The organism is Streptomyces ziwulingensis, from assembly GCF_039542605.1.
GTDB lineage: Bacteria > Actinomycetota > Actinomycetes > Streptomycetales > Streptomycetaceae > Streptomyces > Streptomyces ziwulingensis.
Genome location: NZ_BAABIG010000010.1, coordinates 57672 through 113346 on the forward strand (window position 1 = coordinate 57672; position 55675 = coordinate 113346).

A 55675-nucleotide genomic window follows, 5' to 3' on the forward strand; every position below is an offset into this window, starting at 1 on the left:
GGACCGGTTGCGCCACTCGGCCAGCTTGAACACGGACGTCTTGTAGAGGTCCTTGATCGGCCCGTAGGCGCCGACGGAATCGCCGTAGAGCGTGGAGTAGCCGACGGCCAGCTCCGACTTGTTGCCGGGGGCCAGCACGATGTGGCCCTCCTGGTTGGAGATCGCCATCAGCAGGGTGCCGCGCAGCCGGGACTGGAGGTTCTCCTCGGCGAGGCCGGTCAGGCCCAGCGACCCCATGTACGCGTCGAACATCGGCTCGATGGGGACGGTGCGGAAGTTCAGTCCGGTGCGCCGGGCCATCTCCGCCGCGTCGTCCTTGGAGTGGTCGGAGGAGTACTTCGACGGCATGGAGACGCCGTACACGTTCTCCGCGCCGACCGCGTCGCAGGCGAGGGCGGCGACCAGCGCGGAGTCGATGCCGCCGGACATGCCGATCAGCACCGACCGGAAGCCGTTCTTGGCGGCGTAGGCGCGCAGGCCGACGACGAGCGCCGAGTAGACCTCCTCGTCGTCGTCGAGCCGGTCGGCGTACCCGCCGGTCAGTTCCGGCTGGTAGGGCGGCAGCGGCTCCTCGGAGACGACGACCCGCTCGATGCGCAGCCCGTCGTCCACGACGCCGGCCGGGGCGTCGGCGGCGGCGGCCGGCAGGTCGAGGTCGAGGACGACGCAGCCCTCGGCGAACTGCGGGGCGCGGGCGACGACCTCGCCGTCGCGGTCGACGACGATCGAGTCGCCGTCGAAGACCAGCTCGTCCTGGCCGCCGATCATGGCCAGGTAGGCGGTGGTGCAGCCGGCCTCCTGGGCGCGCTTGCGCACCAGTTCCAGGCGGGTGTCGTCCTTGTCGCGCTCGTAGGGCGAGGCGTTGATGGAGAGCAGCAGGCCCGCCCCCGCCGACCGCGCGGCGGGCACCCGGCCCCCGTCCTGCCACAGGTCCTCGCAGATGGCGAGGGCCACGTCGACGCCGCGCACCCGCAGCACCGGCATGGTGTCGCCGGGGACGAAGTAGCGGAACTCGTCGAAGACGCCGTAGTTCGGCAGGTGGTGCTTGGCGAAGACCAGCACCACCTCGCCGCCGTGCAGCACCGCGGCGGCGTTGCGCGGGGCGCCCGCGGGCTGGCCGTACTTCGGCTGGGCGGTCTCGCTGCGGTCGAGGTAGCCGACGACGACCGGCAGCTCCCCGAGCCCTTCCGCGGCCAGCTTCGCGGCCAGGGCGCGCAGCGCGGCACGGGACGCCTCGACGAAGGACGACCGCAGGGCCAGGTCCTCGACGGGGTATCCGGTCAGCGCCATCTCCGGGAACGCCACGAGGTGCGCTCCCTGCTCGGCGGAGTGCCGGGTCCAGTGGACGATCGACTCGGCGTTCCGGGCGAGGTCACCGACGGTGGAGTCGATCTGGTTCAGGGCGAGTCGTAGTTGAGGCACGGGCCCAGTGTAATCGTCAGTCCGACGCGATGGGCGGGGGCGGGCCGTGCCGACGGGCGGAGCGGGCCGCGGCGGAGGCCGGGTGCGGGCTGTGCCGATCGGCGGGGCGGGGCCGCGGCGGCGGCCGGGAAGAGAGCCCGGCGGGCGGCGGCGGGGGGCCAGGAATGGCCCGATCGAACAGGTGGCCTCTACGCTGCGGGGAGAGCAACGAAACCGCCGCCTGCCGTACGCGGGTCGTTCCGTCCGGGGTCGGTCCGCCGATCATGGTCGGCAACGCGCGCGAAACGGGACTGTGGTGGGATGCTCTGGTGCCCGACCGCCTCCCGCGGTTCCGGAGACAGGCGGCCTGACCAGCAAGGATGGGAAGCGGAAGATGGACAAGCAGCAGGAGTTCGTGATCCGGACGCTTGAGGAGCGGGACATCCGTTTCGTACGCCTGTGGTTCACGGACGTGCTGGGCTTCCTGAAGTCGGTGGCCGTGGCCCCGGCCGAGCTGGAGCAGGCCTTCGACGAGGGCATCGGCTTCGACGGCTCCGCGATCGAGGGCTTCGCCCGGGTCTACGAGTCCGACATGATCGCCAAGCCGGACCCGTCCACCTTCCAGGTGCTGCCCTGGCGCGCCGAGGCGCCCGGCACGGCCCGTATGTTCTGCGACATTCTGATGCCGGACGGCTCGCCGTCCTTCGCGGACCCGCGGTACGTCCTCAAGCGCGCCCTGAACCGTGCCTCCGACTCGGGTTTCACCTTCTACACCCACCCGGAGATCGAGTTCTTCCTGCTGAAGTCCAAGCCGGTCGACGGTTCGGTGCCGACCCCGGCGGACAACTCCGGGTACTTCGACCACACCCCGCAGAACATCGGCATGGACTTCCGCCGCCAGGCGATCACCATGCTGGAGTCGATGGGCATCTCGGTGGAGTTCTCCCACCACGAGGGCGCCCCCGGCCAGCAGGAGATCGACCTGCGCTACGCGGACGCGCTCTCCACGGCCGACAACATCATGACGTTCCGCCTGGTGATGAAGCAGGTGGCGCTGGAGCAGGGCGTGCAGGCGACCTTCATGCCCAAGCCCTTCTCCGAGCACCCCGGCTCCGGCATGCACACCCACCTCTCGCTCTTCGAGGGCGACCGCAACGCCTTCTACGAGTCCGGCTCGGAGTACCAGCTCTCCAAGGTCGGCCGCTCCTTCATCGCGGGCCTGCTCAGGCACGCGGCGGAGATCTCCGCGGTCACCAACCAGTGGGTCAACTCCTACAAGCGGATCTGGGGCGGCACCGAGCGCACCGCGGGCGCGGGCGGCGAGGCCCCCTCGTACATCTGCTGGGGCCACAACAACCGCTCGGCGCTGGTACGGGTCCCGATGTACAAGCCCGGCAAGACCGGCTCGGCCCGCGTCGAGGTCCGCTCGATCGACTCCGGCGCCAACCCGTACCTGACCTACGCGGTCCTGCTCGCCGCCGGTCTGAAGGGCATCGAGGAGGGTTACGAGCTTCCCCCCGGCGCCGAGGACGACGTGTGGGCCCTCTCGGACGCCGAGCGCCGCGCGATGGGCATCGAGCCGCTCCCCCAGAACCTCGGCGAGGCACTGACCCTGATGGAACGCAGCGACCTGGTCGCCGAGACCCTGGGCGAGCACGTCTTCGACTTCTTCCTGCGCAACAAGAAGCAGGAGTGGGAGGAGTACCGCAGCGAGGTCACGGCGTTCGAGCTGCGGAAGAACCTGCCGGTGCTCTGAGCGTCGATCTCCGTGGCCATGGAACCGGCGGATCTGAGGCGGCTGCGCCGCGCTCGGGACGTGGTGGACCGCGACTACGCGGAACCACTGGACGTCCCGGCGCCGGCGCGGGTCGCGCTGATGTCGGCCGGGCACTTCTCCCGGAACCAGGCCGGTCAGGAATGGAGAAGCGGGGCGGGCCGCCGCCCCGTAGCGTCGGGGCATGGACATCGAACTCGCACAGTGTTTCATCGCGGTCGACGACCATGACAAGGCGCTCGCCTTCTACGGCGACGTCCTCGGCCTGGAGGTCCGCAACGACGTCTCCTTCGAGGGGATGCGCTGGGTGACCGTGGGCCCGCCCGCCCAGCCGGACGTGGAGATCGTCCTGGAGCCGCCGCTCGCCGATCCCATGGCCCCGCAGGCCGACCGCCGGGCGATGGCGGAACTCCTCGCCAAGGGCATGCTGCGGGGCGTCATCTTCTCCACCGCCGACGTCGACGCCACCTTCGAACGCATCCGGGCGGCCGGCGGCGAGGTGCTCCAGGAGCCCGTCGACCAGCCGTACGGCGTGCGCGACTGCGCCTTCCGGGACCCGGCCGGCAACATGCTGCGGTTCCATCAGCCGCGCGAGGGATAACGGCGGTCCCTCGAAGAAGCAGGTATCGAGATCCGACTGCGCTAGGGTCTCCCGGCTCGGACACGTCGATGTGAGCAGCACACGGGGAGACGACGATCATGGTCACGCACGCCGCCGACAGTCACGGTCTGATCCGCGTGCTGGGGGCGCGCGAGAACAATCTCAAGGACGTCAGTGTCGAGATCCCCAAGCGCCGCCTGACGGTGTTCACGGGGGTCTCCGGCTCGGGCAAGAGCTCCCTGGTGTTCGACACCATCGCGGCGGAGTCGCAGCGGCTGATCAACGAGACGTACAGCGCGTTCGTGCAGGGTTTCATGCCGTCGCTCGCCCGGCCCGACGTCGACCTGCTGGACGGTCTGACCACCGCGATCATCGTCGACCAGCAGCGGCTGGGCGCCGATCCGCGCTCGACGGTGGGCACGGTCACCGACGCCAACGCGATGCTGCGCATCCTCTTCAGCCGGCTCGCCGAGCCGCACGTCGGGCCGCCGGGCGCGTACTCCTTCAACGTCGCCTCGGTGTCGGCGAGCGGCGGGTTCACGGTCGACCGGGGCAGTGAGCGGACGAAGACGGAGAAGGTGGCCTTCAGCCGCACCGGCGGCATGTGCACCCGCTGCGAGGGCCGGGGCTCGGTCTCCGACATCGACCTCACCCAGCTCTACGACGACTCCAAGTCGCTGAACGAGGGCGCGCTGACGATCCCCGGCTACACCATGGACGGCTGGTACGGCCGGATCTACCGGGGCTGCGGCTTCTTCGACCCGGACAAGCCGATCGCCCGGTTCACCAAGAAGGAACTGCACGCCCTCCTCCACCAGGAGCCGACGAAGATCAAGGTCGAGGGGATCAACCTCACCTACGAGGGGCTGATCACGAAGATCCAGAAGTCGATGCTGTCGAAGGACGTCGAGGCGCTCCAGCCGCACATCCGGGCCTTCGTGGAGCGGGCGACGACGTCCGGGCGCTGCCCCGGGTGCGACGGCACCCGGCTCAGCCCGGCCGTGCGGGCGTCGAAGATCGACGGCCGTTCGATCGCGGACGCCTGCGCGATGGAGATCCGCGACCTCGCCGCGTGGGTCGGGGCGCTGGACGAGCCGTCGGTGGCGCCGCTGCTCGGCGCGCTGCGTGACGCCCTCGACTCGTTCGTGGAGATCGGCCTCGGCTATCTGTCGCTGGAGCGGCCCTCGGGCACGCTCTCGGGCGGCGAGGCGCAGCGCGTGAAGATGATCCGGCACCTCGGTTCCTCGCTCACCGACGTCACCTACGTCTTCGACGAGCCGACCGTCGGTCTGCACCCGCACGACATCCAGCGGATGAACGACCTGCTGCTGCGCCTGCGGGACAAGGGCAACACGGTACTGGTGGTGGAGCACAAGCCGGAGGCGATCGCGATCGCCGACCATGTGGTCGATCTCGGTCCGGGAGCCGGTACGGCGGGCGGCACGGTCTGCTTCGAGGGGACCGTCGAGGGGCTGCGGTCCGGGGGCACCCTCACCGGCCGTCACCTGGACGACCGGGCCGCCGTCAAGGAGTCGGTGCGCGAGGCCGCGGGCGCCCTGGAGATCCGGGGCGCGCGCACCCACAACCTCCATGACGTCGACGTCGACATCCCGCTCGGGGTGCTGTGCGTGGTGACCGGTGTCGCGGGGTCCGGCAAGAGTTCGCTGGTGCACGGGTCGGTCCGCTCCGACGAGGGTGTGGTCCGCGTCGACCAGGGCGCGATCCGCGGCTCGCGGCGCAGCAACCCGGCGACGTACACCGGGCTGCTCGACCCGATCCGCAAGGCGTTCGCCAAGGCCAACGGGGTCAAGCCGGCGCTGTTCAGCGCCAACTCCGAGGGCGCCTGCCCGAACTGCAACGGCGCCGGGGTGGTCTACACCGACCTCGGGATGATGGCCGGTGTCTCCACCACCTGCGAGGAGTGCGGGGGCAAGCGGTACGACGCCTCGGTGCTGGTGCACCTGCTGGGGGGCCGGGACATCAGCGAGGTGCTCGCGATGCCGGTCTCCGAGGCGCTGGAGTTCTTCGCCGACGGCGCGGCCCGCACCCCGGCCGCGCACCGGATCCTCACCCGGCTCTCCGACGTCGGCCTCGGCTATCTCACCCTGGGCCAGCCGCTCACCACGCTCTCCGGCGGCGAACGGCAGCGGCTGAAGCTGGCGGTCCACATGGCGGAGAAGGGCGGCGTCCTCGTCCTCGACGAGCCGACCACGGGTCTCCACCTGGCCGATGTCGAGCAGTTGCTCGGCCTCCTCGACCGCCTGGTCGACTCCGGCAGGTCGGTCATCGTGGTCGAGCACCACCAGGCGGTCATGGCCCACGCCGACTGGATCATCGACCTCGGCCCCGGCGCCGGCCACGACGGCGGCCGCGTCGTCTTCGAGGGCACACCGGCCGACCTGGTCGCGGCACGGTCGACGCTGACGGGTGAGCACCTGGCGGCGTACGTGGGTGGTTAGCCCTTGGGCTCAGGGGCCGCGAGAGCCTCAGGGTGCTTGAGGTCCTCGGGGTCCGCGGGGCCGGCGGGCGTCGCTGCGGCCCTGACGCCCGCGAGGACGAGATCGACCCCGGCGAGGAACTGCTCGCGGTCGTCGTGCCCGCGCAACTGGTCCGCGACGGCCCGGGTGAACGGGTAGTCGTCGGGGTCGAGTTCCTCCCACGCCGTGGACACCGTGTCGAGGAACTCGGCGCGGTTCGTGGCGGGGACGTGGGCGACGGCGTTCGCGGCGTTCTGGCCGGCGGCGCCGAGGATGTAGAGCATCAACGCCGAGGTGGCCGTGAACCAGCCGCCCTCGGGCACACCCAGCGCGCGGACCTGCCGCCCGATGGCTTCGAAGAGCCGCGGCGTCACCGACCCCCACGGGCTCAGGGAAAGCTGCGCGGAGAGCTGTGCGGCGAGCCACGGGTGGGCGTCGATCACGTCGTAGAGACCTAGCGCCACCCGCCGGATCGCAGCCTCCGGGGAGCCGGGGGAAGCCGGGGAGCCGGGGGAAGCCGGAAAACCGGGCGAGTCCGGCGAGTCCGGCGCCTCCGCGGTGTCCGGCGAGTCCGGGGCGGTCGGCGCGTTCGGGGCGGTCGGCGCGTTCGGGGCGGTCGGCGCGTTCGGGGCCGCCGCGGGGACAAGGGCCGCGGCGATCAGTGCCTCCGTCGCGGTGCTGAGCAGTTCGCCCTTGTTCGCCACATGCCAGTAGAGCGCTCCGGGGCCGGTGGCGAGGCGCTCGGCCAGGGCGCGGAAGGTGAGCCCGCTCTCGCCGGCCGCGTCGAGCAGTTCGACGGCGGCCGCGACGATGCGCTCCCGGGAGAGCGGTTCCTCTCGCCGCCGCTCGGGACGACGTGCCTTCGTTGCCATGTCCTCATCCTGGCATACGTCTGGAACGGGGTTCCAGCTTGACATTGCTGGAACGCCGTTCCAGGCTGGGAACTGCTGGAACGACGTTCCAGTGATGTTCTGCCAGGTGCCTGCCCCGGCGCAGGTGTACGTAAGGCCCGCAAACGTAAGGAACCCCGGTGACGACCCCTACGACCGCCCCCGCGACCGCCTCCCTGACCGCCCCCAGGACCACTCACGTCACGATCATCGGTGCCGGGCTCGGCGGGCTGACCCTCGCCCGCGTCCTGCACGTCCACGGCATCGCGGCGACGGTCTACGAGGCCGAGGCCTCGCCGACCGCCCGCGCCCAGGGCGGGATGCTCGACATCCACGACCACAACGGCCAGCTCGCGCTGCGGGCGGCCGGCCTGTTCGACGAGTTCCGCGCCCTCGTCCTGGCGGGCCACGAGGCGGTCCGGGTCCTCGGCCGGGACGGGACCGTCCTGTTCGACCAGCCCGACGACGGCACCGGCGGACGCCCCGAGGTGCTCCGCGGTGAGCTGCGGCGGACACTCCTCGACTCGCTCCCGGCCGGCACCGTCCGCTGGGGCCACAAGGTCAGCGGCGTCCGCGCGCTCGGCGACGGCCGCCACGAGGTGACCTTCGCCGACGGCACCACCACCGTCACCAGTTTGCTGGTCGGCGCCGACGGCGCCTGGTCGCGGGTGCGGCCGCTGCTCTCCGACGCCGTCCCCGAGTACGTCGGCACCTCGTACGTCGAGACCTATCTCTTCGACGGCGACACCCGGCATCCGGCACCCGCGAAGGCGGTCGGCGGCGGGTCGATGCTCGCGGTGACGCCGGGGAAGGGGATCCAGGCCCACCGGGAGAGCGGCGGGAGGCTGCACACCTACGTGGCGCTCTCCCGGCCGCTGGACTGGTTCGCCGGCATCGACTTCACCGACGGCGCCGCGGCCACCGCCCGGATCGCCGCGGAGTTCGAGGGCTGGGCGCCGGAACTGACCGCGCTGATCACCGACGGCGAGTCCGCGCCGGTACTGCGTGCTCTGCACACCCTGCCGGTCGAGCACCGGTGGGACCGGGTGCCGGGCGTGACCCTGCTCGGCGACGCCGCACACCTGATGATCCCGTCCGGCGAGGGCGCCAACCTGGCCATGTACGACGCCGCCGAACTCGGCAAGGCGCTCGCCGCGCACCCCGAGGACGTAGAGGCCGCGCTCGCCGCGTACGAGCGGGACCTCTTCCCGCGCAGCGCCGAGGAAGCCGTCGGGGCCGGCGATCTGCACGAGCGCATGTTCGGCGACGACGCGCCCCACGGCCTGATCGACATGTTCACCGGCGGCGAGCGGGCACCGGCCCTCTGAGCGGCGCGCCGCGCTCATCGGCCCCTGCCCCGCCCGTCGGCCCCGCCACACTCGCCGGTCCCGTCCCGCCCGTCACCCCGCCCCGCTCGCCGGTCCCGACGCGGCGGCGGTCTCAGCCGCCGCCCGCCCGCAGTCCCCGGTCGGCGAAGGCGATCAGCCACTCGAAACTCTCGTCGATGTCCGCGCTCCACTGGAAGGCGCCCGCCGACTGGAGCGTGGCGAAGCCGTGGCAGAGGCTGCGGAGCATGCGCAGGGCGTGGTCCACGTCGGGCCCGGCGACCTCGTAGCCGCGCAGGACCGCCGTGAACGCGTCGAGCAGCCGCAGTCCCTCGGTGGCCAGTGGATCGTCGGGGCCGGCCGGTTCCATGCCGATGGTCGCGGCATAGCGGCCGGGGTGGGCGAGGACGAAGGCGCGGAAGGCGCGGGCCGCGGCCGCGAGGGCGTCGCGGCCGGCGTAGCCCTGGGTCGCGCCGCCCACGGCGTCGGCGGCCTGGCCGAGCGCCAGGGCCGCGATCCGCCGGGTCAGGTCCTCCTGGCCGCCGACGTGCTTGTACAGGGAGGGGGTGCGTACGCCCAGCCGCTCGGCCAGCAGCCCCATCGTCAGCCCGGCGAGGCCCACCTCGTCGGCGAGGGCCGCGCCGGCCTCGACCACGGCCGCCGGGTCCAGGCCCGCCCTAGGCACGGTCGGCGTCCGCGCGGAGGAAGGCGAGGACCAGCGGGACCACCTGGTCGGGGTACTGGTCGTGCGGGTAGTGCCCCGCGCCCTCGATCATCTCCAGCCGGCCGAGCCCGTCCGGCAGCGCGTCGACCACCGCCGCTCCCTCGGCCCGCGGGTCGGCCCAGTCGGGGTCGAGGGTGCCCATCACCACCAGGACCGGGCAGCGTACGTCGCCGAGCCGCGCACCGGCGTCGGTGGGGGCGCTGCGGGCCATGCCCCGCAGGGCTTTCATCCGGCCCGGCTCGCGCAGCAGGGCGTCGACGCGGCCGAGCCGTTCGGTCCAGTCGGCCGGCTTCACGCCGGGGTAGGCCGCGTCGAGGTATGAGCGCCAGAGCGCCCGGCTGCCGAGGACGCCCGCGCCGAGCAGTCGCACCATGCCCCGCCGGAAGCGGCTCACCCGCAGGTCGCCGAGGCGGACCGTCTGCTCGCGGGTGAACGGGGCCAGTTCGACCACGGCGCTGATCAGCGCGGGTTCGCGGGCGGCGGCGATGGTGGCGGCGCCGCCGGAGATGGAGTGGCCGACGAGGACGGCCGGGCCGCCCAGGTGACGGACGAGGGCGAGCAGGTCGCCGGCGAGGTCGGTGCGGCTCCAGGCCGGCCAGTCGACGCTGGACTCGCCGCAGCCGCGCAGGTCGACCGCGGCGACCCGGTGGCCCGCCGCCACCAGGGCCGGGAGCATCGCGCGGTAGGCGGCGCGGCTGTCGCCGATGCCGTGGGCGAGGACGATGAGCGGGCCTGCGCCCGCCACCTCGTAGGCGAGCGTGCCGCCGTCGACGGCAAGGTACTCGGTCATGGCTTCTCCCAGCTCCGGCTAATTCCGTTAGCCAAAAGCTAATGTCATTAACCAAAGCTGTCAACACGCCGCGGAACGGCTCGCCGGCGAGGACGGCGCGAAGGGAGAGAGTCCCCCGCGCGGATCCTGCGGGTCCGGGACCCGCGCGAGGCGTTCCAGCAGATCCGGAGGATCACTCCCGGACCCTTCCGGATGCGGTCCGAGCCGTTTGTCGGCAAGGGGGACCAGAGATCACGTGCCGGCAGACCAGGCAAACATGGGCGATATCTACCGTAAACTCTCTTTTAGCTCCTCCGCGCCACCCAAAGCACCGAAATGCAACCGCCAGTTGAAGCCCCGCACCATAACGGGGGACACTGTCTGACGGATGCGTGTTCCCGGCCGAGTGGCACCCACTTCCGCATCCTCCCGCGCAGGTCACCGGAGGCCATTTACCCAGGTATTACTGGGCAGTTGACCTCAGGGTTTCGTGGTAGCGTCCTTGTTCGCAGGGACAGTGCAACCTGAAAGGGAAATCGTGAACACGGAGAAGATCGCCGCTCGCCGCCTCTCGCTGGAAGAGGTGACGAAGCTCGGCGTGAAGGACAGGGTCTTCGTTTCCGCCGACACGGCAGAACTCAAGCTTCCCGACTGCTATGTCCCTGCTTTTCTGACCAAGTCCGGTGAGGATTTCGAGGGCGGCGCGATCACGGCGAGGACCGTATTCCAGGAAGAGGTCTCCTGTCTTCCGGACGACGAGAACGAAGCCGGAATCTACGTGGCCGACGAAAACGGCTCGGCGACCATCGAGGTCCTCCAGTCCGCCGGTGTCGTGCTGGACCTGGCACTTTTCGTGCCCGGTGGGGACAAGGGGGCCCTCACGGCCCTTTACGCCGCGGCCCGGCAGGCGTTCGGCGCCGACATCGTGCAGATCTGGCGCCAGGGCCTCAAGGAGGTTCCCGACGTGAAGGTCGACATCTTCGAGGAGCAGGTTCCCCGGGGCCGCAAGGGGGGCGACAGCCCCAAGCGTGACCGCCGCGCGATCGACACCTACCCCACCCGTGCGGACTTCATCGAGTTCTCCACGGGGTGGAAGCCGGCCATTGAGGTCCACAAGCCGGTTGTTGACGACACGCCGACCATCTGAGGCGTCAACTCCCGTTCTCGGATTGAGAAAACGCCGAGACCGCATGCGCCGGACCTGGTCGCCCCCCCCGAGCGGCCAGGGAGCCGCCGTCGGAGAACAACTCACGAACACCGAGACGCTGTCCCAGTCGGCAGACGTCACGCGCATTGCGGTGACGGCCGGAGGCGATGTTCTTCGCGCCGTTCAGTCGTGTGGGTGGGGTTGTCGAGTTTGGCCATCTCGCCGATCACAGTTCCGTCGATCGCGTAGCGTGACCAGCGGTGACGCACCGACGTCAAGTACCTGTACGCGCGGTGCGGACGCAGGTACGAGCCGCGCGGCGTGACGCCGCCTCGTGCCGGGCGTTGGGCGGAGGAGGCGGTGGTCGACATGACGGAACGTACTGGTGAAGACGCGGGCGCGGGGGCGGATGACCTGCCGGGCGGGGGCGGTGGCCGGGCGGTCGTGGGCCAGGCGGAGGGTCGGGAGAGCGACGACGGGTCCGGGCGGCGGCCGGAAGGCGAGGCCGGGAAGGGCGTGGTCTGCGCGTTCGGCAAGAACCTGAAGACGTTGCGGCTGCGGGCCGGCCTGGACCGCGAGGAGTTCGGGAAACGGATCGGGTACTCGGCGTCGACGGTGGCGTCGTACGAGCAGGGGCGGAGGATTCCGTCGCCCCGGACGATCGACCGGGCGGATGAGGTGGTGGGCGCGGACGGGCTGTTGAGCAACTGGAAGGAGGAGATGGAGCGGGCTCAGTATCCGGGGTTCTTCCAGGGGATGGCGGCCTTGGAGAAAGAAGCCATTGAGCTGCTCTCCTACGACACACTCGTGGTCAAGGGGCTGCTTCAGACCGAGGAGTACATGAGGGCGCTGTTGGGGATGCGACGTCCCCCGTTGGACCCGGAAATCATCGAGCAGCGAGTAGCCGCGCGGCAGGCTCGTCAGGACATCCTCGACCGACGTCCCGTACCACTTCTCAGCTTCGTGATGGACGAGTCGGTACTGCGACGCCCTTACGGCGGAAAGCCCGTGTTGCGGGGGCAGTTGGAGCAGATCCTGCTGTTCGGCCAGAAACGGAACGTCGAGATCCAGGTCATGCCGCTCGGCTGCGTGGAGAGTGCGGGCGTGGACGGGCCGTTCACTGTCGTCACGCGCGAAGACGGCAAGAAGTTCGTGTACGCCGAGGCGCAGGGGACCAGTGCCCTCGAAACCGACCCGAAGCGCGCTGCTCTCTCGGCCGCACGCTATGGGATCATCCGATCGCAGGCTCTCACTCCGCAGGATTCAACGGAGTTCATCGAAGGAGTGCTGGGATCGCTATGAAGAACACCGAGTCCCCCGCCACCGTGTCCGCCCTCACCTGGTTCAAGAGCAGCCACAGCGGAGCCGAGGGCGGCGACTGTGTAGAGGTCGCCACCACTACGGCCGCCGTACACGTCCGGGACTCCAAAGACGTCACCGGGCCCGTCCTCGCGATGTCGCGTGGGGCTTGGGCGGGGTTCGTCGAGTTGGTCTGACGCGCGTACGGTCACCAGGGCCCCGCCGGTCCACGTCCGGACCGGCGGGGCTCTCGTCAGTCCTCCGGGGCCCGTGTCGCGGCGATCGGCTCGGGGCAGACGCCGGGATCGACTCCGCTCGGACGGTGATGACCTGCTGGGCCGGCAGCAGCGCCAGTGGACCACCTTGAAGCAGGAAGCGCCCCTCGGCCGCGGCCCGGATCGCGGCCGGCATCGGCCACCACATGAGCGTGAACCCCTCCTCGCCGGGCGTGAGCTGCTGCGGGCCACGGGTGAGACCTTCGGCCAGGAACAAGTGGATGCGGGCGGTGGAGTCCAGGGTGAGGGCGTACGAGCCGAGGGGCTGCCAGGCTCGGGCGGTGACGCCGGCCTCCTCGTGCAGCTCGCGCCGCGCGCACTCTTCGGGTGTCTCGCCGTCTTCCCGACGTCCTCCGGGCAGGAACACGTACGCGCCGCCGTGCCGGGGGAACTCGGCGGCCAGGACGGCGACCATGCCGCCCGCGTCTCGGGCCACGATGACGGAGGCGTCACGCATCGCCTCTCGCCGGGATGGATCGGTCTGTCGGGCAGCACCGCCCCAAGCGGCGTCTCCCGCGAGAAGTGGGTCACAGCACCGAGCCGACACCGAACGGAAGACCGCCCAGGCGCCGTGACCGCCGGCGGCGGCCCTCAGCCCCGTACCGCCTCCGCCTCCGCCTGTTCCGGGACATGCCCCGCGACCACCCGTTCCCGGCCGCCGGCGGCCACCGGCACGGCCCCGCGCCGGTCGACCAGGTACGCCGCCCCCGCGACCGCCAGTCCGAGGACGGCAAGCGCCGAGCCCGCGAGGGCCGGGGACGTGGTGCCGAGGCCCGCCGCCAGGGTGAGGCCGCCGATCCAGGCGCCGCCGGCGTTGGCCAGGTTGAACGCGGCCTGGTTGGCGGAGGAGGCCAGCGACGGGGCCGCCGACGCCTTCTCCATGACCATGAGCTGAAGCGGGGAGCCGGTGACGAAGGCGGCCATGCCGAGCAGGGCGACCGCCAGCGCCGCCGTGACCGGCGTACGCATCAGGAGCGGGAAGAGGGCGAGGACCAGGACGAGCGAGGCGAGGCCGCCGAAGAGGGTGGCCCGCAGGGAGTGGTCGGCCAGGCGTCCGCCGAGCAGGTTGCCGGCCGTGGCGCCGACGCCGAACAGGGCCAGCAGCAGCGTCACGCTGGCCTCGCCGTAGCCGGCGGCGTCGGTGAGCATCGGGGTGATGTAGCTGTAGGCCGAGAACAGGGCGCCGAAGCCGGCCACCGTGGTGCCGAGCGCCAGCCAGACCGGGACGGACTTCAGGGCCGCCAGTTCGCCGCGCAGGCCGGTGGTGGCGGCCGGCGCGTGGTCGCGCGGGATGAGGAAGGCCAGCGCCGCTATCGCCGCCACGCCGATCGCGCTCACCGCGAGGAACGTCGCCCGCCAGCCCATCTGCTGGCCCATGGCGGTGGCCGCGGGCACGCCGATGATGTTGGCGACGGTCAGGCCGAGGAACATCAGGGAGACGGAGCGGGCCCGGCGTTCCGGCGCCACCATGCCGGTGGCGACGACCGCGCCGACGCCGAAGAAGGCGCCGTGCGGCAGGCCGCTGAGGAAGCGGGCGGCGAGCAGCAGGTGCTCGCCGGGGGCGAGGGCCGACAGGGCGTTGCCGACCACGAAGAGCACCATCAGGCCGATGAGGACGGTACGGCGGGACCGGCGGGCGGTGACCGCGGCGAGCAGCGGGGCGCCGATGACGACGCCGAGCGCGTACGCCGAGACGAGGTGTCCGGCGGACGGGATCGAGAGGCCGAGGTCGTCCGCGACGTCGGGCAGCAGGCCCATCATCACGAACTCGGTGGTGCCGATGCCGAAGGCGCCCACGGCGAGGGCGAGCAGGGCCAGGGGCATGAAGAGGGTCGCCTTTCGAGAGCGGATGTCCGTACGGGGAGCGGGGGGACGGGGGAACGGGAGACAGGAGAAGGGGACTGCGTATGTTCCCGTACGGAACAAAGTCTCTCAGGGTGAGTATTCCGCGAGGTGACGCGCGGGTTGCGGATACCGGTCGGTCACCGGTCGCGTACCGGTCGGAAAGCGGATGAGCTGGGCGTTCAGGACGCGGATGTGTCGACCTTCACACGGGCCGCGACCGGCAGGTGGTCGCTGCTGGTCGCCGGGAGCGTCCAACTGCTCTCCGGCTCGACGCCGCGCACCAGGATCTGGTCGATGCGGGCCAGCGGGAAGGACGCCGGCCAACTGAAGCCGAAGCCGTCGCCCGCCGCGCCCTGGGTGGAGCGCATCTGCGCGGTGACGGCGGTGAGCGCGCGGTCGTTCATGGTGCCGTTCAGGTCGCCGAGCAGGACCACCCTGGCGACCGGCTCGTCGGCGATGGCCTCCCCCAGCGCGTCGGCGCTCTTGTCCCGCTGCCGGGCGGTGAACCCGGCCTCCAGCTTGACCCGGACCGAGGGCAGGTGGGCGACGTAGACCGCGACCGGCCCGGCCGGGGTGGTGACGGTGGCGCGCATCGCGCGCTTCCAGCCCAGTTTGATGTCGACGGCCCGCACACCGCTCATCGGGGACTTGCTCCACAGTCCGACCGTGCCCACCACCGCGTGGTGCCGGTAGACGGAGCCCATCGCCTTCTCGTACGTCGGCACGGCGGTCGCCTTCAGTTCCTCCAGCGCCACCACGTCCGCGCCGGACGCGACGACGGACCGGGCGGTGCCGGCCGGGTCGGCGTTGTCGGCGTTGACGTTGTGGGTGACCACCGTGAGGCCGCCGCCGGGCGCCGACTTGGTGGTGAGCAGACCGCCGAAGAGGTTCAGCCAGACGACCGCGGGGACCAGCAGCGCGATCAGGGCCGTCGCGGACCTGCGGACGAGCGCGACGACGAGCAGGACCGGGATCAGCAGGCCGAGCCAGGGCAGGAAGGTCTCCAGGAGGGAGCCGAGGTTGCCGATGACGTTGGGGATGTGCGAGTGCGCCGCCATGACCGCGGCCGACAGCAGGGCCACCGCGGCGGTGACGATCCCCCGGCGCCAGATCCGCCGGTCGCCCCGCCACCCGGAGACGAGCCGCGAGGCCAGGCGCCGGAGCCGGTTCTCTCGGCGCCCGGGATCCGAGCCGCCGTCGTCCGTCTCCGTCGCGTACGCCTGCTGCGCCATACCGTCGCCTCACAACCTGCCGTGCACACCGTCGCCCCCACGAACCCTAGGGGATGATCGGTTCCGTTCCACCGTCCCATGACGGCCGTACGGGCACAGTGACGAAGAAGTGACGCCCGGGGGTTCCGCCGGCGGGCGCGCGGGGCGGACTCTGTGACGGAACAAGCACATTGGCCACAGGTGTGGAGATCTCCGCCCGCACTCCGGTCACGGGGCACTCTGGCCCTCGTCGGCACGAGATGCCACCATGGAGGGGATCCGGGGACGCCGTCAGGGCGCCTCGAGATGACATGAAGGAGCCGTTGCCATGACGCAGCTTTCGGCTGCCCCCGGCGCGCGGGCCGCACAGAGCACCCCCTCCGACGCCGGCAAGGCGCTGTACGGGGGCAAGAGCTCCCGCCGCCTCACGGTCCGGGACATCACCGCCGCCAAGGAACGCGGCGAGAAGTGGCCCATGCTCACCGCGTACGACGCGATGACCGCGTCCGTGTTCGACGAGGCCGGCATCCCGGTGATGCTGGTCGGTGACTCGGCCGGCAACTGCCACCTCGGGTACGACACCACCGTGCCCGTCACCCTCGACGAGATGACCATGCTCGCGTCGGCGGTGGTACGCGGCACCGGCCGCGCCCTGATCGTCGGCGACCTGCCCTTCGGGACCTACCAGGAGAGCCCGGTGCAGGCGCTGCGCTCGGCGACCCGGCTGGTGAAGGAGGCCGGGGTCGGGGCGGTGAAGCTGGAGGGCGGCGAGCGTTCGCACCGGCAGATCGAGCTGCTGGTGGAGTCCGGCATCCCGGTGATGGCGCACATCGGCCTCACCCCGCAGTCGGTCAACGCCATGGGCTACCGGGTGCAGGGCCGCGGCGAGGAGGCCGCCCAGCAGTTGCTGCGCGACGCCAAGGCGGTGCAGGACGCGGGCGCCTTCGCGGTCGTCCTCGAACTGGTCCCGGCCGAACTGGCCGCCGAGGTGACACGGACGCTGCACATCCCGACCGTCGGCATCGGCGCGGGTCCGGAGACGGACGCGCAGGTGCTGGTCTGGACCGACATGCTCGGGCTGACCGGCGGCCGGGTGCCGAAGTTCGTGAAGAAGTACGCCGACCTGCGCCAGGTCATCGGCGACGCGGCGAAGTCGTTCGCCGAGGACGTCGTCGGCGGAACGTTCCCGCAGGAGGAGAACTCCGTCCACTGACGGGGCCGCGGGGCGGGTTCCGTCCCGGAAGAGCCAACGCGGTAAGAGCCATCGCGGTACGACGCCGGCCCCGCCGATCTTCCCCCGTCGGCGGGGTCCGGGCGTGTCGGTGGACTGTCGGTGCGTACCGGCGGCTGTCGGTGGGCTGTAGGCGGTCTGTCGGTGGCGGCTGGCACCGTCGGCGGCATGAAGCGAATCGACAACCGCCCCGACGGCGAGCGCCCCGCCGTCTCGGTACGGGGGCTGGTCAAGCACTACGGCGAGACCAAGGCGCTGGACGGGGTCGACCTCGACGTGCGCGAGGGCACCGTGATGGGTGTGCTCGGGCCGAACGGTGCCGGGAAGACCACGCTCGTCCGCATCCTGTCCACCCTGCTCGCCCCGGACTCGGGCCAGGGGATCGTGGCCGGCTACGACGTCGTGCGCCAGCCCCGTCAGTTGCGCCGGGTGATCGGACTCACCGGGCAGTACGCCTCGGTGGACGAGAAGCTCCCCGGCTGGGAGAACCTGTACATGATCGGGCGGCTGCTCGACCTGCCCCGCAAGGACGCGCGCAGGCGGGCCGACGAACTGCTGGAGCGGTTCTCGCTCACCGAGGCCGCCAAGCGGTCGGCCGGCACCTACTCGGGCGGCATGCGGCGCCGCCTCGACCTCGCCGCCTCGATGATCGGCCGCCCCCAGGTGCTCTTCCTGGACGAACCGACCACCGGCCTGGACCCGCGCACCCGCAACGAGGTGTGGACCGAGGTCAAGGCCATGGTCGGGGACGGCGTGACGGTCCTGCTGACCACCCAGTACATGGAGGAGGCCGAGCAGCTCGCCTCCGAGCTGACCGTCGTGGACCGCGGGCAGGTCATCGCGGGCGGCCGCATCGAGGAGCTGAAGGCCAAGGTCGGCGGCCGCACCCTGCGGGTCCGTCCGGCCGACCCGCTGCGGCTGCGCCCGCTGGCCGGTTTCCTGGACGGGCTGGGCATCACCGGGCTCGCCGCCACCACGGTGGACGTCGAGCGCGGCGCCGTACTGGTGCCGATCCTCAGCGACGAGCAGCTCACCGCCGTGGTCCGCGCGGTCACCTCGCGCGAGATCACGCTCGCCTCCATCACCACCGAACTGCCCAGCCTGGACGAGGTCTTCCTCTCCCTCACCGGCCACCGCGCCAGTGCCCCGCAGGACACCGCGCCCGTCGACGACCGTCAGGAGGTCGCCGTATGAGCGCCACCACCGTCCCCGCCGTCCCCACCGCGCTCACGCCCGACGCCCGGATCTCGCCGCGCGCGCACGTGCGCCACACCAGCGCGCTGGTCCGCCGCAACCTGCTGTGGATCAAGCAGGACCCGGAGTCGATGTTCGACGCCCTGCTGATGCCGGTCGTCTTCACCCTGCTCTTCGTGTACGTCTTCGGCGGCTCGATCGGGCAGGCGCTGGGCGGCGGGCAGGACGGCTACGTCCAGTACGTGATCCCCGGCATGATCGCGATGATGAGCATGACGCTCTCCCAGGGCGTCGGCACCGGGTTCAGCCAGGACTTCAACTCCGGTGTCATGGACCGCTTCCGGTCGCTGCCGATCGGCCGCGGCTCGGTGCTGTTCGCGAAGATCTCGGTCGAACTGATCCGGATGCTCTTCGCGACCACCGTGCTGATGATCGTCGCCGTGCTGGTGGGTTTCGACATCGTGCACTGGGCCGGGCTGTTCGCGGCCGTGGGCCTCTCCGCGGCCTTCGCCTCCTCGATCATGTGGGTGTTCCTCACCCTGGGCGTGGTGCTGAAGAACGCGCAGTCCGTGCAGGCGATGGGCTCCCTGGTGCTCTTCCCGCTCCAGTTCGGCTCGTCGATCTTCGCGCCGACACAGTCGATGCCGGGCTGGCTGCAGGCGTTCACCGACTACAACCCGCTCTCCACGCTCGCGGACGCGGCGCGCGGGCTGATGGTGGGCGGCCCCGTCGCCCACGACCTGTGGATCACCCTGGCCTGGTCGGCGGCGATCACGGCGGTGATGGCACCGGTCGCCATCCACAAGTTCCGTACGAAGAGCTGACCGGTCCGCTCCGGTCAGACCAGGGCGGTGGCCTGCTCCAGCGAGAGGCCGCCGCCCTCGGCGTACGCGGCCTGGTACTCCGCCTCGGACAGCGCGGCCCGGGTGTGCTCGACGGCCCGCAGCCGCGCGGCCCGCTCCATGCCGTTCTCGACGTGGTCGGCCGGCATCAGCGCGGCGGCGGCCCCGAGACAGCGGGCGGCGTCCCGGGCCCGGCGTCCGCCGTCGGCGCCGGCCAGCGGCAGCGCGGCGATCACCAGATAGCCGGGGCGCATCTGCGGCGCGATCGTCACCGACAGCGGGTCCCGCGACCGTTCCAGCGCCCGCCGGATCTTGTCCAGGGCCTCGTCGTACCGGCCCTCCAGGGAGTCCACCCAGGACTCCGCGCCCACGATGAAGGCGTCGAAGACGACGAAGCTGGAGATGACGAACTCCTCGCGCAGCAATCGGAGTTGCTCGCGCGCCTCGGCGGTGCGGCCGGTGGCGCCGAGCTGTCCGGCGAGGAAGAGGCGGGCGGCGGGCATGGCGCCGTTGTGCACCACTCCGGAGGAGCGGTCGATGACCTCGCGCAGGAGGCGTTCGCCCTCCTCGCCCCGGCCTGCCTCCAGCAGCGCGCTGCCCCGGCGGGCGTCGAGGACGTCCACCTGGGCGTGGGCGCCGAGCCGCCGGGCGTACTCCCCGGCCCGCTCGTAGTCGGCGGCGGCGCCCGTGTGGTCGCCGACGCGCTCGCGGGCCTCGGCGCGGGCGGAGAGCGCCTCGGCGACACCCCAGTCGTCGCCGAGCCGCCGGTAGATCTCCAGTGACTCGTCCGCGTCGCGCCCCGCGTCGCCCGCCCAGCCGGCCCGGTTGGCCAGCAGGTTGGCCCGCATCTGGAGGGACCCGGCCAGCTCCCACTCGAAGCCGGGGGTCTCCCGGCAGGTGCGGACCGAGGCGTCCATGATCTCGCGCAGCCGCTCCACGTCACCGGTGAGCAGCACCGCGTAGAACCAGATCAGGCCGGGGCTGCGGCAGGTCTGCGGCAGCCCCGGTTCGTAGGTGCTCGCGATCACCCGCAGCTTGGTCTGGGCCCGGGGGTGCTGCCAGGAGTCCAGCTCGGTGTCCATGCAGGCGAGATGGGCCAGGTGCACCCCGCGCCGGGCCTCGGCGAGGACCTCGCCGGTCATCGGGGGCGGGCTGCTCGTGCACCGCTCCCAGACCGGGGCGGCGGGGCGGACCGGCTCCGTGAACGGGTCGGGGCCGAGCGCCATGACCTCGTCGCACCAGGTGCGGGCCTCGATGCGCAAGTCCCGCACCTGCCAGTACCAGACCAGCGAGAGCACCAGGCAGAGCGCCTCCTGTTCGTCGCGGGTGGCGACGGCGTGCCGCAGCGCGCTGCGCACGTTCTCGTACTCCCGTTGGAACAGTTCGACGGCCTGGAGCTGGCCGGGGCCGCGCAGCAGCGGGTCGGTGCGGCGGACGAGTTCGCGGTAGTACGTCAGATGCGCGCGCTCGGCGTCGGCGCGGCGGCCCGTCTGGTCCAGCCGCTCCCCCGCGTACTCGGCGACGGTCTCCAGCAGCCGGTAGCGCATCTCGCCGGCCCCGGAGGGCGCGGCCACCACCAGCGACTTGTCGACCAGGGAGCCGAGTGCCTCCAGCGCGGCGGGTCCGCAGACCGCTTCGGCGGCGTCCAGGTCGCAGCCGCCGGCGAACACCGACAGGCGGCCCAGCACCTCGCGCTCCGGCTCGTCCAGCAGGTCCCAGGACCAGTCGACGACCGCGCGGAGCGTCTGCTGGCGGGGCAGGACGGTACGGCTGCCGGAGGTGAGCAGGCGGAAGCGGTCGTCCAGGCGGTCGGCGATCTGCCGGGGCGTCATCATGCGCAGCCGGGCGGCGGCGAGTTCGATGGCCAGCGGGAGGCCGTCGAGGCGGCGGCAGATCTCGGCGCACACCTCCGGGTCGTCCTCGACCCGGAAGCCGGGGCGGGCGGCGGTGCCCCGGTCGGCGAGGAGTTGCAGCGCGGCGGTCTCGGTGAGCGGCTCCAGCGGTCGCAGCAGCTCCCCCGGTACGCCGAGGGGTTCCCGGCTGGTGGCGAGGACGGTCAGGCCGGGGCAGCGGGCGAGGAGTTCCTCGGCGAGGCGGGCGGCGGCGTCCACGAGGTGCTCGCAGTTGTCGAGGACGAGCAGCAGGCGGCGCCGTCCCAGGTGTTCGACCAGGCGGTCCACGGCGGTGTCCGGGCGGTCGGCGGCGACCCGCAGCTCCTCGGCGCCCGCGCCGTACAGCACGGTCTCGCGGGCGCCGACGGCGGTGAGCACCGCCTCGGGCACGGCGGCCGGGTCGTCCACGGGGGCGAGTTCGGCGAGCCACACGCCGTCCCGGGCCACCTCCCCGGCGGCCTCGGCGGCCTCCTGCGAGAGCCGGGTCTTGCCGGCCCCGCCGGGACCCAGCAGCGTGACGAGCCGGGCGGCGGCCAGGTCGGCACCGAGCGCCTCGATGTCGCGATCACGTCCGACGAAGGAGGTCAGGCGGGCCCGGAGGTTGCCACGGGGGCGGGGGGTACGGGGACGGGCGGTACCGGGACGGGTGGTACCGGGACGGGCGGTACCGGGGGTGGCGTCCGGGTCCGGGGGGACACCCCCTGCGGCCGGGGACGGTCGGGACGCCACGCCGTTCCGGGGGGCCGGGGCGGCCCTCCGCCCCGGAGGGGGGCCATCGCCGCCGAACCCGGGGGCGATCCCCGGCCCCGGCTCGGACCCGCCCGCACCGGAGTCCGGCCGGGGCGGGGCGGCGGGGCGGGTCCGGGGCGGGGCGGCGGGCCGGGTGGCGGTGGTGTCGGGCTCGTACCGTTCCTGCGGGCGGAGCAGCTCGGCGTGGAGTGCGCGCAGGCGGGGGCCCGGGTCGGCGCCGAGCCGGTCGGCGAGCAGCCGGCGCAGCTCCTCGTAGGCGGCGAGCGCCTCCGCGGTGCGGCCGGTGTCGCGCAGGGCGCGCAGCCGCAGCGCCTGGAGGGGCTCGTCCAGCGGGTGGCCGTCGCACAGCGCGGTCAGCGCGGGCAGGGCCTCGTCGGCGTGTCCGAGGTCGAGGGCGGCGGTGTGCCGGGCCCGCAGGACGTCCAGCCGGCGGGCCTGGCGGCGGGCCGCCTCGGCGGTGCGGTCGGGCAGGTCGGCGAGGACCGGGTCCTGCCACAGGGCGAGGGCGTCTTCGAGCACGGCCGCCGCCTTCTCCGCGTCGCCGTCGGCGAGCGCGCGCAGCCCCTCGTCGGCGAGCCGCTCGAAGCGGTGCAGGTCGATGTCGTCGGGGGCGGCGGCGAGCCGGTAGCCGCCGTCGGCGGAGACCACCGCGGCCGCGCCGAGCGTCCGGCGCAACCGGCCGACCAGGGCCTGGAGCGCGGCCGGGGCGTCGGCGGGCGGATCGCCGTCCCACACCTCCTCGACCAGCAGACCGGCCGGCACGGTCCGGCCGGCCCGCAGCGCGAGCACGGTCAGCAGCGCGCGCAGCCGCGCCCCGCCGACGGGGACGGGGCTGCCGTCGGGGCCAAGTACCTGGGTGGTGCCGAATATCCGGTAGCGCACGAGGCCCATTGTCCTCGGGGACGCACCGGCGCCGCCTCCGGGTTTGCCGGGGCGTGGACCGGCAGGAACCTCCGGCCGTCCGCGGGACGTTCCTCTCCCGTCACCGGTACGGTCTACCCTTCCCCTCCCGACCTCAGGAGCCCCGCGCCATGACCACCGCCTCCGCCCGCCGAAGTGACCGGCGGGTCAGTCCCGTCTTCCTCGGGATCGTCGCCGTCGCCGCGGTCACCGGCTGGGCCACCTGGACCGGGTTCGCCGCGCAGCCGGGCGTGGCCGTGTTCCTGTTCGTGACGGCCGCCTGGATCGTCTCGCTGTGCCTGCACGAGTACGCGCACGCCCGTACCGCCCTGCACAGCGGGGACATCTCGGTCGGCGCGAAGGGCTATCTGACGCTGAACCCGACGAAGTACACGCACGCGCTGCTGAGCATCGTGCTGCCGGTGCTCTTCGTGATCATGGGTGGGATCGGGCTGCCGGGCGGCGCGGTCTTCATCGAGCGCGGCCGTATTCGGGGCCGGTGGCGGCACAGCCTGATCTCGGCGGCCGGTCCGCTGACCAACGTGGCGTTCGCCGTCGTGTGCACCGCCCCGTTCTGGCTGGACGCGCTGGACGGCGTGCCGCGCGACTTCCGGTTCGCGCTGGCCTTCCTGGCGCTGCTCCAGGTCACGGCGGCGATCCTGAACTTCCTGCCGGTGCCCGGCCTGGACGGCTACGGGGTGGTCGAGCCGTGGCTGTCGTACCGGGTGCGGCGGCAGGTGGAGCCGTTCGCGCAGTTCGGGCTGCTGTTCGTCTTCGCGCTGCTGTGGATTCCCGCGCTGAACGGCGTGTTCTTCGACGTGATCGACGCGATCCTGCGGGCGCTGGGGATCGACGAGTCCGACTCGTACTGCGGCTTCGAGCTGTACCGCTTCTGGCAGACGGCCGGGATCTGCTCGGTCAGCCCGTGACGGAGGTGCGGCGGGCGGCCCGGTCGCGCCGGAGGTAGTACCAGGTCATGTTGGACGCCAGTCCCGCGATCAGCACCCATACGACGCCGACCAGCACGACGCCCTGGACGAAGGAGACGACGGCCGCGACGACGGCGAGCACGCAGACGGCGAGGGCGTAGCGGGCGAGGCGGGGCATGGGGTCGGCTCCTGTCGTGGGGGATGCCTGGCGGGGGGGCTGTCCGGCAGAGGGCTGCCCATCAGGGGGCTGCCCGTCGGGGGACACGGGCGGCATCGCTGACGCGTCCCAGTGTCCCCCATCGCCTCACACGTCGGTGACGCGGAGCCCCGCGTGCGCCTTGTAGCGGCGGTTGACGGAGATCAGGTTGGCGACCAGCGACTCGACCTGGTGGGCGTTGCGCAGCCGCCCGGCGAAGACACCGCGCATACCGGTGATGCGTCCGGCCAGCGCCTGCACGATCTCCACGTCGGCGCGGACCTCGCCGAGCACCATCACGTCGGTGTCGATCGCCTCGACCCCGGGGTCGGCCAGCAGGACGGCGGAGAGGTGGTGGAAGGCGGCGGTGACCCGGCTGTCCGGCAGCAGGGCGGCGGCCTGCTCGGCGGCGCTGCCCTCCTCCGGGGTGAGGGCGTAGGCGCCCTTCTTGTCGAAGCCGAGGGGGTTGACGCAGTCGACGACGAGTTTGCCGGACAGTTCGGCGCGCAGGGACGTCAGGGTGTCGCCGTGGCCTTCCCAGGGCACGGCGACGATCACGATGTCGCTGCGCCGGGCGGTCTCGGCGTTGTCGGCGCCCTCGACGCCGAGTCCGATCTCCTCGGCGGCCGAGACCGCGCGCTCGGCGGCGCGGGAGCCGACGATCACCTTCTGCCCGGCCCGCGCGAGGCGGTAGGCCAGGCCCTTGCCCTGCGGTCCCGTCCCGCCGAGGACGCCGACGATCAGCCCGGAGACGTCGGGCAGGTCCCAGGGGTCCTTGGCGGGGGCCTTCTGTGCGGCACTGTCGGTAGAGGTCATGGGCCGAGCCTACGTGCGGGCGGCCACCCTCACCGGGTCAGGTACGCCACACCGAGGACAGCCGCCGGAAGGTGATCGTCTCGTACGGGCCCGCGTCCCCCGTCTCGTACAGCAGTCCGACCGAGCCGGCGTCGACGCGCACCAGGTCGGAGTAGGCCGCGGGCCGGTCGTCGAGGGTCTGGGCCACTCGCCAGGACGTGCCGCCGTCGGTGGAGACGCGCAGGGTCATCCGGGCGCGGGCGCCGGGTTCGGCGGGCCCGGAGAAGAGGAGCAGGTCGGGGTCGCGGAGCTGGAGGACGCTGCCCTGGCAGACCGGGCCCGGCAGGCCGGGCTGCGGCGCGAAGGGCGCGGTCAGGGTCTGTCCGCCGTCCTTGGAACGGGCGTCGGCGCGGACGGTGACGGAGGGCGACATGGTGCGGGCGTTGACGTAGAGGCGGCCGTCGGGGAGTTCGGCGGCGGTGGACTCGTTGGCGGCCACCCGGGAGGTGGTGCCGTCGCCGTCGGCGACGTAGCCGAGGCGCCAGCTCTTGCCGCGGTCGTCGCTGAGCAGGCAGTGCCCGCCGTCGGGGCCGCCGCCGGTGCCCGGTCCGGCCGGGGGCAGGGAGTGGTTGGCGGGGACGACGACGCGTCCGGTGCGCAGCCGCAGGGCGTGGCCGGGGCCGGTGGCGTACCAGCGCCATTCCGGCCGTTTGACCCGGGCGGTGATCTCCGTGGGCGCGGACCAGGTGCGCCCGTCGTCGTCACTGCGCGTCACCCACACCCGGCGTCCGTCCTTGGCGGTGATCTCGCCGCGCCGGATGGCCGCCTCGGTGGCGTGCGCGGCGTTGCGGACGTGCACGAGCAGGATCCGGCCGGTGTCGAGGACGACCGGTGCGGGGTTCCCGGCGAGGCCGTCGCCGTTCTCGGCGGCGACCTGGAGCGGCCCCCAGGTGCGGCCGCCGTCGGTGGAGCGCTTGAGGACGACGCGGATGGTGCCGTGGTCGGCCGGCCCGTCGGCCCGGCCCTCGCAGAAGGCGAGCAGTGTGCCGCCGGCGGTGGCGACGACCGCCGGGATGCGGAAGCTCGCGTAGCCCTCCCGGCCGGCGCGGAACGGTACGGAGGTCGCGGCCCGCTCCCGCGCCCCTGCCCCTGGCCCTGCTGCTGTCATGGGTCGACTCCTGGCGTTTCGTGAGGTGGGTGGCTGGTGCGCATGCCCAGTTCGGGCGAATTCGGGGTGAACTGCGGGTCACGAGTGAGAGGTTGCGGCAGGATGCGGCCGCATGGACGCCGTACGGGTCACGCTGTTGCGCGAAGTGCTCGCCGGGACCGAGTGGCTGGGGGCCACCCGCAGATTCGCGGGGGCGCTGCGGGGCTCGGTGGTCTCGCACGGGGGCGGGCTGCTGCTGGTGGGCACCCCCGCGTACGAGCCGTGGCATCTGGCGGCGCACCTGGTGGACGAGGCCGCCTGGTCGGGGACGCCGGAGCTGGCGCCGACGCTGGTGCGGCACGGTGCGCGCCCCACCGACCCGGCGCATCTGGCGGTGGGCCCGGGGCGGCTGGCGGCGGCCCGGCGCGGGGAGACGCTGCTGGTGGTGGCGGCGGGCGAGCCGGGCGCGCCGCTGCTGGAGCGGGTGGACGACGCCCGGCGCGCGGGGGCGGCGGTGCTGGCGCTGGACGGCGGGGACGGCGCGGGCGGGCGGGAGCTGGCGGCGCTGGCGCACGAGCGGCTGACCGTGCCGGCCGGGGCGGAGCTGGACCTCGACACCGTGCAGCATCTGGTGAGCGCGGCGGCCGGGGAGCCCGCGGGGCCGCCGTCGCGGGGCCGGGGACGGTTCCGGGACCGCCTGTCCCGACTGGCCGACGCCCTGACGGCCCCACCACCGGCCCGCTGGTGAACGCGGTACGCGGCGGCGGGGGGGGGCGGGGTCAGTCGTCCGCGCGTCCCGGCGCGGCGTCGTGCCACTTCGGGTCGGTCTCCCATTCGAGGTTGCGCTCGCGGGCGGTCTCCATCGCGTGCTGGGCCTCCGCGCGGGAGGTGTACGGCCCGAAGCGGTTCTTGGCGGGGCACTCCGGCCCCTCCTCGACCTTCTTGTGTTCGAGGCAGTAGTACCACTCGCCCGCTTTTCCGACGGTGCGCTTCTTGAACAGGGCCATGACCGGCTCCTTTCGCCAGGGACATGGTCTCTTATGCCCGCTGGTTAGACTCGCTCCCATGTCTTCTGGCCAGTCGCTGCTCGTCCCCGGGGAGCTGTCCCCCGTCCGTTCCGTACCCGGAAACATCCGCCGGCCCGAGTACGTGGGCAAGCCGGCCCCGACGCCGTACACCGGCCCGGAGGTCCAGACGCCCGAGGTGATCGAGGCGATGCGGGTGGCGGGGCGGATCGCGGCGCGGGCGATGGCGGCGGCGGCCGAGCTGATCGCGCCGGGTGTGACCACGGACGAGCTGGACCGGGTGGCGCACGCGTACATGTGCGACCACGGCGCCTACCCCTCGACGCTGGGCTACCGCGGCTTTCCCAAGTCGCTGTGCACCTCCGTCAACGAGGTCATCTGCCACGGCATCCCCGACTCGACCGTCCTGCGCGACGGCGACATCGTCAACCTGGACGTGACGGCGTACATCGGCGGGGTGCACGGCGACAACAACGCCACCTACCTGGTCGGCGAGGTGGACGAGGAGAGCCGGCTGCTGGTCGAGCGGACCCGCGAGTCGCTGACCCGCGCCGTCAAGGCGGTCAGGCCGGGCCGGCAGGTCAACATCATCGGCCGGGTCATCGAGTCCTACGCCAAGCGGTTCGGCTACGGGGTGGTACGCGACTTCACCGGGCACGGGATCAACTCCTCGTTCCACTCCGGCCTGATCATCCCGCACTACGACAGCCCGCACGCGACGACCCTGCTGCGGCCCGGGATGACCTTCACGATCGAGCCGATGCTGACCCTCGGCACCCACGAGTACGACATGTGGGACGACGGCTGGACGGTCGTGACGAAGGACCGGAAGCGGACCGCGCAGTTCGAGCACACGCTGGTGGTCACGGAGACCGGCGCGGAGATCCTCACCCTCCCCTGAAACCGCCGAGCCGCCCGGCCCCACCGTCCGACGAACCCGCTCTCCCCGGAGGGCGGGTTCTTCGCGTCCCAACGGGGTAGAATTTTACCGACAGGCTGTCGGAACGTTTCCCGACGATCAGTCGGGAAGGCATTGACTTAGGTAACCCTAACCAGAGAAGATCGGCCGCATGGACTCCTTCTCGACGCTCATCCGCACCGCCTCCCACGAGCAGCACATGGAGGCGGAGACCTCGACGTTCATGAGCGATCTGCTGGGCGGGCGGCTCGGTGTCGACGCCTTCACCCGCTACACCGAGCAGCTCTGGTTCGTCTACGAGGCGCTGGAGACGGCCGCCCCCGCGCTGGCCGCCGACCCGGTGGCGGGCCCCTTCATCCAGCCCGCGCTGTACCGCCTCGGCGCGCTGGAGCGGGACCTGGAGCACCTGCGGGGCCCCGGGTGGCGGGCCTCCCTCACCGCGCTGCCCGCCACCGAGGCGTACGCGGACCGGGTGCGCGAGTGCGCCGAGCGGTGGCCGGCCGGCTACGTCGCCCACCACTACACGCGCTACCTGGGCGACCTCTCCGGCGGCCAGATAATCCGCGACCGGGCCGAGCGCGCGTGGGGCTTCGCCAAGAAGGGCGACGGCGTCCGTTTCTACGTCTTCGAGTCCGTCTCCAACCCGGCCGCCTTCAAGCGGGAGTACCGGGAGCTGCTGGACGGCATCCGCGCGGACGACCTGGAGAAGCAGCGGATCGTCGCGGAGTGCAAGAGGGCGTTCGCGCTGAACACCGCGGTCTTCCGGGCGCTGGGCGAGGAGTTCCCGCTCAGCGCGTAGCACGGGGTCGCGGGAGTCGCCGGCTCAGCGTTCCAGGTGCACCCGGCCGCCTAGCTCCACCCAGCCGTGCGGCTGCGGTGCGGTGAGGAGCTGGGAGCCGGCTCCCTGGGTGATGTTCAGGGCGCGGCCCAGCCGGTCGGTGAGCAGCAGGGCCGCGGCGCCCGTCGCCTCGTCCTCGTCGATGCCGTCGTCGCGGCCGGGGAAGGCACGGGCGCGCACCCGCCCGGCCGGTTCGTCCTCCCAGGCCCAGGCGTAGATCCACTCGCCCTTGGGCGGCACCGGCAGGTCGTCCACCTCGGCGGGCGAGGCGTACCGGCGCAGGGTGCGCGGCGGCGCCCACTCGGCCCGTGCCTCGATCCAACTGAACTCGCCGTCCTGCCGGGCGCCCACCACCCCCGCCGGGGTGACGAGTTCGGGCACGTCGAGCAGCCAGGCGGTGCCGACGCAGGGGTGGCCGGCGAAGGGCAGGCGCAGGGTGGGGGTGTAGATGTCGATGACGCCGCGCTCGGGGTCGTCGACGAACACGGTCTCGCTGAAGCCGAGTTCGGCGGCGAGCGCCTGCCGGTCCGCCGGCCGGGGCAGCACGGTTCCCTCCCGGACGACGCCGAGTTCGTTGCCGTAGCCGCCGTTCGGTGCGCAGAAGACGCGCACCACGTCGTAATCAGTCACGAGGGGCATTGAAACACCGGCGCCGCACGCGGGCCGCCCGGCGGTGGTACGGCCACAGGTCACGGTGTGGCCGCTCTCCCCGGACCCAAGGCCCGGCCCTCTTCCCGCCCCGGTAGGGTTCGCCTCCGGGAAGGGGAAGGTGAAGGAACCTGATGAGCAGGGATCGCGGCCCTCGTTGGCCCCGCAGGCTTGACCGGAGCGCGCTGATAGCCGCCTCCGTGACCGCTTTGTTCCTCACGGCGAGCGGTTGCGTGGTGGTGCACGGCGAGCGCGAGATACTCCCCTCCGCCACCCGGGCCGAGGCCGTGAAGGCGCTGGAGAAGTTCACGTCCGCGTACAACAGGGCCGACAAGGCGTACGACGCTTCGGCGGACGCCGCCTACACCACCGGCGCGCTCGGCGCGATCGACGCGGCCCGGCTGACCGCGGGCCGGGCCAACAACCCCGACGGCAACCCGTCCCACCAGCCGCTGAAGCTGACGGACGCGAAGTTCACGATCCCGAAGAAGGCGGGCTGGCCCCGCTGGTTCGTCGCGGACGCCCTCGGCAACAAGGGCGGTGACCTGCGCTGGGTGCTGGTCTTCACCCGGGACGGCCTGGACGAGACCTGGCAGGCGGCCTATCTGACGCTGCTCTCCCCCGACGACGTACCGGAGTTCAGGACGGACTCGGACGGCTGGGCCGAGGCGGTGGCCGCCGACTCCGAGCGGCTGGCCGTTCCCCCGGCCGAGCTGAGCAAGGAGTACGCGACCTACCTCCAGGACGGCGGGGACACCTTCGCGCCCGGCGCGCAGACCAGCGCCTGGCGGGCCCAGCGTGCGAAGGCGACCCGTCCGGGACTGGCCACGCAGTACATCGACGAGCCGCTGACCAGCGGTGACTTCGCACCACTGGCGCTGCGCACCAAGGACGGCGGGGCGCTGGTCTTCTTCACCACCCGGCACTTCGAGAAGCAGACCGCCGCGCAGAGCGCCTCGGTGCCCGCCCCCAACAAGGACGTGCGGGCGCTGACGGACGGCGAGATCAAGCAGTCGCTGACGATGGAGTTCGTCTCCAACGAGGTCGCCCTGAACCCGGCGAAGGGTTCCGGCGAGGACCAGGTGACCGTACTGGCCCGGGTCCAGGGCCTGACGTCGGCGAAGGGCGCGTAGCACCCCGGCCGACCCCGCCTGCCCCACCCGGCCCGCCACTCACCGCCCGCGGCCGGTCCACCGGTCACCGGCTCAGTGCCGCAGCGGCCAGGCCGTCTCCGCGTGGTCGGGGTCCGGGCCGGCGTGCCGGGCGCACTCGTCGGTCAGCGTCTCCAGCAGGGTGAGCGGATCGGGCAGCGGGTGCTCGGGGCCGCGTACCCAGTGCACGGACTGGCCGCCGGGGAGCGCGGCGGGCGGTACGAGGACGTAGGAGCCCCGGCAGTGCCAGCGCAGGCCGGGATGCTCGTCCATGGTCTCGGGGTGGCAGTCCAGTTCGCACGGCCACCACTCGTCCTCGTCCTCGGGCGTGCCGCGGGTGAGGGTGAAGAACAGCATGCGCCCGTCGTCGCTCTCGGCGACCGGCCCGACGTCCACGCCCGCCGCGGTGAGCCGCCGCCACGCGTCGCGGCCGGCCTGGAGGGGGACGTCGAGGACGTCGTGCACCATGCCGGTCGCGGTGATGAAGTTGGCCTGCGGCTGGTGGCGGGCCCAGCGCTCGATCTGGGCGCGGTCGGTGGTGGACTGCGTCTGCCAGGCGAACGAGACCGGGTGCCGGGCCGGGGTGGGACAGCCGACGCGGTCGCAGGAGCAGCGGTAGCCGGCCGGGTGCGCGGCGGGCGCGAGCGGCAGTCCGGCCGCGGCGGCGGCGAGCAGCAGGGGTTCGCGGTCACCGTCGGCGGCGGCCTGTCTCGGGCGGCGTCCGCGCAGCCACTGGGAGATTCTGCCCTGCCGGCCGGTCCTGCCGCCGAACTCCGCGCTCATCTATCCCCTCGCCTCGCCGTCGTGCGATCCAGCATGCCCTATGGTCGCACCGATCCGCGCCGCAGGGCCGCGAAGAGGTCCCGAAGGGGCCATGAAGGGACAAATTCCACAGGTCAGCAGGTCTTAGTAGGTCTCAGCAGGTCAACGCGGAGCGAGACCGTACAGGGCGTAGTCGACGAGGGTGTCGGTGTAGGCGTACGAGAACGGGGCCGTGTGCTGGAGCCAGCGCTGGGCGAGGGGGGAGACGAAGAGTTCCAGGGCGATCCGCGGGTCGATCTCCGGGCGGACCTGGCCGGCCTTCTGCGCGGCGCGCAGCCGGTCGACGTAGAGCTGGAGCGAGGGTTCGAGCAGCTTGGCGACGAAGACCCGGCCCAGTTCCGCGTCGACCAGGCCCTCGGCGGCCAGGGCGCGGCTGGGCGCCTCGAACTTCGGGTCGCGCAACTCGTCGACGGTGGCCCGCAGTACGGCCTTGAGGTCGGCGGCGAGGTCGCCGGTGTCGGGGATCGCGTACTGCCGGGGCTCCGCCCCCTCGCCGCGCGCGGCCTGCTCGGCCTGCTCGCCGAGGTCGAGGAAGGCTTCGAGCAGGACGTCGGCCTTGGAGTTCCACCAGCGGTAGATGGTCTGCTTGCCGACCCCGGCGCGGGCGGCGATGCCCTCGATGGTGGTCCTCGGGTAGCCGATCTCGGCGACCAGGGCGAGGGCGGCGTCGTAGATGGCCTTGCGGGACTTCTCGCTGCGGCGCTTGGGTTCGGGCATGGGCCGAATGTACCAGCTTGGCGATACGGAGCGTCTCGTCAGCGGTGGCCAGGGACCGGTGCGGCCAGGCCCCGCCGGCCAGGGTCCGGGGGTTTTCCGGTGACTACTGCCCCGTGTCCGCGGGCGGCCACGGGTCGCCCCAGTCCGCGTCGCGGGCGGCCCGGTACAGGTCACCGTGGCGTTTGGTGACCGTGGCGCGGCGCAGGGCCGGTTCGGTCTCGCACAGGTCGAGCAGGACCTGGCCCTTGCGGAGCTGCGGGCGCCGGACCACGCGGGCGGCGGCCGGGGCGGCCGGGAGGCGGGTGGCGGCGACGTAACTGAACTTCTCGTCCTCCCAGGCGAGGGAGCCGCCCTTGATCCGGCGGTGCAGGGAGGAGCGGCTGACCCGGGCGGAGAAGTGGCACCAGTCGGTGCCGGGGACGATGGGGCAGGCGGCGCTGTGCGGGCAGGGCGCGGCGATCCGGAAGCCGGCCGCGACGAGGCGGTCGCGGGCCTCGATGACGCGGGCGTACCCGTCGGGGGTGCCCGGCTCGACGATCAGCACGGCCCGCGCGGCGCTCGCGGCGGCCTCGACCAGGGCGGCGCGGTCGGCGGCGGTCAGTTCGTTGAGCACGTAGGAGACGGTGACGAGGTCGGTGCTCTCCAGGGTGGGCGCGGCCCCGATCCGGGCGCGCTGCCAGCGGACGCCGGTGAGGGCCGGTTCGGCGGCGGCGATCTCCCGGCCGAGCGCGAGGGCGGGCTCCGCCCAGTCGAGCACGGTCGAGGCGCGCGGGCCGTCCCAGGTGGCGCCGACCGCCCAGGTCGCCGCGCCGGTGCCGCCGCCGATGTCGAGGTGGGTGGCGGGCGTCCAGTCGGGTACGGCCCCGGCGAAGGCCGCCAGCGCGGAGCGCACCGCCTCGAAGGTCGCGGGCATCCGGTAGGCGGCGTAGGCGACCACGTCCGCGCGGTCCCGCAGGATCGGGGCGTCGGTCGGGGTGTCGCCCCGGTAGCTGGCGATCAGCCGCTCCACGGCCTGCGTGGCCTGCCGGGAGGGCAGCCCGTCCAGCAGCCCGTCGAGGGCGGCGCGCAGGGTGTCGGCGGAGAAGGCGGGGGCGGGGGCGTTCACCCGGTGATTCTACGAGGGCGGCGGGGGCGCACCGCCGCCCGCGTACCGGCGTGCGCCTCACCCTCACGCCCCGTGCCCTCCGGCCTCCGGCGCCCTTCGCGCCCCCGTGACCCTCCGGCCTCCCGTGCCCCACAGGCCCCGTGACCCTCAGGCCCCGGGCATCTCCCGCCCGCGTACCCCCCGGACCGCCCGCGCCACCCGCGTGGCCACCGCCGCGCGTGGTCTGCTGTCCGGTGGGCGGCGGCACGGGTGGACGGTGTTGGCGAGCAGGACCACGAACGTGTCCGTCGCCCGGTCGAGGACGAGCGAGGTGCCGGTGAAGCCGGTGTGCCCGGCCGCCCCGCGCCCCGCCAGCTCGCCCATGAACCACGGCTGGTCCAGGGCGAAGCCGAGGCCCGGCGGGGTCAGCAGCAGTTCCACGAAGTCGGGGCCGAGTATGCGGGCCGGCCCGTAGGAGCCGCCGGCCAGCAGCGCCCGGCAGAACACCGCCAGGTCCCGCGCGGTGGAGAACAGCCCGGCGTGGCCGGCCACCCCGCCCAGCGCCCACGCGTTCTCGTCGTGGACGACCCCGCGCAGCATCCCCCGGTCGGCCTTGGCCCACGGTCTGCGCTGGTCCTCGGTGGCCGCCGCCCCCGGGCACGGCCCGAAGCAGGTGGCCGTCATGCCCAGCGGCCGGGTGATGCCCTCGTGGACGAGGACGTCGAGCGGCCGGCCGGTGATCCGCTCCAGGACGTGCTGGAGGAGCAGCATGTTGACGTCGGAGTAGCAGTACGTGCCGGGCACCCCGACCGGCGGCTCGGCGTGCAGCCGGGCCATCCGCTCGGCGTGGTCGGCGCAGTCGTACAGCGGGACCTCGGGCCGCAGCCCGGAGGTGTGGGTGAGCAGTTGGCGCACGGTGACGCGGTGCGCGGCGGCGGCGCGGAAGTCCGGCAGGTACGCGCCGACCTCGGCGTCGATGCCGAGCGTGCCCCGTTCGATCTGCTGCACGGCGGCGACCGAGGTGAACAGCTTGGTGAGGGAGGCGAGGTCGAAGGGTGTGCCGGAGGTCACCGGCACCAGGGAGGGCGGCGGCAGCGGGACGCCCCGCGCGGAGCGGACGTCGTACGACGCGTACCGGACGGCCCAGCCCGCCGGCTCCTCGACGGCGAGCACCGGGCCGCGTCCGACGGCCACCACGGCCCCCGCGGCCCAGGGGCGCTCCCCGGCGGTGAGGGAGTGGACCTCCCGGACGAGATGCCGGAGCTGGCCCGGGTCGAGTCCGGCCCGTTCCGGGGTGCCGCTGCGCAGTCTCGGCGCGCTCAGTGCTCTTCCCCTTCCGCGCCCGCGCGGGCCTCGCCGCCGCTCCAAGGACGGCACATTCCCACGAAGCAGGCCAGCGCCACCAGTGCCGCGCCCAGTTGGACGACGGCCATCGGGACGGCGGTGTCCTCCCCGGCGACGCCGACCAGCGGCGAGGCGATCGCCCCGATGAGGAAGGAGGACGTGCCCAGCAGGGCGGAGGCCGATCCGGCGGCCTCCCTGACCCGCAGCAGGGCGAGGGTCTGGGTGTTGGGCAGGGTGACGCCCATCGCGGACATCAGCACGAACAGCGCGGCGGCGACCGGCCCGAGTCCGGGCTCGCCGAAGACGCCGAGGGTCATCACCAGGAGCGCGCTCGCGGCGGCGGCGACGGTCACCAGCCCCGCGGCGAGCACTCGTTCCAGCGGGATGCGGCCGACCAGGATCTTGCCGTTGAGCTGGCCGACCAGGACCAGACCGACCGAGTTGAGGCCGAAGAGCAGGCTGAACGTCTGCGGGGAGGCGCCGTAGATCTCCTGGACGACGAACGGCGAGGCGGAGATGTAGGCGAACAGCGAGGCGAAGGCGAAGCCGCCGGCGAGGACGTAGCCGGAGAAGATCCGGTCGGCGAGCAGGGCGCGCATCGAGCGAAGGGCCGCGCCGACGCCGCCGGCGTGGCGTTCGGCGGGCGGCAGGGTCTCGGGCAGCCGGGCCCAGACGACCGCGGCGAGCACCGCCCCGACGACGGCGAGGACGGCGAACACGCCCCGCCAGTCGGTCAGCCGCAGGATCTGCCCGCCGATGAGGGGCGCGACGACCGGGGCGACACCGGAGATGAGCATGAGGGTGGAGAAGAAACGGGCCATGGCGACGCCGTCGTACAGGTCCCGGACGACGGCGCGGGCGATGACGATCCCGGCGGCGCCCGCCAGGCCCTGCGCCAGCCGGCAGGCGACGAGGAGTTCGACGGTGGGCGCGAGCGCGCACAGCGCGGTGGCGAGGACGTACACGGCGAGACCGGCGAGCAGGGGGCGGCGGCGGCCCAGCCGGTCGCTCATCGGTCCGACGACGAGCTGGCCGAGGGCCATGCCGGTCAGACAGGCGGTGAGGGTGAGCTGCACGGTGGCGGCGGAGGCGTGCAGCGCGCCGGTGACCTCCGGCAGCGCGGGGAGGTACATGTCCATCGCCAGCGGCGGCGTGGCCGTCAGTCCGCCGAGGACGAGGGTGACCAGCAGGCCGGTGCGGCGGACCCGGCGGGTGCCGCTGCCGGGCGGGGCGGCCGGTCCCGTTCCGGTCAGGGCCGGTCCCTTTCCGGGTACGGCCGCCGGTGGTGTGTGCGGTGTCGATGCCCCGCGCTCGGGCATGTGGCCCTCCCTCTTCTTCAGATCCGGCGCCTATGCTCTCAGCCCGAGCGGAGTACTAGTAAGACAATTCTGTACGTACGGCTGGTACGTACAGCCGGTGCGGGCGCGAGTGAGGGTGTGGCAGGCGTGACGGGAGCGAAGGTGCGCTGGGGAATCCTGGCGACCGGCGGGATGGCGGCGACGTTCACGGCGGATCTGGTGGATCTGCCGGACGCGGAGGTCGTGGCGGTGGCCTCGCGTACGGAGGCGTCGGCGAAGGCGTTCGCTGAGCGGTTCGGCATCGAGCGCGCCTACGGCGACTGGGAGTCGCTGGCGCGCGACGAGGACGTGGACGTGGTGTACGTCGCCACTCCGCACTCGGCGCACCGGGCCGCCGCCGGTCTCTGCCTGGAGGCGGGCCGGAACGTGCTGTGCGAGAAGCCGTTCACGCTGAACGCGCGCGAGGCGGCGGAACTGGTCGCCCTCGCCCGCCGCCGCGGGGTCTTCCTGATGGAGGCGATGTGGATGTACTGCAACCCGCTGGTGCGGCGGCTCAAGGAGCTGGTCGACGGCGGCGCGATAGGTGAGCTGCGGACCGTGCAGGCCGACTTCGGCCTGGCGGGGCCCTTCCCGCCGGCGCACCGGCTGCGGGACCCGGCGCAGGGCGGCGGCGCGCTGCTCGATCTCGGGGTGTACCCGGTGTCGTTCACGCAGTTGCTGCTCGGGGAGCCGGCGGACGTCACGGCGCGGGCGGTGCTCTCGGAGGAGGGCGTCGACCTCCAGACCGGCGCCCTGCTCTCCTGGGAGAGCGGCGCGCTCGCCTCGGTGCACTGCTCCATCGTCGGCGGTACGGCCAACTCCGCGACGATCACCGGCTCGAAGGGCCGGATCGACGTGCCGTACGGCTTCTTCTTCCCGGACCACTTCGTGGTGCACCGGGACGGCCGCGACCCCGAGCGGTACGCGGCCGACCCGGCGGACGGCCCGCGGGCCAGCCTCAAGCACGAGGCCCGGGAGGTGATGCGGGCGGTGCGGGCCGGGGAGACCGAGTCTCCGCTGGTGCCGCTGGACGGCACTCTGGCCGTGATGCGGACGCTCGACGCGATCCGGGACCGCGTCGGCGTCCGCTACCCGGGCGAGAGCGGAGCGCCGGCTCTCACGCGGGGGTGAGGGTCCCATGAACACTGTGGGAACCAGCGACGAGCGGCCGTCCGGGCAGCGTGCCGGGCAGCCTTCCGAGCCGGCGGACGAGGGGCGGGCGGGCCGTGTCGACCGGGCGGGCCGGGGGCGGGTCGCCGTGGTGACGGGGGCGGGCTCCGGCGTCGGGCGGGCGGTCGCCGTCGAACTGCTGCGCGCGGGCTGGTCGCTGGCGCTGGCCGGGCGGCGCACCGCCCCGCTGGAGGAGACGGCCGCCCTCGTCCCGGACGCCACCGCGCTGCCGGTCCGCGCCGACGTGTCCGACCCCGGCGACGTGGCCGCCCTGTTCGCCGCCGTGCGCGACCGCTTCGGACGGCTGGACCTGCTCTTCAACAACGCGGGCACGTTCGGGCCGGGCGGGGTGCCGGTCGAGGAGCTGTCCTACGAGGACTGGCGCCGGGTGGTGGACGTCAACCTCAACGGAGCGTTCCTGTGCGCGCGGGCGGCGTACCGGCAGATGAAGGAGCAGGACCCGCGGGGCGGGCGGATCGTCAACAACGGCTCGATCTCCGCCCACACCCCCCGCCCGCACTCGGTGGCGTACACGGCGACCAAGCACGCGATGACGGGACTGACCAAGTCGCTGTCCCTGGACGGGCGGGCGTACGGCATCGCGGTCGGGCAGATCGACATCGGCAACGCGGCGACCGACATGACCGCCGGGATGGCGACGGGCGCGTTGCAGGCGAGCGGCGAGGTGGTGCCGGAGCCGGTGATGGACGTCGCGGACGTGGCCCGCACGGTCCGGCATATGGCGGAGCTGCCGCTGGAGGCGAACGTCCAGTTCGTGACGGTGATGGCGACGGCGATGCCGTACGTGGGCCGCGGCTGAGCGCGCCCGCGCCGCCACCGGTGCCGTAGCCATCGCCACTGATCTGCACAAACGGAATGGAAAAGTCCGCAGCGTGACGCGCGATGACGGGCTTATGCTCAACTCTCCTCCACCGGAGCTTCACACTTGGAGCACCGGTGAGCACTTGCCGTCCCGCGTGTCGTCCGCGGGGCGTACCAGGCCATATCGAGGGGGGCGGCAGCCGTTCCGCGGCACCGGCAGGGGGTGGACCCGCGAGAGATCGCGGGGCACAGGCCGGCCGCGGAACGGCTGCCGCACATTCACCGCCTTACGCCTGGCCGGTCTCGAACCGCGCGATCTTCCCGTCCTCGGCGACGGTGAACGCCCACCGGGTACGCATCTCGCCCCAGGTGTCGTTGGCGTAGCGGGCGACGAGGGCGCGGCCGCCGCGGGACTCGTTGTCGACCTCCAGGTGGCCGCGGGAGGCGAAGATCTCGCGCTCGGCCCAGTCGGCGAGGTCACGGTCGAAGCCGTCGTCGGCCATGGTGGCGTCCGGTGCGAGCAGCGCGCGGAACGCCTCCCGGTCGTGGGCGTTGACCGCGGCGACGAAGGCACGGACGGCCGGGTCGCGCAGGCGGGTCGGCTGAATCGTCATGCCGGTCAGCCTCACACCGCCCCGGAGCCCCCGCCACCCGAACGGCGCCCGCGAGGGGCCCGCCGGGTGTCGCCGGGGACGGGAGGTGCGACGGTGGGAGGGGAGACCTGAGGGGGGTGCCGCCACCTCGACGAAGGAGCCACCATGACCTGCTGTGCTGACCGACGCGACCTCGGCCTGCTGCTGCTCCGCCTCGGCACCGGCGGCGTACTGGCCGCGCACGGCGCGCAGAAACTGCTGGGCTGGTTCGGGGGCGGCGGCATCGAGGGCACCGCCCAGGCCATGGAGGCCATGGGCTATGTGCCGGGGAAGACGAGCGCGGTCATGGCGGGCGCGGCGGAGGCGGGCGGCGGCCTGCTCCTGGCGATGGGCCTGGCGACCCCCGCCGCCGGTGCGGCGGCGGCCGGCGCGATGGCGGGCGCGGCGGCGGTGCACGCCCCGAACGGCTTCTTCGCCCAGGAGGGCGGTTACGAGTACGCCGCGACCCTCGCCCTGACGGCGGCCGGCCTCGCGGTGAGCGGCCCCGGCAGCCTCTCCCTCGACGCCGCCCTCGGCCACGCGGTCAACCGGAACTGGATGGTGCCGGTGGCGCTGGCGGTGACGGCCGCGGCGACGACGGTGGTGGTCGGCGGGCGGAACAGGCGGGTACGGAAGGCGGCGGAGAGCGAACAGGAACCGCTGTTCGACTGAGGTTCAGTACTCGATCTCGGCCCAGACCGACTTGCCCGGTCCGGGCTCGGTGTCGACGCCCCAGCGGGTGGTGAGGGCGTCGACCAGGAGCAGCCCGCGGCCGGTGTCGGCCTCGGCGTCGGGGACGGCCCCGGGGAGCAGGGGAAGGCACTCGCCTCGGGCGTCGAGGATCTCCACCCGGACCACCTCCGCGTCGACGCGGAGGCGCAGGGCGATGTCCCGGCCGGGTACCCGCCCGTGCAGTACGGCGTTGGCGGCCAGCTCCGCCACCACCAGGGTGACGGTTTCGGAGAGGTCGGAGCCGTAGGGGATGCCCCAGGTGTGCAGTTGCCGCGTGGTGAAGCGGCGGGCGAGCCGGGCGCCTCGGCGGGTGGCGCTGAGCCGCTGGTGGAACACACGTACGGTAACCGGGGCTTGGGGGCGTGGTGCGGTCATGGCACCCAGCCTTCCCCTGAGGCGCGCCGTTCAACAGGCACAACACCGGCACAGTCGCGTTGTACTGGTTCACAGGCTGGACAGGGAGGGTCACGCCCCGTAACCATGGGCGAGTTGATGTTCCGGCGGGTCGGCGGACGAGTGCGGGAGGTGGCCGGGCATGGTGAACATCGAGGACGCGGGAGCCGAGATCGGTGGCGGTGAACCTGAGGTGTCGGAGAGCCTCAAGACGTTCGGCGCCGTGCACAAGGCGCTGCGGGAGGCAGCGGGGCTGACCCAGGAGGAGTACGCCGAGATCGTCGACTACTCCGTGCACGCCATCGCCAAGCTTGAGCAGGGCAGGCGTTACCCGCAACCGAAGTTCATCCTCCTGGCGGGGGAAGTGCTGGGGGCGCCGAAGGTGCTGCGGGCGGCGGCCCGGAACCTGACGCGTAAGCAGGGGCTGGCGTCGTGGTTCCAGCAGTGGGCGGGGATCGAGGAGGAGGCGGTCTCGCTCTACACGTACGAATGCCGGGTGGTGCCGGGGTTGTTGCAGCCGGAGGCATACATCAGGGCCATCTTCGAGCGGCGGTTGCCGCCGCTGACGGAGGAGCAGATCGAGCGGCAGGTCCAGGCACGGTTGGAGAGGCAGCGGTTGCTGACGGAGGCCCCGAACACCGCGTTCAGTTTCATCATCGAGCAGGCCCTCCTTGAGCGACGGCTCGGAGGCGTCGCCGTCACGCGAGCACTCATCGACCACCTGCTGGATCAGAGCAGTCGACGCAACGTGGAGATCCAGGTCATGCCCTTGGTTCAACATGATCACCCAGGGTTCGAAGGCTTGGTGTACCTGGCGGAGAGCCCCGACCACCAGTGGTTCGGCTACATCGAAAGTCAGGACAGCAGCGTGCTCGTAGCAGACCCCAAACAGGTCAGCTCCATGCTCCAGCGCTATGGCAAGATGCGATCGCAGGCCCTCAACTGTCAGGACACGACGGACCTGCTTGAGCAGATGCGAGGAGCGCTATGAGCACTACCGGACCGCACTGGATCAAGAGCAGCTACAGCGGCGGAGGGGGCGACAACTGCGTCGAAGTCGCTCGCGACCGAGCGGAAGCCATCCACGTGCGCGACTCGAAGCAACAGGAAGCCGCGCAGCTCGCCCTCTCCCCCTCCGCCTGGTCGGCGTTCGTCGCGTACGCGACCGAAGCCCGGGCCTGAGGCACCCGCACCCGGCCCGAGCGGACTCACGCGGGCAGGAGGGCGACCGTGACCCGCTCCGTCAGCCAATGCTCCGCGGTCTCCCAGGACCAGCCCCGTTCCACGACCAGTTCGTGCCAGGACGGGTGGCCGAGGTAGAACCAGAGGATGTCGGTCGCGCGGTCGGGCGTGAGGCCGGACCGTAGCGCCTTCAGCTCGGACAGCCGGTCGGCCACCGCCGCGAGGGCGTCCCGGGATTCCCGGGAGACGCGGACGAAGGCGTCGGCGGCGTACTGGTCCGCTTGGGCCGCGCCCACCAGCACCCGGACGATGCCGTGGTGCTGTTCGTTGTCGAGCCGGGTGCCGTGGGCGGCCCCGGCGAGCAGTTCCTCGGGCACCTCGCCGCCGCGCAGCGTCGCGAGCGCCTCCTGCGAAGCGGAACTCTCCAGGCCGTCCACGATCAGGGTGGTCAGGATGGCGCCCTTGCCGCCGGTGCTGGCGTAGACCGTGGGGACGGCCGTCCCCGCCAGTTCGGCGATCTCGGGGACAGTCACGTTCGCGTACCCGCGTTCGACGAACAGCCGGGCCGCCGCGTCCAGGATCGCCGCACGGGTCTCCGAGGCCGCTTTCGCACGGCGAGGCGCGTGGTAGGGGCGACGACCGCCCGCCGACGTGGCGTCGCCTTCTTGACGCGCGGCACCCTTCTGCTGCACGGGACCAACTTTCGATGTAAGGTTCCTATGGTCAATAGAGCGAGTCTCAGGCAGTCACTCGCCCTGTCACGGCTGCCTCCCCCCACTCGCCGGCCGGGTCGCCGACTCCACACTCAAGGATGACCAGTGAGTCATATCCCCTCCTTGTCCTCTCATCCGAAGCACCCCGACCGCATGTACGCGCTCGGCCAGGAACTCCGGGTCTCCATCCTCACCTCGGCGGAGGAGACCGACGGCCGCCATGACGTGACGGACTCTTTCATGCTCGCCGGTGCGGCCACGCCGCTGCACGCCCACACCAGGTACGAGGTGACCCTGCGGTCGGGAGACTTCTACACCATTCCCCTGCGGGTGCCGCACGCCGTCGGGGAGGAAATGGGCGGCCTTCTTCTCGGTCCGCCCGGAGCCACGCCCGCCGACCTCTCGCCGGAGCCTCCGGCGCAGATTTGACGTAATCGGACATTGGCGCCGGAGCGACTCGGGATGTACCTGCGGGGCACCGTGAGCGGCGGGTGTGCGCCAGGTCCCCGGAGTTCCAACGCGACCACGAGAAAAGCTTTCTCAGCAATGAACGCGAACGTCGATCCCGACTCCCGAATCATTCCGGACATGCAGCTCATTCACGAGACCCATCGCATGTCCGCTCGGCTTCTCATCCACGCCATACCGCGCCCCGCCATATCTCCCAAAGCTCTGATACAGTTGCGGGAATTCGTGGTGGTGAGTCTGCGTCACCACCACGAGACGGAAGTCGGACTGCTGTGGCTGCACATCATGACGGTCGCGCCGGGCGCGGCGAACGCATTTGCCCAGCTCAATAGGGACTATGAACGTCTGGATGCCGCACTGGCACGCCTTGCCGACATCGAGCTGGCGTGTATAGCGACGACGACGCCCAGCCGACGTAGCTCGACGAGCGAAGCAAGGAACACACTGCGCGTTCTGTGCGAGGCCGCCACCGCGGTACGCGACAGTCTGTACACATACCTGGGGCATCAGGAAGCGAGCCTTTTCCCCCTGTTTCAGGGCTTCGTCACGCGTTACCAGTGGGAAGAATTCCTGAACGGGCTCACCGAATCCATACCCCCGATAAGCGGGCATGTGATGGGCTTTCCCCGCTGGATCAGCTCAGCCCGCTCACCCATAGACGCGAAAGCAGACGGCACATGAAAGGCAAGCTGCCGCGAGGCCGGCACCAGATCCTCCACGACGCGGCCCCGGACGAGCCGGCCGTCGAGCGGTACCGCGGCATGCTGATGCGTGCGGCGGCACCGCCGGGTGGGTCACGGACGCGAACGGCTCGACGCGTTGTCGGCGAACTAGCGCCCCTTGCCCTTGCCCTTGTGATGATGTCCGCTGGTGCGGTGGGTGCCGCGAGATGTCTGATCCTGACGGCGCGAGGATTCACCCTGCCTACGGCTACGGCCGGTGTCGGGCAGCAGGTCACGTACGGAGGCGCCTTGACCACGTGACGCCGCACGGTTCGCCTGGTTCTGAAGGGACGCCTGCCTCTGCTGTTCGCTCCTTATGGCGGCTTCCCTCCTCTGCTCGTGAAAGTTCACGGAACCGGAATAGGTGTACCCTGCGGACTCCATTTCACGAAAAAGTTCCTCATAGAGATGCCTTGCCGCGGCTGATTGGTTCGAATCCATAGCCCCTGCCGCATACGCCGCATTCAGGTCGGATTCGTACGCGCCCACCTGCTGGACAGCCTCTTCATATGCCCTCTGGTTCCGGTCCTCCTCAGTCTGCGCTTCATGGAATTGTGAACCTCTTGAGTAATCCATAAACCTCCCGTACTCCAGCACGTCCAAAGTGTTGCCTTCTCTCCTTTCGAAGGCTCTGGTGATCGCCGCCTGCATTCTCCCACGCCGCCCCTCGTAGGTGTTCAGATCGAAATCGTCTTCGTCCACGTCAGTTCCTTTCTTGCGATTGACAACGATTTTGGGGACCGGAACCTACCGAGACGGTGTCCTCCCGCGCGTGGACTCAGGGGAAACGGTTCGCGGCCTCCACGACGCGTCGGAGCCGACGGATGCGGGGCGCTGGAACGGTGCCCACTGATGTCGCACGGGGTTCTGCTCACCGAACGACTCCCGGCTCACGTCGCCGGGGGGCTGCGTACCCAGTTGCCGCCTGAGCAACTGGAGAGTCTGCGCGACGGCGTTGTTGTCCTGCGCGTTCGCCGGGGCTGCCACCATCGGCCTGGGCGCCGCGGACCGTTCCGGCGTGGGGGCGCGACGCCGCGCCGGCGCGAGGTCCCACCGGGCGCCGTCTCCCTCGCCTCGCGCCCTCTGGTGATCGCCTTGTTCCGCCCGTGGCCCCGGCTGCCCCTCCGCTTCCCGCGCCTGAGCACGCTGCTGCGCTTGACGCCCCCCGTACCAGACGGCCGCGCCGGCGCCGATCAGGGCAGCTCCGGCCACGGCTCCGACCCCGCTGAGGAGTGCGACCGCTCCGACCACGACGAGCGCCACCCCCAGCGCTTTGAGGAACGCGGGCGACCTGGCCGTTTTCAGTGCCTTGGAGGCCGCCGGGCGGACAGCACCCCATGCCGCGGCCAAGCGGCCTCCCGCCCTCGTCCCGCTCCGCTGCCGCTCCTCCGCGCTCCGCGTGGTGGTGCCCACCTCATCAGCCATATCGCGCTCCTCATCTGTGTGACTCCTCGACCGTCAACGCGCAGATCCGCCGATCGGTTCAATCCCGGGCGCGGTCGCGAGAAGCACGCCTGCGCGGGCCGGCCCCGGCCCGGGGGCTTTCTCAGTGAATTCTCATCGCGCGGGACAACCCGGTGAACCGTCCACCGCGCCTGTACGTCGTGTGCGCGTAGTCAATTCCTGACCGAGAGGCGCGTTTTATGCGTGTGAGATCACTCGTATCACCTCAATCACTGCAATCATTGCGGTCACTTCGGGCCCTTCGGCCGCTTCTCATCGCACTCGCGCTGGTCATCGCGGTAACGGCAGTCACCACCCTGGCGTCCCGGGACTCCTCCGGCGGTCGCGAGGACCGGGTCTCCGGTGCGGCGGCAGCCGGTGGCGCCGAACACACCGTGACCCTGCGCAACAACACGGACGGTCGCATCTGGATCGGCGCCACGGTCAACGCCGACGGCTCGCCCCCGCTCACCGGACTGCCCGCCCTGGACAAGGGCCAGTCCGCGACCATCACCATCCCCGAGCGTTCGGGCGCCGGCCACTGGCGCGGCAAGTTCTTCGCCCGCCAGGGCTGCACCGGCGACAGCGGCAGTACGTTCCACTGCGCCGTGGCCGACTGCGGACCGTTCGCGGACCACTGCTCCACCGGTGAACAGCCGGCCAGCCTGGCCGAGTTCAACTTCGACACGGCCGACGCGATGGCGCCCTGGTACAACGTCAGCTACGTCAACGCCGTGTCCGCGGCCGTCACCATCACCCCCGACGGGGTGGCACCGCCCGCGGGCGGCGGGCAGTGCGCCGCGGTGGGCTGCCCCACCGATCTGCTGTCCGTCTGCCCGCCCGAGAACCTCACCAAGGATCCGGCGACGGGCAAGGGGCTGGTGTGCGTCAACCCGAACCGGGACGCGAAGACTGCCTACAGCGAGGCGCTCACCAAGAAGTGCCCCTCGGCGTACGCGTGGTCCAAGCATGACGCCGAGGCGGGCAACCAGGTCGTGCGCCAGTGCGCCGCGTGCAAGGGTCTGACCGTCACGTTCTACGGCAGCGGTACCGGGGCCGACAAGCCCGCCGACAAGCCCGCCCAGAAACCCGTCAGGAAGCCCAGGAACGACAACAATCCCGTCCACGCGGCGGGCAAGGGGGTGGCGCTGAACTCCACCGGCGGGGCCGCCCAGGCGCTGGCCGGCTCCGGCGCGACCTGGTACCACAACTGGACCTCGTCCAGCGGGGTACTGCACCGGCCGGAGGGCGTCGAGTACGTCCCCACCATCTGGGGTCCCGGCGCCGTCAACGGCACCGAGCTGGGCAACGCCGCCCGTGAGGGGAAGAACCTCCTCGGCTTCAACGAGCCAGACTCGCCGTCTCAGGCCAACATGACCCCCGAACAGGCCCTCGACCTGTGGCCGCAGCTCCAGAAGACCGGCCTCAACCTGGGAGCCCCGGCGGTCGCCGCCAACGCCGACCAGCCCGGCGGCTGGCTGGACAGGTTCATGAAGGGAGCCCAGCAGCGGGGTCTGCGCGTCGACTTCATCCCGCTGCACTGGTACGGCTCCGACTTCAGTTACGCGGCCTCCTACCAACTGGCCGACTACCTGGAACGCGTCCACAACCGCTACAAGAAGCCGATCTGGCTGACCGAGTACGCCCTCATCGACTTCTCCAAGGGCACCCCCCGCTACCCGAGCGAGCAGGAGCAGACCGCCTTCATCAAGACGTCCACAAAGGTCCTGGACTCGTTGGACTACGTGGACCGCTACGCGTGGTTCGCCCTCACGACCGAGACCAGCCCGACCGGTCTCTTCAACGGCGCCACACCGAACGCCAGCGGCAGGACCTACCGCGACGGCGGCTGACGCTCGGAAACGGACCTGCCGTGGCCGTGCTCCAGCACGGCCACGGCAGGTCCGCCCGCCCGCTCTCCGACGGGGCGTCGCTACGGCCTTCTGGCGCGGGACGCCCCGGCCGGACCGACTGTCCCGGCCGCTGAGGGGCGACTGCGCACGTCCGCCCTCGGCGCCGTGTCAACCGCCGGCTGAAGCGCCGCGGTGTGGACCGCGGTCGGATTGTCGATCGCCTTCGGGTTCTTCGGTTCCTCCGGTCCCTTCGGGAGGGTCTTTATCTGCTCGAAGGAGATGGGCACCCCCAGATGCGCACTGAACACCCGGGCGACCTCCGCGCCCCATTCGGCGATCTCCGCGGGGTTTCGGTCCGCCGGGTTCGGCCTGGCCTTGTCGCTCATGTAACGGCCCGACCTGTCGTTCACCGTGCCACTGCGTGACGCGGGATCGAAGTGGAACTCCCCGCTCAGTGCGGCTTTGCCCTCCCTGGTCTTCCCGTCGGCGTCGAAATCCACCGCGATCGAGGGATGACCTATACCGTCCATACTCCTTCGGAGGTCTTCTTCCGTAAGAGGCGCTATGTTCTTCTCCGGATGAGCTTCCCGGTACGCGCGTACCGCCGAGACGAGGTCGTCCACCTGACTCTGCGGTATGACGGAGGAGACCTGTTCACTCCCCAGCATGACCCGCCACTCACCTACTCCGGGATTCTCGGCGGTGTCACGCAGTACGGTGGAGTAGTGCCAGACCGCGTCCGGCTCACCCTGGAGTATCCACTGGGGGGGTACCTGCTCCAGCGGTACGAACAAAGGGTTCACTCGCAGCCGTTGCCCATCGTCGTACTCCACGTCCTTGATGCGCTTCGGCGGTACCAAAGGGCCGAAGGGAAGCTTCGGTGCTGCTTGAGGTTCGGCCTCGAAATCGTTGGGCATCGTTCTCGCTCTTTCTCCGTGCAGGTGCATCTTGTTTCCGCTTGCCAACAACGTCGAGTTGATTGCCCGATGATCAACTCGACGTGAACCCGACCTGAATGTCCGATTACGCCGACGTCGGCAGGCCGGCCCAGCCCGGCCGCGACGACCAATGGAAGGAACACGCGTGACGACCGACACCGCCCAGGGGATCGAGGAGGAGACCCCCGGGGCCTCCTCGGCGCCCTCTTCCGAGGAACCGGCTGCTTCGCCACCGCCCTCCGAACCCCGGTTCATCCTCTACCTGGACGGACCTGAGTACACGCACAACCTGCGCCAGCTCACCTTGTGGACCCACCATGTGCTGCTGCCGGTCTACGGCCGGGAGATCACCTCCGCCGCCCCCTGGTGTTCCCGCTGGTGGGAGCACCAGGAAGCGGTCGCCCAGTTGCACGGCCTGTGGCTCGCCTGGGCGGATCTGACCGGCCCCGACTCCCCGTTGTCCGGGCCCGCCAACTGGCACCGGGACCACCTGGGACCTGTCATGCAGTCGCTGCGGGACCCGATGGGCCCCTTCGCGGGCTGCAAACCCGGCAGCCACCGTGCGAAGGAGGCGCCTCCCGTCGACATCCTCGACCCCTTCGGGCCGCCGCCCCCGCCCCCGCCGCCGCCCGGCCCGCCCCGGTAGCGGCCCCCCGCACGGCCGAGAGCGGATGCGTGTGTGACATACGCATCCGCTCCCGGCCGTTGGCGCTCAGGTCCTGATCAGCTCAGGTCTCAGCAGATCAGGTTTTGATCAACCGCCACTTCTGGCCGGCGCTCTCACTGCACACGTAGACCATGAGGTTGGCGTTCTCGCCCTTCGCGCTGCTTCGTTCCACATCGAGGCACTTGTTACCGCTGATGTGATTACGGATCCGATACGTGCCCTTGGATCCCTTCTCGAACCACCAGAGCTGGTTGTCCGCACCGGTGGCCCTGCAGTTGTACTCGACCACATGTGTCCCGCCCGCGGCGGGGCCCTCGCCCGGCAGGTCCAGACAGAGACCGTCCTTGGCGTTGCGGATCACGTACAGATCGGAACCGCCGTGGCCGCGGCCCTTGAGAGCCACGGTCAGGGTCCACAACTGGTTGTCCTTGCTCGACGTGATGCAGTTGTGCTCGTCAAAGACACTGGCACCCGATCGGCCCTTGCCCTGGCCGGGAAGGTCCATGCAGTAGCCGTACTCCTGGTTTTCGAGCACGACCGTACTGTTGGGCACCAGGAGGTTGTCCGCGGGCTTACGGCTCTCCTTCGACTTCACCGGCACCACCTTCGGCAACGGGGGTACCGACGGTGACTCCGATGGTTGCCCGGCCGGCGGCTTCGACGGCGATTTCGACGGTGATTTCGACGGCGGCTTCGACGGCGGCTTCGACGGCGAGACCGAAGGCGACACGGAGACCGGGGGCAGCGGCGTGGCGGGGACCGAGCTGGGCGGGCGGAGAAGCATCGGGGAGCTGCTCGCCTCGTCGCCCGAGCCGGTCGCCTGGTTCCGCGCCTGGGCGTCGCTCGATCCACTGCCCAGCGCCACCAGCGAACCGATGATGAGGACCGCCACACTGGCGGCCACCCCGCCCACGACCAGCGGGCGGTGGAGCAGTCCGGGCCGCTCGTACTCGTCGTCCGACTGGGACGTCCTGCCCCGTGCGGAACCCTTGCCGGCCGCCTGCCGCAGAGCCACCGGCGTGAGCGGCTTCGCGCTCTCCGACACCGCGTCGTCCGCCCGGTCGTCATCCGGAGAACCGACGCCGGCCGAAGGCCCGCCGGGTCCGAACGAGTCCACGGGTTCCCCGTACTCCACGGGCTCGAAAGGCCCGCTCGGTCCGGTGGCTCCGGTCGGCCCGGCCGCTTCGACCGCTGCGATCGCTTGGGTTCGTTCGGCGCTTCTCTCTGTTCCGCCTACTTCCTCCTGTTGCTCCTCGACCTGGTCCAGGAGCCGGCTCGATCCGTCCGGAGCCACCTCGACGACCGCCACGTAACCCGCGGCGGGGTCCGAGATGGCTCCCGTGACGGGGGCGTTCCGACTGCGCGCGTATCCGTGCAGCATGTCGAGGATCGCCACATCGAGCGGCTCGCCCGGCACCACCGGCACCGACTCGCCGTCGATGGCGGCGGAGCCGTCACCGAAGATGACCACGGCGAAGTGCGCGGACGCTGCGGGCCCCTCCCCGGGGACCGGTTGGTCACCCTCCCCCGGGGCCGCTGGTGCGAAAGGGTCGCCCTTCGCGCCCCACCCGTCAGCTTCGTCACCCCTGTTCATGTCCATTCCTTCCTCGCGGTGTCGGCGCGTGGCCGCACCCGCGGCCCGTTCCGAGGTCCGGTCCGGACAGCGGAGGCGGGGCACGCGCCACAACAGTTCTGCGCACACCGCAACGGACACCGGGGCGAAACAGTTCACTTCTCCTTCGGCGGCGCGCTGAGGGCTGTCCCGCAATTCCTGGCGGGACAACCCTCAGCGCGTGGCACTCCTGCGTACCGATCCCTGCCGGCGCCTCAGTCGGCTCTGGTCGGAGTGCCTGCCGCTGGTCGCGTCCGCTTCTTCTCTCCTCGCGGAGCGGCCGGGATCAGGGACCTGGGCCCTGGCCGCGGACGCGCGTGAGGCAACCGATGGCGGTGCCGGCGCTCGTCCCGGCAGGTCTTCCAGCGGGACGAGACGACCCTGCTGGCTCTCCCGTTGCCGCTGCAACTTCTGCTGGTAAGCCGAACGGGTCGCCATCGCCGCGGCCGTCCCTACGGACAGGCCGGAGCCCACGCCGTTGGTCACCTTGGCCGCGATGCTCTCCGGCTTGGGCAGGTAACTGCTGGCGTTCAGCATTCCGGCCGTGCCCTCCGCCCCGCTTCCCCATGCCTGAGCGGGGTCGAATTTCGCGGGATCCCGCAGGCCGGCGTAGATGTTCGTGCCCAGAGAGTAGGCGCTGTGCAAGACCTGGAAGCCGCCGCCGACCACGTTCGCGTACTTCTCGGCCTCCGGCCCCGCCAGTTTGGCGATCCCCGTAAGGGCGGTCGGACCGGAACCCACAACGAACTTCTCGATGGCTTTTCCGTAGTCCTTCACGAAATTCCGCAGACTGACCGATGTGACGGTCCCCCACCCTCCGTTCCGGCTGGGGTACTCCATTACTGCGCCTTGACCCTCGGCGAGATATGTCTGGGCCTCTACATCGTAGAGGGCGTACTCGGCACCTGCCGGCGGGTGAGGCGCGTCCGCCGGAACGGGCTCGTTGGTCGATCGACGCGACACGCTCACGCCATTGTAATAACTGGCGTTGGAAGCGGCACTGGACAGTGACTCCTGAGAACTGCCGCGCTGAATCGCCGGGCCTGCGGCCCTCTCGTTCAGGAAACTGGTTACGTGCTTGTTGTCACTGGGAACCCACTCCCCCCTGCTGTTGTACCGAGCCAGCGCGCCCGCTTCGCTCTGTGCGTAGAATTGTCCGCTGTCCTCGTTGTAGACTCCACGCGTGTAGCCCTCGGGAAGGGCAGGAACGTTCTGTGGGACTGCCCCCCTCGGCGTGCGCGTTTTCCCATGGCGGTCGATGTTCGCCAGCTCATAGGAATCACGCGGATCCATCTGGCTGAGGCTTTGCGCGTCTTCCGAGCTACCCTGGTGGTAATTCTGCGCATAATCCCAGTCGTAACCCGGCGCGTAATACTGAGCGCCCCCCTGTACGTAGCCCAGATCGGTCCCCGTCGCGTAACTCGCGGAACCTTGCGTGTAACTCGCGGAACCCTGCGTGTAAGCAACGCCCTGGTTGCTGACGTACGCCGGGTTGAACTCTGGAGAACCTGCCATCTCACTGCCTCCTGCCAGCCGTCCGACTTGATTCACGTCACTGGATTCACGTCACTGGCTGGGACCTCCCCTCCTCTGGCGTTTATTGCCGCTGCCCTGGGAGTTGCCGCTGTACTGGGAGTAGGTGTCAGCCGATTGTTGCGTCGACCGTTGCTCCCGTGAGCGGCCCTGGGAGTCGCGTGGCAGGAGCGCCTGAGCCGCCTGACCTACACTCCCGTAACCCTGTGCGGCCGATTGGGCGTTTCCCTGAGCGGCCGCCCGAACCGGGTCGTAAGGTTGAGCTGCCTGTGCGGCCGCTTGAGCAAGGGCATCCACCCTGCTTTCGAGCATGTTCTGCCCTTGGTTCTTGAGGGCTACGTAGACGTTGCCATTTGTCAACATCCGAGCGTAGTTTTCAACGGTTTCGGATTGCTGATAAACAAGCCATGAATTCGTGTAATCTTCCAGCGCTTGCCGGGACGCCTGGGCGAATGCCAGTTCTGACTGAGTGGGGGTTGTCACACCCATTCGGGCGGCATAGTCCCCGACCGCAACATCCCGTTTTTTGGACACGTCGAGTCCCTGCTGGAGCTGCTCTGTTGTGCGGTAAGCGTACGGATCTGCTGCCAACGCGGCATGCATTTCCGCTACCATGTCCGTTGCCCTGTCCGTTGCCATGTCCGTTGCCATCCTCCTCTGCTCCCGCTCTTGCCTGATCTGGGCGAAACTTCCCGATTCTGCGGACTGCCGTGGCATTTGTTACGTACCCCTTTCGTGGACTCAGGTGTTCTGTGCGCTTCCGTGACGGTATGGTCGACCAACTCGTACAGGTGGTTCAGCGGGCGTCTCCCGTGACGATGAGTTCTACTGCCTGGGGCCGGAACGCCCCCTACATCGCTCCGGGGAACCGCCGTTGGGACGCCCCTCATAAGTGCTGCTGCCGTTGCTGCCGGCACAGCCGCTGAAACCGGAGGTGCCGAAACGACGGACAGGGGATTCCGGGACGGCGGTGTTGGCGCGGGTGGCGTGCGGGGTGGTGGTGTGCGGGGTGGCGGTTCCGCTGCCGTACGGCTGCGCGTAACCCACCTGGACGCCAGTGCTGCCGAGGTGCGCTCCCGGCTGGCTGTAGAAGAGTCTGTGAGCCTCCTCTTGGGCCTTCTGCTCCTCTTGCTGCGTCGGGCCTGTCGCCGCGATGGCAGCAAACGTCACAAGACTCGATGCCGCCTGAACCGACTGCGACGGGGAGAGCGCGGCGGCGACTCCCACGACAAGGCCGAGCAGTTGCCCCCCTGCCTTACCCAGATCTTTGACCGTGGGCGTCGCGAGACGGTGCTGCTGATAGGACTTGTAGGCGGAATGGCCATAATGCGCCACGTCCGAGAAAGCCGTAGTGGAATTCACGACATTCCCCGCTGTCCGCAACGCGCTCCCCAGACGCTGACGCCCCTCCGACTTCGCTATGTCTCCCGACGCCATCAGAGCGTAAGCGAATCCCTTGACAGCAGTGGTGATCTGCGTCCGGTAGCACTGAGCCCACTCTGTCCACCGAAGGAAACCTATGTTCCAGTCCCCCTGCCCGTCGAGGACTGCCGTGATGACGTCATTGTGCTCGTCTCGGAACGCTACAGCCGTTTGCACACCACCGTCACCCAACCCTTCGACGGGCATTGTGATCGGCTCGGGAAGCGGCGTCGAGGAGACCACCCCCTGCTCCCAATTCAGCTCATAGAGGGGTACTTCAACGGCATTCACCATTTCGGACTTCCTTTCACGGTGAGATCTCGCCACCGCTGTCGAGCCTCAACGGCCGACCCCCCTGCCCCGCCGCTCCGACCCCGCTCGGCCGTGTTGCGACCTTGTGCTCCGCTCCCGCCCGGACGCGTCGGCCGGAGAGCCGGAGGTGCGGGTTCCGGAGTCGGCGGGCCGGTAGTCGACCGCGGCGCCGGCGACTGGATTCGCTGAGGCCGATGCGCCCGATGCGCGCGACGCGGGCGTCTCGGACGTCCCGTAGTAATGTGCGACCGCTGGCGTCGTCGTCGAGTAATAGGCCGGCGGGGCCAGTGCGTTGTGTTCGCTGTACCGGGGGGAGCGTGGCACCCTGGTGAACCTCTGCTCGTCCGGGAATCCCTGCCCACCCGGTAGCGCGGTACCGTAGTAGGCTTGTGCCTCAGCCTGCCTGGCGGCCTCACGGTTCTCCGCGTCGATCCGCGCTTGTATGGCCGCCTGCTGGGCGCTCGGCGGGTGGAGGAGCCTCACCGCCAGTCGGTTGCTCAGAAGAGCTTCCTCGAAGGTCCGCGTCCTGCGGTATACCGGCGGTGGCTCCTCTACGGGTTCCTGGGGTTCCTGCGGATCAGTCATGTTTCCCTCCCTCTCCGTCGAGCTGCCACCCGGTCCCGGGAAGCGGCGGCTTCACTCACCCGCCCGTCTCAACGGAACGGATGGGCATCCGGTTCACTGTGTCTTCACGGGAGGTTCGGGCGGCGTCGGCGCGGCTCCTCACTTGTTCCACCTCTTGTTCGTGTTGTTGACCCCGAGTTCCGCTGCCGTCAGGTCCACGTGGACGGGGATGCCGGGGCGGTTGCCGACCTTGATGAGGAAGTTGCCGAGGCCGGGTGGTTCCGTTCGGCGGCCGTGCGCGGCGTCCCAGGCGGGCGGGGTGGACCAGTCGACCAGCAGACGCCGCTCCGGCTCGGTCAGCTCCACGATCTGGGAGAGCTGCGGCAGCTCGGCGGGCGGCAGCCCCGCGCAGACCACCATGCCGGCGCGCTCCACGAAGCCCTTCGCCTTGGTGCGGTCGTCCTCGGCCGGCAGGGCCAGCAGGTCGTCGATGCTGTGGGTGATCATGGCCAGCCCCACTCCGCGCTGGCGGTCGAGGCGGGTGAGGGCGTTGACCCGGTCGACCAGACCGCGGCCCGCCTGCAGGACCCGCCACAGTTCGTCCATGACCAGGAAGTAGTTGCGCTGCGGCTCCAGTCCGGCGTCCGCGAGGGCGTGCGCCGCGGAGACGGCACCGAAGCCGTAGGACCAGCAGGACAGCAGCGCCGCGGCCTGCAGCAGGGCCTCGCTGTCGTCGATGCCGCTGACGTCGAAGCAGACCGGGCGGTCCAGCTTCATCGCCTCCGTCGTCGGCTGGGCGAAGGTGCCGCCCAGCCGGCCGTCGCCGAGCAGCGCGGTGAGGGACGCCTCCAGGTTCTCGGTGATGTCGCGGTAGCGGGTCAGGTCGCCCCGGTCCAGCGCGACCGCCCGTACCGCTTCCGGGGCGTCCTTGATGACCCGCACCAGATCGCCGAGGACCGGGACCCGGCCCGCTCGCGCGTCGTGCCGGTCGTCCAGGACGTTCAGCGCGGTCGAGAGGATCGTCTCCTCGCGGTCCGTCGGCGGCGCGGAGCGCAGGATGGTCACCAGGGCCGAGACCATGTTGAGCCGCCGGCCGTGGATGTCGGCCAGGAGCCGCCGCCGGGCGTCGCCGGTGAGCCGGGCCGCGGCCCTGCCGGACTCGCCGGGGTCCAGGACGTTGAGGTTGCCCCGGCCCCGGCCCAGGCTGATGACCTGCCCGCCGATGGCTTCGATCAGGTCCGCGTAGTCCGGTTTGAGGTCACCGAAGATCAGCGGATGGACCCCGTAGCCGGCGAGGCCCAGCGCCATCCGCCGTACGACGGTCGACTTGCCGAGCCCCGGGCGGCCCAGCACGAACATCGACGGGTTGGCCAGCAGCCCCGTACGCATGAACCAGGACACGGGGTCGCAGCACACGGTGGCCCCGGAGTCCAGGTCACGGCCGAGGGGTACGCCGACCATCGGGGTTCCGGCGCCCGCGCCGAACGGCCACAGGCCGCACACCTGGACGGAGGTGCCCCGCCACTCGGGGGCGGGATCGACGTAGCCGACCATGCCGCCGCCGGGTCCGGGCCAGCCGCGCGGCGTGGGGCGTCGCGGCTGGCGGGGCTGCTTGGTCACGCGTGCCATCGGGTTCTCCTCGTCTCTCTTTTCCGGTGGTCTCTTCCTCCCGCCGGCACGCCGTCACATCGCGTCGCGCACGGTCTGCGGCACCGCGGTGTGCAGCGGGAGCACCACACCGAGCGGAAGCGCCGCGGCGAAGGCCGCCGCCTGCGAGCCGTAGACCGGGCGCACCGCGATACGGGCGGCGGGGGCGAGGTTGTCGACGGCCGCGGCGGCCCGCGGCAGCTCCGCGGCGGTGCTGACGGTCGCCGTGATCAACAGGCCGAACCGGATCACCCCGTGTCCCTGCGCCTGTTCCTCGGTCGTCCTGCGCGCGGCTGTCACCTCGGCGTCCTCCCGCGCCTTGCCGATCTGTGACTGCTGGGCGCTGAACAGGGCGTTCTTGTAGTCCTGTTGCACGACCCGGGCACCCTCGGCCCGGGTGTGCGGGCGGTACAGGAGCGTGACCCGCTTGCGGGCGATGTCGCGGTGCGGCTGCACCAGTGCGGTCAGGACGTTGGAGAACACCTCGCCCTGCGGGGCCTCCGTCATGGCCCAGGTCACGCTGAACGCCCCGTCGTGCCGGTAGTGGTCCCACGCCTCCTGCGCCGCCATCGGACCGGCTTCGTTCCAGGTCAGGCCGGTGCCGCCGGTGGCCTGCGCCTCCTCCACCAAGGTCGCGACGGTCGGGTCGTAGGCGACCCGTACCGCCTCGGCGAGTTCGGTCGCGGTCATGGGTACGGCCGTACCGGCGCTGGTCAGGGAGAGTCCGGCGGTCAGACCCGGCAGCCGGGTGCCGATGTGCAGCGCCATCTCGTCGGCGCTGCGGCGGGGAATGCCCGGACGGGCGGCGCCGGAGTACGTCAACGCGATCCGGGTGGCGATCCGGGCCGAGCCCGCCGGATAGGCGGCCAGCACCTCCTGGAGCATCTCCGTGGCCAGAGCGGGCGCGTCGGCCACGCTGTTGGCGGCGATCTCCTGCTGGAGCCGCACTCCGGAGTCGGGGGCCGTCTCCACCGTGACGCTCGCGGCGACCAGGTTCGGCTCGGCTCCCAGCGCGGACAGCCACTGGCCGTAGTGGGCCACCCAGGTGTCGACCTGGTGGTCGTCGACGAGGGCGGCCCCGTCCGCGTCGCAGGAGATGACGACGGTGTGGTGGCCGGTCGCCGGGATCGTGATCACGGCGAACGGCCGGCCGTAGCCGTCCCGTGCCTCCGTCAGCGTCGACTCGGCGGCCAGGCCGGGAAGCCGGCAGGTGCCGTAGCCCGACCGGCCCATCGGACCCGACCGGTACAGGTGTCCGCCCGAGGAGGTGGTGCGCCACCAGGCGAGGCGGATCGCGCCGCGCTGCATCAGCGTGCGGTCGTGCCGGTCCTTCACCCCCAGCGCGGCCGTG

Annotated in this window: 53 protein-coding genes and 3 pseudogenes (2 of these 56 only partly in view); 26 read left to right on the forward strand and 30 right to left on the reverse strand. The window is 71.5% G+C overall.

The annotated features are described in order from the left end of the window. On the reverse strand, positions 1–1422 hold the 5' portion of the coding sequence (locus tag ABEB00_RS05235; RefSeq protein WP_345617710.1) for an NAD+ synthase. Its footprint begins 351 nt before the window's first position; the window shows 1422 of its 1773 coding nt (coding positions 1–1422); the start codon lies at positions 1420–1422; its stop codon lies beyond the left edge, outside the window. A 373-nt stretch (positions 1423–1795) separates the two neighbouring features. Between ABEB00_RS05235 and ABEB00_RS05240 the strand changes: the two genes are divergently transcribed. From ABEB00_RS05240 to ABEB00_RS05255, 4 genes and pseudogenes are all read left to right on the forward strand, one after another. Continuing rightward, on the forward strand, positions 1796–3157 hold the full coding sequence (locus ABEB00_RS05240; RefSeq protein WP_345617711.1) for a glutamine synthetase family protein: 1362 nt from the start codon (positions 1796–1798) through the stop codon (positions 3155–3157). 18 nt (positions 3158–3175) lie between these two features. After that, positions 3176–3346, forward strand: a pseudogene (locus ABEB00_RS05245) (AraC family transcriptional regulator); the annotation flags it as partial. A gap of 13 nt (positions 3347–3359) precedes the next feature. After that, the gene (locus tag ABEB00_RS05250; RefSeq protein ID WP_345617712.1) at positions 3360–3776 is read left to right on the forward strand and encodes a VOC family protein; all 417 of its coding nucleotides are present in this window, start codon (positions 3360–3362) and stop codon (positions 3774–3776) included. Between the two features lie 98 nt (positions 3777–3874). Continuing rightward, positions 3875–6235, forward strand: coding sequence for an ATP-binding cassette domain-containing protein (locus tag ABEB00_RS05255; protein ID WP_345617713.1), 2361 nt, complete (start codon positions 3875–3877; stop codon positions 6233–6235). Here the strand turns inward: ABEB00_RS05255 and ABEB00_RS05260 are convergent. Continuing rightward, a complete protein-coding gene (locus ABEB00_RS05260; RefSeq protein ID WP_345617714.1) occupies positions 6232–7125 on the reverse strand; it encodes a TetR family transcriptional regulator in 894 nt (297 codons plus the stop codon). The two genes, ABEB00_RS05255 and ABEB00_RS05260, sit on opposite strands and share 4 nt — an antisense overlap. A 158-nt stretch (positions 7126–7283) precedes the next feature. Between ABEB00_RS05260 and ABEB00_RS05265 the strand changes: the two genes are divergently transcribed. Continuing rightward, positions 7284–8471, forward strand: a complete 1188-nt coding sequence (locus tag ABEB00_RS05265; RefSeq protein WP_345617715.1) for an FAD-dependent oxidoreductase — start codon at positions 7284–7286, stop codon at positions 8469–8471. A gap of 112 nt (positions 8472–8583) precedes the next feature. Here the strand turns inward: ABEB00_RS05265 and ABEB00_RS05270 are convergent, their stop codons facing one another. Then, positions 8584–9123 (reverse strand): TetR/AcrR family transcriptional regulator, encoded by a 540-nt coding sequence (locus ABEB00_RS05270; protein WP_345617819.1) that lies wholly within the window; start codon positions 9121–9123, stop codon positions 8584–8586. Positions 9124–9145: 22 nt separating this feature from the next. Then, on the reverse strand, positions 9146–9982 hold the full coding sequence (locus ABEB00_RS05275; RefSeq protein ID WP_345617716.1) for an alpha/beta fold hydrolase: 837 nt from the start codon (positions 9980–9982) through the stop codon (positions 9146–9148). Positions 9983–10499: 517 nt separating this feature from the next. Here ABEB00_RS05275 and ABEB00_RS05280 point away from each other — a divergent pair. Beyond that, entirely contained in the window at positions 10500–11108 is a 609-nt protein-coding gene (locus tag ABEB00_RS05280) for a hypothetical protein (protein WP_345617717.1), read from the forward strand. Positions 11109–11245: 137 nt separating this feature from the next. Here ABEB00_RS05280 and ABEB00_RS05285 read toward each other — a convergent pair whose 3' ends face one another. After that, positions 11246–11479: a hypothetical protein gene (locus ABEB00_RS05285; protein ID WP_345617718.1), complete on the reverse strand. Its 234-nt coding sequence runs from the start codon at positions 11477–11479 to the stop codon at positions 11246–11248. Between ABEB00_RS05285 and ABEB00_RS05290 the strand changes: the two genes are divergently transcribed. Beyond that, positions 11478–12410, forward strand: a complete 933-nt coding sequence (locus tag ABEB00_RS05290) for a helix-turn-helix domain-containing protein (protein ID WP_345617719.1) — start codon at positions 11478–11480, stop codon at positions 12408–12410. The genes ABEB00_RS05285 and ABEB00_RS05290 overlap by 2 nt on opposite strands. Next, on the forward strand, positions 12407–12604 hold the full coding sequence (locus ABEB00_RS05295; protein WP_345617720.1) for a DUF397 domain-containing protein: 198 nt from the start codon (positions 12407–12409) through the stop codon (positions 12602–12604). Before ABEB00_RS05290 ends, ABEB00_RS05295 begins: the two co-directional genes overlap by 4 nt. Here the strand turns inward: ABEB00_RS05295 and ABEB00_RS05300 are convergent. The 3 genes and pseudogenes from ABEB00_RS05300 to ABEB00_RS05310 form a co-directional block, all read right to left on the reverse strand. After that, complete coding sequence (locus tag ABEB00_RS05300) at positions 12543–13139, reverse strand: NUDIX hydrolase (RefSeq protein ID WP_345617721.1); 597 nt, start codon at positions 13137–13139, stop codon at positions 12543–12545. The genes ABEB00_RS05295 and ABEB00_RS05300 overlap by 62 nt on opposite strands. Positions 13140–13273: 134 nt before the next feature. Then, positions 13274–14506 carry an MFS transporter gene (locus ABEB00_RS05305; RefSeq protein ID WP_345617722.1) on the reverse strand — a complete coding sequence of 411 codons (1233 nt, stop codon included), beginning with the start codon at positions 14504–14506 and terminating at the stop codon, positions 13274–13276. A 200-nt stretch (positions 14507–14706) separates the two neighbouring features. Then, positions 14707–15658 (reverse strand): annotated as a pseudogene (locus ABEB00_RS05310) (endonuclease/exonuclease/phosphatase family protein). A 408-nt stretch (positions 15659–16066) separates the two neighbouring features. Here ABEB00_RS05310 and panB point away from each other — a divergent pair. The 3 genes from panB to ABEB00_RS05325 all read left to right on the forward strand — a co-directional run bounded on the left by panB (position 16067) and on the right by ABEB00_RS05325 (position 18987). Further along, on the forward strand, positions 16067–16951 hold the full coding sequence (panB, locus tag ABEB00_RS05315) for a 3-methyl-2-oxobutanoate hydroxymethyltransferase (protein WP_345617724.1): 885 nt from the start codon (positions 16067–16069) through the stop codon (positions 16949–16951). A 186-nt stretch (positions 16952–17137) separates the two neighbouring features. Beyond that, positions 17138–18163, forward strand: a complete 1026-nt coding sequence (locus ABEB00_RS05320; protein ID WP_345617725.1) for an ATP-binding cassette domain-containing protein — start codon at positions 17138–17140, stop codon at positions 18161–18163. Continuing rightward, positions 18160–18987 (forward strand): ABC transporter permease, encoded by an 828-nt coding sequence (locus tag ABEB00_RS05325; RefSeq protein ID WP_345617726.1) that lies wholly within the window; start codon positions 18160–18162, stop codon positions 18985–18987. The genes ABEB00_RS05320 and ABEB00_RS05325 overlap by 4 nt, the downstream gene beginning before the upstream one ends. Before the next feature lie 14 nt (positions 18988–19001). On the opposite strand, the gene ABEB00_RS05330 is transcribed toward ABEB00_RS05325, so the two are convergent. Beyond that, entirely contained in the window at positions 19002–22538 is a 3537-nt protein-coding gene (locus ABEB00_RS05330) for an AfsR/SARP family transcriptional regulator (RefSeq protein WP_345617727.1), read from the reverse strand. 140 nt (positions 22539–22678) lie between these two features. Here ABEB00_RS05330 and ABEB00_RS05335 point away from each other — a divergent pair, with 140 nt between their 5' ends. Next, positions 22679–23476, forward strand: a complete 798-nt coding sequence (locus ABEB00_RS05335; RefSeq protein ID WP_345617728.1) for a site-2 protease family protein — start codon at positions 22679–22681, stop codon at positions 23474–23476. On the opposite strand, the gene ABEB00_RS05340 is transcribed toward ABEB00_RS05335, so the two are convergent. The 3 genes from ABEB00_RS05340 to ABEB00_RS05350 all read right to left on the reverse strand — a co-directional run bounded on the left by ABEB00_RS05340 (position 23466) and on the right by ABEB00_RS05350 (position 25635). After that, a complete protein-coding gene (locus ABEB00_RS05340) occupies positions 23466–23654 on the reverse strand; it encodes a hypothetical protein (RefSeq protein ID WP_345617729.1) in 189 nt (62 codons plus the stop codon). The two genes, ABEB00_RS05335 and ABEB00_RS05340, sit on opposite strands and share 11 nt — an antisense overlap. Before the next feature lie 126 nt (positions 23655–23780). Next, on the reverse strand, positions 23781–24488 hold the full coding sequence (gene npdG, locus ABEB00_RS05345; protein ID WP_345617730.1) for an NADPH-dependent F420 reductase: 708 nt from the start codon (positions 24486–24488) through the stop codon (positions 23781–23783). Positions 24489–24525: 37 nt separating this feature from the next. Beyond that, positions 24526–25635, reverse strand: coding sequence for a sialidase family protein (locus tag ABEB00_RS05350; protein ID WP_345617731.1), 1110 nt, complete (start codon positions 25633–25635; stop codon positions 24526–24528). A gap of 112 nt (positions 25636–25747) precedes the next feature. Here ABEB00_RS05350 and ABEB00_RS05355 point away from each other — a divergent pair, with 112 nt between their 5' ends. Next, complete coding sequence (locus ABEB00_RS05355; protein ID WP_345617732.1) at positions 25748–26362, forward strand: hypothetical protein; 615 nt, start codon at positions 25748–25750, stop codon at positions 26360–26362. Between the two features lie 31 nt (positions 26363–26393). On the opposite strand, the gene ABEB00_RS05360 is transcribed toward ABEB00_RS05355, so the two are convergent. Further along, positions 26394–26621: a hypothetical protein gene (locus ABEB00_RS05360; RefSeq protein ID WP_345617733.1), complete on the reverse strand. Its 228-nt coding sequence runs from the start codon at positions 26619–26621 to the stop codon at positions 26394–26396. A 58-nt stretch (positions 26622–26679) separates the two neighbouring features. Between ABEB00_RS05360 and map the strand changes: the two genes are divergently transcribed. Both map and ABEB00_RS05370 read left to right on the forward strand, forming a co-directional pair. Then, positions 26680–27540: a type I methionyl aminopeptidase gene (map, locus tag ABEB00_RS05365; RefSeq protein ID WP_345617734.1), complete on the forward strand. Its 861-nt coding sequence runs from the start codon at positions 26680–26682 to the stop codon at positions 27538–27540. A 169-nt stretch (positions 27541–27709) separates the two neighbouring features. Beyond that, positions 27710–28357, forward strand: a complete 648-nt coding sequence (locus ABEB00_RS05370) for a biliverdin-producing heme oxygenase (protein WP_345617735.1) — start codon at positions 27710–27712, stop codon at positions 28355–28357. 24 nt (positions 28358–28381) lie between these two features. Here ABEB00_RS05370 and ABEB00_RS05375 read toward each other — a convergent pair whose 3' ends face one another. Next, on the reverse strand, positions 28382–29026 hold the full coding sequence (locus ABEB00_RS05375; RefSeq protein WP_345617736.1) for a PhzF family phenazine biosynthesis protein: 645 nt from the start codon (positions 29024–29026) through the stop codon (positions 28382–28384). 55 nt (positions 29027–29081) lie between these two features. Here ABEB00_RS05375 and ABEB00_RS36030 point away from each other — a divergent pair. Both ABEB00_RS36030 and ABEB00_RS05380 read left to right on the forward strand, forming a co-directional pair. Then, positions 29082–29219: pseudogene (locus tag ABEB00_RS36030) on the forward strand (iron transporter); the annotation flags it as partial. Further along, positions 29179–30177: an SCO2278 family lipoprotein gene (locus ABEB00_RS05380; RefSeq protein ID WP_345617737.1), complete on the forward strand. Its 999-nt coding sequence runs from the start codon at positions 29179–29181 to the stop codon at positions 30175–30177. The pseudogene ABEB00_RS36030 and the gene ABEB00_RS05380, both read left to right, overlap by 41 nt. A 72-nt stretch (positions 30178–30249) precedes the next feature. Here the strand turns inward: ABEB00_RS05380 and ABEB00_RS05385 are convergent, their stop codons facing one another. The 5 genes from ABEB00_RS05385 to ABEB00_RS05405 all read right to left on the reverse strand — a co-directional run bounded on the left by ABEB00_RS05385 (position 30250) and on the right by ABEB00_RS05405 (position 35481). Next, positions 30250–30978, reverse strand: a complete 729-nt coding sequence (locus ABEB00_RS05385) for a bifunctional DNA primase/polymerase (protein ID WP_345617738.1) — start codon at positions 30976–30978, stop codon at positions 30250–30252. Between the two features lie 141 nt (positions 30979–31119). After that, positions 31120–31734, reverse strand: a complete 615-nt coding sequence (locus tag ABEB00_RS05390; protein WP_345617739.1) for a TetR/AcrR family transcriptional regulator — start codon at positions 31732–31734, stop codon at positions 31120–31122. 103 nt (positions 31735–31837) lie between these two features. Continuing rightward, a complete protein-coding gene (locus tag ABEB00_RS05395; protein ID WP_345617740.1) occupies positions 31838–32839 on the reverse strand; it encodes a small ribosomal subunit Rsm22 family protein in 1002 nt (333 codons plus the stop codon). A 147-nt stretch (positions 32840–32986) separates the two neighbouring features. After that, complete coding sequence (locus tag ABEB00_RS05400; RefSeq protein ID WP_345617741.1) at positions 32987–34195, reverse strand: serine hydrolase domain-containing protein; 1209 nt, start codon at positions 34193–34195, stop codon at positions 32987–32989. Further along, positions 34138–35481 (reverse strand): multidrug effflux MFS transporter, encoded by a 1344-nt coding sequence (locus ABEB00_RS05405; RefSeq protein ID WP_345617742.1) that lies wholly within the window; start codon positions 35479–35481, stop codon positions 34138–34140. Before ABEB00_RS05405 ends, ABEB00_RS05400 begins: the two co-directional genes overlap by 58 nt. Before the next feature lie 126 nt (positions 35482–35607). Between ABEB00_RS05405 and ABEB00_RS05410 the strand changes: the two genes are divergently transcribed. Together ABEB00_RS05410 and ABEB00_RS05415 are read left to right on the forward strand one after the other, a co-directional pair. Next, positions 35608–36630 carry a Gfo/Idh/MocA family protein gene (locus ABEB00_RS05410; RefSeq protein WP_345617743.1) on the forward strand — a complete coding sequence of 341 codons (1023 nt, stop codon included), beginning with the start codon at positions 35608–35610 and terminating at the stop codon, positions 36628–36630. A 7-nt stretch (positions 36631–36637) separates the two neighbouring features. Further along, a complete protein-coding gene (locus ABEB00_RS05415; RefSeq protein ID WP_345617744.1) occupies positions 36638–37489 on the forward strand; it encodes an SDR family oxidoreductase in 852 nt (283 codons plus the stop codon). 289 nt (positions 37490–37778) lie between these two features. Here the strand turns inward: ABEB00_RS05415 and ABEB00_RS05420 are convergent, their stop codons facing one another. Beyond that, positions 37779–38105, reverse strand: coding sequence for a nuclear transport factor 2-like protein (locus ABEB00_RS05420; RefSeq protein WP_345617745.1), 327 nt, complete (start codon positions 38103–38105; stop codon positions 37779–37781). Between the two features lie 144 nt (positions 38106–38249). On the opposite strand from ABEB00_RS05420, the gene ABEB00_RS05425 reads away from it, so the two are divergent. After that, a complete protein-coding gene (locus ABEB00_RS05425; protein WP_345617746.1) occupies positions 38250–38795 on the forward strand; it encodes a DoxX family membrane protein in 546 nt (181 codons plus the stop codon). 3 nt (positions 38796–38798) lie between these two features. On the opposite strand, the gene ABEB00_RS05430 is transcribed toward ABEB00_RS05425, so the two are convergent. Further along, positions 38799–39191 carry an ATP-binding protein gene (locus ABEB00_RS05430; protein WP_425586438.1) on the reverse strand — a complete coding sequence of 131 codons (393 nt, stop codon included), beginning with the start codon at positions 39189–39191 and terminating at the stop codon, positions 38799–38801. A gap of 199 nt (positions 39192–39390) precedes the next feature. On the opposite strand from ABEB00_RS05430, the gene ABEB00_RS05435 reads away from it, so the two are divergent. Together ABEB00_RS05435 and ABEB00_RS05440 are read left to right on the forward strand one after the other, a co-directional pair. Then, positions 39391–40239 (forward strand): helix-turn-helix domain-containing protein, encoded by an 849-nt coding sequence (locus ABEB00_RS05435; protein ID WP_345617748.1) that lies wholly within the window; start codon positions 39391–39393, stop codon positions 40237–40239. Next, complete coding sequence (locus tag ABEB00_RS05440; protein WP_345617749.1) at positions 40236–40430, forward strand: DUF397 domain-containing protein; 195 nt, start codon at positions 40236–40238, stop codon at positions 40428–40430. Before ABEB00_RS05435 ends, ABEB00_RS05440 begins: the two co-directional genes overlap by 4 nt. Before the next feature lie 26 nt (positions 40431–40456). On the opposite strand, the gene ABEB00_RS05445 is transcribed toward ABEB00_RS05440, so the two are convergent. Further along, positions 40457–41122 carry a TetR/AcrR family transcriptional regulator gene (locus tag ABEB00_RS05445; protein ID WP_345617750.1) on the reverse strand — a complete coding sequence of 222 codons (666 nt, stop codon included), beginning with the start codon at positions 41120–41122 and terminating at the stop codon, positions 40457–40459. 144 nt (positions 41123–41266) lie between these two features. Here ABEB00_RS05445 and ABEB00_RS05450 point away from each other — a divergent pair, with 144 nt between their 5' ends. Continuing rightward, positions 41267–41572: a cupin domain-containing protein gene (locus ABEB00_RS05450; RefSeq protein ID WP_345617751.1), complete on the forward strand. Its 306-nt coding sequence runs from the start codon at positions 41267–41269 to the stop codon at positions 41570–41572. A 117-nt stretch (positions 41573–41689) separates the two neighbouring features. Continuing rightward, on the forward strand, positions 41690–42292 hold the full coding sequence (locus tag ABEB00_RS05455; protein ID WP_345617752.1) for a hypothetical protein: 603 nt from the start codon (positions 41690–41692) through the stop codon (positions 42290–42292). A gap of 149 nt (positions 42293–42441) precedes the next feature. On the opposite strand, the gene ABEB00_RS05460 is transcribed toward ABEB00_RS05455, so the two are convergent. Beyond that, positions 42442–43035, reverse strand: a complete 594-nt coding sequence (locus ABEB00_RS05460) for a hypothetical protein (RefSeq protein WP_345617753.1) — start codon at positions 43033–43035, stop codon at positions 42442–42444. A gap of 1136 nt (positions 43036–44171) precedes the next feature. Between ABEB00_RS05460 and ABEB00_RS05465 the strand changes: the two genes are divergently transcribed. Next, on the forward strand, positions 44172–45629 hold the full coding sequence (locus ABEB00_RS05465; protein WP_345617754.1) for a glycosyl hydrolase: 1458 nt from the start codon (positions 44172–44174) through the stop codon (positions 45627–45629). Positions 45630–45709: 80 nt separating this feature from the next. On the opposite strand, the gene ABEB00_RS05470 is transcribed toward ABEB00_RS05465, so the two are convergent. After that, positions 45710–46546, reverse strand: coding sequence for a hypothetical protein (locus ABEB00_RS05470; protein ID WP_345617755.1), 837 nt, complete (start codon positions 46544–46546; stop codon positions 45710–45712). Positions 46547–46820: 274 nt separating this feature from the next. Here ABEB00_RS05470 and ABEB00_RS05475 point away from each other — a divergent pair, with 274 nt between their 5' ends. Further along, entirely contained in the window at positions 46821–47213 is a 393-nt protein-coding gene (locus tag ABEB00_RS05475) for a DUF4913 domain-containing protein (protein WP_345617820.1), read from the forward strand. Positions 47214–47310: 97 nt separating this feature from the next. Here the strand turns inward: ABEB00_RS05475 and ABEB00_RS05480 are convergent, their stop codons facing one another. The 6 genes from ABEB00_RS05480 to ABEB00_RS05505 all read right to left on the reverse strand — a co-directional run. Continuing rightward, positions 47311–48705, reverse strand: a complete 1395-nt coding sequence (locus ABEB00_RS05480) for an RICIN domain-containing protein (protein WP_345617756.1) — start codon at positions 48703–48705, stop codon at positions 47311–47313. 315 nt (positions 48706–49020) lie between these two features. Then, entirely contained in the window at positions 49021–50361 is a 1341-nt protein-coding gene (locus ABEB00_RS05485; RefSeq protein ID WP_345617757.1) for a hypothetical protein, read from the reverse strand. A 51-nt stretch (positions 50362–50412) separates the two neighbouring features. Then, positions 50413–51018, reverse strand: coding sequence for a hypothetical protein (locus ABEB00_RS05490; protein ID WP_345617758.1), 606 nt, complete (start codon positions 51016–51018; stop codon positions 50413–50415). 186 nt (positions 51019–51204) lie between these two features. Next, entirely contained in the window at positions 51205–52095 is an 891-nt protein-coding gene (locus ABEB00_RS05495; RefSeq protein ID WP_345617759.1) for a hypothetical protein, read from the reverse strand. 741 nt (positions 52096–52836) lie between these two features. Next, complete coding sequence (locus ABEB00_RS05500; protein WP_345617760.1) at positions 52837–54306, reverse strand: ATP/GTP-binding protein; 1470 nt, start codon at positions 54304–54306, stop codon at positions 52837–52839. 54 nt (positions 54307–54360) lie between these two features. Next, on the reverse strand, positions 54361–55675 hold the 3' portion of the coding sequence (locus ABEB00_RS05505) for an SCO6880 family protein (RefSeq protein ID WP_345617761.1). The gene runs 182 nt beyond the window's last position; only the last 1315 of its 1497 coding nucleotides appear in the window; its start codon lies beyond the right edge, outside the window — the gene reads right to left on this strand; it ends in the stop codon at positions 54361–54363.

Bases quoted from the DNA above. Each gene is read 5' to 3' on its own strand.
- ABEB00_RS05240 (WP_345617711.1), top strand. From the start codon at position 1,796: ATGGACAAGCAGCAGGAGTTCGTGATCCGGACGCTTGAGGAGCGGGAC.
- ABEB00_RS05360 (WP_345617733.1), bottom strand. From the start codon at position 26,621: ATGGCCCTGTTCAAGAAGCGCACCGTCGGAAAAGCGGGCGAGTGGTAC.
- ABEB00_RS05385 (WP_345617738.1), bottom strand. From the start codon at position 30,978: ATGAGCGCGGAGTTCGGCGGCAGGACCGGCCGGCAGGGCAGAATCTCC.
- map (WP_345617734.1), top strand. From the start codon at position 26,680: ATGTCTTCTGGCCAGTCGCTGCTCGTCCCCGGGGAGCTGTCCCCCGTC.
- ABEB00_RS05370 (WP_345617735.1), top strand. From the start codon at position 27,710: ATGGACTCCTTCTCGACGCTCATCCGCACCGCCTCCCACGAGCAGCAC.
- ABEB00_RS05425 (WP_345617746.1), top strand. From the start codon at position 38,250: ATGACCTGCTGTGCTGACCGACGCGACCTCGGCCTGCTGCTGCTCCGC.
- ABEB00_RS05390 (WP_345617739.1), bottom strand. From the start codon at position 31,734: ATGCCCGAACCCAAGCGCCGCAGCGAGAAGTCCCGCAAGGCCATCTAC.
- ABEB00_RS05455 (WP_345617752.1), top strand. From the start codon at position 41,690: ATGAACGCGAACGTCGATCCCGACTCCCGAATCATTCCGGACATGCAG.
- ABEB00_RS05355 (WP_345617732.1), top strand. From the start codon at position 25,748: ATGGACGCCGTACGGGTCACGCTGTTGCGCGAAGTGCTCGCCGGGACC.
- ABEB00_RS05495 (WP_345617759.1), bottom strand. From the start codon at position 52,095: ATGGTGAATGCCGTTGAAGTACCCCTCTATGAGCTGAATTGGGAGCAG.
- ABEB00_RS05490 (WP_345617758.1), bottom strand. From the start codon at position 51,018: ATGGCAACGGACAGGGCAACGGACATGGTAGCGGAAATGCATGCCGCG.
- ABEB00_RS05300 (WP_345617721.1), bottom strand. From the start codon at position 13,139: ATGCGTGACGCCTCCGTCATCGTGGCCCGAGACGCGGGCGGCATGGTC.
- ABEB00_RS05250 (WP_345617712.1), top strand. From the start codon at position 3,360: ATGGACATCGAACTCGCACAGTGTTTCATCGCGGTCGACGACCATGAC.
- ABEB00_RS05470 (WP_345617755.1), bottom strand. From the start codon at position 46,546: ATGCCCAACGATTTCGAGGCCGAACCTCAAGCAGCACCGAAGCTTCCC.
- ABEB00_RS05320 (WP_345617725.1), top strand. From the start codon at position 17,138: ATGAAGCGAATCGACAACCGCCCCGACGGCGAGCGCCCCGCCGTCTCG.
- ABEB00_RS05325 (WP_345617726.1), top strand. From the start codon at position 18,160: ATGAGCGCCACCACCGTCCCCGCCGTCCCCACCGCGCTCACGCCCGAC.
- ABEB00_RS05420 (WP_345617745.1), bottom strand. From the start codon at position 38,105: ATGACGATTCAGCCGACCCGCCTGCGCGACCCGGCCGTCCGTGCCTTC.
- ABEB00_RS05405 (WP_345617742.1), bottom strand. From the start codon at position 35,481: ATGCCCGAGCGCGGGGCATCGACACCGCACACACCACCGGCGGCCGTA.
- ABEB00_RS05380 (WP_345617737.1), top strand. From the start codon at position 29,179: ATGAGCAGGGATCGCGGCCCTCGTTGGCCCCGCAGGCTTGACCGGAGC.
- ABEB00_RS05415 (WP_345617744.1), top strand. From the start codon at position 36,638: ATGAACACTGTGGGAACCAGCGACGAGCGGCCGTCCGGGCAGCGTGCC.
- ABEB00_RS05440 (WP_345617749.1), top strand. From the start codon at position 40,236: ATGAGCACTACCGGACCGCACTGGATCAAGAGCAGCTACAGCGGCGGA.
- npdG (WP_345617730.1), bottom strand. From the start codon at position 24,488: ATGACCTCTACCGACAGTGCCGCACAGAAGGCCCCCGCCAAGGACCCC.
- ABEB00_RS05435 (WP_345617748.1), top strand. From the start codon at position 39,391: ATGGTGAACATCGAGGACGCGGGAGCCGAGATCGGTGGCGGTGAACCT.
- ABEB00_RS05290 (WP_345617719.1), top strand. From the start codon at position 11,478: ATGACGGAACGTACTGGTGAAGACGCGGGCGCGGGGGCGGATGACCTG.
- ABEB00_RS05350 (WP_345617731.1), bottom strand. From the start codon at position 25,635: ATGACAGCAGCAGGGCCAGGGGCAGGGGCGCGGGAGCGGGCCGCGACC.
- panB (WP_345617724.1), top strand. From the start codon at position 16,067: ATGACGCAGCTTTCGGCTGCCCCCGGCGCGCGGGCCGCACAGAGCACC.
- ABEB00_RS05255 (WP_345617713.1), top strand. From the start codon at position 3,875: ATGGTCACGCACGCCGCCGACAGTCACGGTCTGATCCGCGTGCTGGGG.
- ABEB00_RS05335 (WP_345617728.1), top strand. From the start codon at position 22,679: ATGACCACCGCCTCCGCCCGCCGAAGTGACCGGCGGGTCAGTCCCGTC.
- ABEB00_RS05260 (WP_345617714.1), bottom strand. From the start codon at position 7,125: ATGGCAACGAAGGCACGTCGTCCCGAGCGGCGGCGAGAGGAACCGCTC.
- ABEB00_RS05340 (WP_345617729.1), bottom strand. From the start codon at position 23,654: ATGCCCCGCCTCGCCCGCTACGCCCTCGCCGTCTGCGTGCTCGCCGTC.
- ABEB00_RS05285 (WP_345617718.1), bottom strand. From the start codon at position 11,479: ATGTCGACCACCGCCTCCTCCGCCCAACGCCCGGCACGAGGCGGCGTC.
- ABEB00_RS05330 (WP_345617727.1), bottom strand. From the start codon at position 22,538: ATGGGCCTCGTGCGCTACCGGATATTCGGCACCACCCAGGTACTTGGC.
- ABEB00_RS05295 (WP_345617720.1), top strand. From the start codon at position 12,407: ATGAAGAACACCGAGTCCCCCGCCACCGTGTCCGCCCTCACCTGGTTC.
- ABEB00_RS05500 (WP_345617760.1), bottom strand. From the start codon at position 54,306: ATGGCACGCGTGACCAAGCAGCCCCGCCAGCCGCGACGCCCCACGCCG.
- ABEB00_RS05305 (WP_345617722.1), bottom strand. From the start codon at position 14,506: ATGCCCCTGGCCCTGCTCGCCCTCGCCGTGGGCGCCTTCGGCATCGGC.
- ABEB00_RS05275 (WP_345617716.1), bottom strand. From the start codon at position 9,982: ATGACCGAGTACCTTGCCGTCGACGGCGGCACGCTCGCCTACGAGGTG.
- ABEB00_RS05485 (WP_345617757.1), bottom strand. From the start codon at position 50,361: ATGGCAGGTTCTCCAGAGTTCAACCCGGCGTACGTCAGCAACCAGGGC.